Annotated in this window: 45 protein-coding genes, 4 tRNA genes, 3 rRNA genes and 1 pseudogene (2 of these 53 only partly in view); 37 read left to right on the top strand and 16 right to left on the bottom strand. The window is 52.4% G+C overall.

All coding sequences use genetic code 11. The annotated features are described in order from the left end of the window. From lpxB to tilS, 7 genes are all read left to right on the top strand, one after another. On the top strand, nucleotides 1–548 hold the 3' portion of the coding sequence (gene lpxB, locus MRY16398_RS23570; protein WP_125125293.1) for a lipid-A-disaccharide synthase. Its footprint begins 601 nt before the window's first position; the window shows 548 of its 1,149 coding nt (coding positions 602–1,149); its start codon lies beyond the left edge, outside the window; the stop codon is at nucleotides 546–548. Next, the gene (gene rnhB / locus MRY16398_RS23565) at nucleotides 545–1,141 is read left to right on the top strand and encodes a ribonuclease HII (RefSeq protein WP_125125292.1); all 597 of its coding nucleotides are present in this window, start codon (nucleotides 545–547) and stop codon (nucleotides 1,139–1,141) included. The genes lpxB and rnhB overlap by 4 nt, the downstream gene beginning before the upstream one ends. A 25-nt stretch (nucleotides 1,142–1,166) precedes the next feature. Next, a complete protein-coding gene (gene dnaE / locus MRY16398_RS23560) occupies nucleotides 1,167–4,649 on the top strand; it encodes a DNA polymerase III subunit alpha (RefSeq protein ID WP_079497216.1) in 3,483 nt (1,160 codons plus the stop codon). A 12-nt stretch (nucleotides 4,650–4,661) separates the two neighbouring features. Continuing rightward, nucleotides 4,662–5,621 (top strand): acetyl-CoA carboxylase carboxyl transferase subunit alpha, encoded by a 960-nt coding sequence (accA, locus tag MRY16398_RS23555; RefSeq protein WP_039078446.1) that lies wholly within the window; start codon nucleotides 4,662–4,664, stop codon nucleotides 5,619–5,621. 106 nt (nucleotides 5,622–5,727) lie between these two features. Beyond that, a complete protein-coding gene (locus MRY16398_RS23550; RefSeq protein ID WP_039078447.1) occupies nucleotides 5,728–7,866 on the top strand; it encodes a lysine decarboxylase LdcC in 2,139 nt (712 codons plus the stop codon). A gap of 56 nt (nucleotides 7,867–7,922) precedes the next feature. Then, nucleotides 7,923–8,312, top strand: coding sequence for a VOC family protein (locus MRY16398_RS23545; protein ID WP_039078448.1), 390 nt, complete (start codon nucleotides 7,923–7,925; stop codon nucleotides 8,310–8,312). Between the two features lie 69 nt (nucleotides 8,313–8,381). Next, nucleotides 8,382–9,671: a tRNA lysidine(34) synthetase TilS gene (gene tilS / locus MRY16398_RS23540; protein WP_172600718.1), complete on the top strand. Its 1,290-nt coding sequence runs from the start codon at nucleotides 8,382–8,384 to the stop codon at nucleotides 9,669–9,671. A 29-nt stretch (nucleotides 9,672–9,700) separates the two neighbouring features. On the opposite strand, the gene rof is transcribed toward tilS, so the two are convergent. Both rof and MRY16398_RS23530 read right to left on the bottom strand, forming a co-directional pair. Beyond that, complete coding sequence (rof, locus tag MRY16398_RS23535) at nucleotides 9,701–9,961, bottom strand: Rho-binding antiterminator (protein WP_039078449.1); 261 nt, start codon at nucleotides 9,959–9,961, stop codon at nucleotides 9,701–9,703. Continuing rightward, nucleotides 9,948–10,148 carry a YaeP family protein gene (locus MRY16398_RS23530; protein WP_039078450.1) on the bottom strand — a complete coding sequence of 67 codons (201 nt, stop codon included), beginning with the start codon at nucleotides 10,146–10,148 and terminating at the stop codon, nucleotides 9,948–9,950. Before MRY16398_RS23530 ends, rof begins: the two co-directional genes overlap by 14 nt. A gap of 193 nt (nucleotides 10,149–10,341) precedes the next feature. Between MRY16398_RS23530 and MRY16398_RS23525 the strand changes: the two genes are divergently transcribed. Genes MRY16398_RS23525 through nlpE form a run of 3 tightly spaced genes read left to right on the top strand, consistent with a single transcriptional unit; the run spans nucleotide 10,342 to nucleotide 12,040 of the window. After that, nucleotides 10,342–10,887: a YaeQ family protein gene (locus MRY16398_RS23525; RefSeq protein ID WP_079497214.1), complete on the top strand. Its 546-nt coding sequence runs from the start codon at nucleotides 10,342–10,344 to the stop codon at nucleotides 10,885–10,887. After that, nucleotides 10,884–11,306: an alternative ribosome rescue aminoacyl-tRNA hydrolase ArfB gene (gene arfB, locus MRY16398_RS23520; protein WP_039078452.1), complete on the top strand. Its 423-nt coding sequence runs from the start codon at nucleotides 10,884–10,886 to the stop codon at nucleotides 11,304–11,306. The genes MRY16398_RS23525 and arfB overlap by 4 nt, the downstream gene beginning before the upstream one ends. Nucleotides 11,307–11,341: 35 nt before the next feature. Further along, nucleotides 11,342–12,040, top strand: coding sequence for an envelope stress response activation lipoprotein NlpE (gene nlpE, locus MRY16398_RS23515; RefSeq protein WP_071193683.1), 699 nt, complete (start codon nucleotides 11,342–11,344; stop codon nucleotides 12,038–12,040). 32 nt (nucleotides 12,041–12,072) lie between these two features. On the opposite strand, the gene proS is transcribed toward nlpE, so the two are convergent. From proS to metN, 6 genes are all read right to left on the bottom strand, one after another. Then, nucleotides 12,073–13,791, bottom strand: a complete 1,719-nt coding sequence (gene proS, locus MRY16398_RS23510; RefSeq protein WP_125125291.1) for a proline--tRNA ligase — start codon at nucleotides 13,789–13,791, stop codon at nucleotides 12,073–12,075. Between the two features lie 112 nt (nucleotides 13,792–13,903). Next, nucleotides 13,904–14,611, bottom strand: a complete 708-nt coding sequence (gene tsaA, locus MRY16398_RS23505; RefSeq protein WP_108702003.1) for a tRNA (N6-threonylcarbamoyladenosine(37)-N6)-methyltransferase TrmO — start codon at nucleotides 14,609–14,611, stop codon at nucleotides 13,904–13,906. After that, complete coding sequence (gene rcsF / locus MRY16398_RS23500) at nucleotides 14,608–15,012, bottom strand: Rcs stress response system protein RcsF (RefSeq protein WP_039078456.1); 405 nt, start codon at nucleotides 15,010–15,012, stop codon at nucleotides 14,608–14,610. Before rcsF ends, tsaA begins: the two co-directional genes overlap by 4 nt. A 107-nt stretch (nucleotides 15,013–15,119) precedes the next feature. Further along, nucleotides 15,120–15,935, bottom strand: a complete 816-nt coding sequence (gene metQ, locus MRY16398_RS23495) for a methionine ABC transporter substrate-binding lipoprotein MetQ (protein ID WP_108702002.1) — start codon at nucleotides 15,933–15,935, stop codon at nucleotides 15,120–15,122. A gap of 43 nt (nucleotides 15,936–15,978) precedes the next feature. Further along, the gene (locus MRY16398_RS23490) at nucleotides 15,979–16,632 is read right to left on the bottom strand and encodes a methionine ABC transporter permease MetI (RefSeq protein ID WP_039078458.1); all 654 of its coding nucleotides are present in this window, start codon (nucleotides 16,630–16,632) and stop codon (nucleotides 15,979–15,981) included. Beyond that, entirely contained in the window at nucleotides 16,625–17,656 is a 1,032-nt protein-coding gene (gene metN, locus MRY16398_RS23485) for a methionine ABC transporter ATP-binding protein MetN (RefSeq protein WP_125125290.1), read from the bottom strand. The genes MRY16398_RS23490 and metN overlap by 8 nt, the downstream gene beginning before the upstream one ends. 188 nt (nucleotides 17,657–17,844) lie before the next feature. Between metN and gmhB the strand changes: the two genes are divergently transcribed. From gmhB to MRY16398_RS23450, 7 genes are all read left to right on the top strand, one after another. After that, on the top strand, nucleotides 17,845–18,411 hold the full coding sequence (gmhB, locus tag MRY16398_RS23480; RefSeq protein ID WP_039078460.1) for a D-glycero-beta-D-manno-heptose 1,7-bisphosphate 7-phosphatase: 567 nt from the start codon (nucleotides 17,845–17,847) through the stop codon (nucleotides 18,409–18,411). Between the two features lie 372 nt (nucleotides 18,412–18,783). Continuing rightward, nucleotides 18,784–20,323, top strand: a 16S ribosomal RNA gene (locus MRY16398_RS23475). Nucleotides 20,324–20,393: 70 nt separating this feature from the next. Beyond that, a tRNA-Ile gene (locus MRY16398_RS23470) sits at nucleotides 20,394–20,470 on the top strand. A gap of 108 nt (nucleotides 20,471–20,578) precedes the next feature. Further along, nucleotides 20,579–20,654 (top strand) — tRNA-Ala (locus tag MRY16398_RS23465). 333 nt (nucleotides 20,655–20,987) lie between these two features. Further along, nucleotides 20,988–23,889 (top strand): 23S ribosomal RNA (locus MRY16398_RS23460). Nucleotides 23,890–24,083: 194 nt separating this feature from the next. Beyond that, nucleotides 24,084–24,199, top strand: a 5S ribosomal RNA gene (gene rrf / locus MRY16398_RS23455). The 16S, 23S and 5S rRNA genes sit together here with 3 tRNA genes alongside, the layout of an rRNA operon. A 192-nt stretch (nucleotides 24,200–24,391) precedes the next feature. Further along, nucleotides 24,392–24,468 (top strand) — tRNA-Asp (locus MRY16398_RS23450). A 101-nt stretch (nucleotides 24,469–24,569) separates the two neighbouring features. On the opposite strand, the gene fabF is transcribed toward MRY16398_RS23450, so the two are convergent. From fabF to yafC, 5 genes are all read right to left on the bottom strand, one after another. Next, complete coding sequence (gene fabF / locus MRY16398_RS23445; protein ID WP_125125289.1) at nucleotides 24,570–25,853, bottom strand: beta-ketoacyl-ACP synthase II; 1,284 nt, start codon at nucleotides 25,851–25,853, stop codon at nucleotides 24,570–24,572. Between the two features lie 23 nt (nucleotides 25,854–25,876). Further along, on the bottom strand, nucleotides 25,877–27,436 hold the full coding sequence (locus MRY16398_RS23440; protein WP_125125288.1) for a DHA2 family efflux MFS transporter permease subunit: 1,560 nt from the start codon (nucleotides 27,434–27,436) through the stop codon (nucleotides 25,877–25,879). After that, the gene (locus MRY16398_RS23435; protein ID WP_125125287.1) at nucleotides 27,433–28,476 is read right to left on the bottom strand and encodes an HlyD family secretion protein; all 1,044 of its coding nucleotides are present in this window, start codon (nucleotides 28,474–28,476) and stop codon (nucleotides 27,433–27,435) included. The genes MRY16398_RS23440 and MRY16398_RS23435 overlap by 4 nt, the downstream gene beginning before the upstream one ends. Continuing rightward, complete coding sequence (locus tag MRY16398_RS23430) at nucleotides 28,460–29,017, bottom strand: winged helix-turn-helix transcriptional regulator (protein WP_039076785.1); 558 nt, start codon at nucleotides 29,015–29,017, stop codon at nucleotides 28,460–28,462. The genes MRY16398_RS23435 and MRY16398_RS23430 overlap by 17 nt, the downstream gene beginning before the upstream one ends. Nucleotides 29,018–29,160: 143 nt before the next feature. Beyond that, complete coding sequence (gene yafC, locus MRY16398_RS23425) at nucleotides 29,161–30,045, bottom strand: DNA-binding transcriptional regulator YafC (protein ID WP_125125286.1); 885 nt, start codon at nucleotides 30,043–30,045, stop codon at nucleotides 29,161–29,163. A gap of 229 nt (nucleotides 30,046–30,274) precedes the next feature. Here yafC and MRY16398_RS23420 point away from each other — a divergent pair, with 229 nt between their 5' ends. After that, a complete protein-coding gene (locus MRY16398_RS23420) occupies nucleotides 30,275–31,075 on the top strand; it encodes an endonuclease/exonuclease/phosphatase family protein (RefSeq protein ID WP_072039681.1) in 801 nt (266 codons plus the stop codon). Nucleotides 31,076–31,153: 78 nt separating this feature from the next. After that, entirely contained in the window at nucleotides 31,154–31,924 is a 771-nt protein-coding gene (locus MRY16398_RS23415) for a class I SAM-dependent methyltransferase (RefSeq protein ID WP_039076788.1), read from the top strand. A gap of 46 nt (nucleotides 31,925–31,970) precedes the next feature. On the opposite strand, the gene mltD is transcribed toward MRY16398_RS23415, so the two are convergent. Both mltD and gloB read right to left on the bottom strand, forming a co-directional pair. Next, nucleotides 31,971–33,338 (bottom strand): murein transglycosylase D, encoded by a 1,368-nt coding sequence (gene mltD / locus MRY16398_RS23410; protein WP_125125285.1) that lies wholly within the window; start codon nucleotides 33,336–33,338, stop codon nucleotides 31,971–31,973. 71 nt (nucleotides 33,339–33,409) lie between these two features. Then, complete coding sequence (gene gloB / locus MRY16398_RS23405; RefSeq protein WP_125125284.1) at nucleotides 33,410–34,165, bottom strand: hydroxyacylglutathione hydrolase; 756 nt, start codon at nucleotides 34,163–34,165, stop codon at nucleotides 33,410–33,412. A gap of 32 nt (nucleotides 34,166–34,197) precedes the next feature. Here gloB and MRY16398_RS23400 point away from each other — a divergent pair, with 32 nt between their 5' ends. Next, complete coding sequence (locus MRY16398_RS23400; RefSeq protein ID WP_125125283.1) at nucleotides 34,198–34,914, top strand: class I SAM-dependent methyltransferase; 717 nt, start codon at nucleotides 34,198–34,200, stop codon at nucleotides 34,912–34,914. Here the strand turns inward: MRY16398_RS23400 and rnhA are convergent. Beyond that, a complete protein-coding gene (rnhA, locus tag MRY16398_RS23395; RefSeq protein WP_039076792.1) occupies nucleotides 34,905–35,375 on the bottom strand; it encodes a ribonuclease HI in 471 nt (156 codons plus the stop codon). The two genes, MRY16398_RS23400 and rnhA, sit on opposite strands and share 10 nt — an antisense overlap. 65 nt (nucleotides 35,376–35,440) lie before the next feature. Between rnhA and dnaQ the strand changes: the two genes are divergently transcribed. The 17 genes and pseudogenes from dnaQ to MRY16398_RS23310 all read left to right on the top strand — a co-directional run. Next, entirely contained in the window at nucleotides 35,441–36,172 is a 732-nt protein-coding gene (gene dnaQ, locus MRY16398_RS23390) for a DNA polymerase III subunit epsilon (protein ID WP_039076793.1), read from the top strand. 132 nt (nucleotides 36,173–36,304) lie between these two features. Beyond that, nucleotides 36,305–36,381 (top strand) — tRNA-Asp (locus MRY16398_RS23385). Between the two features lie 603 nt (nucleotides 36,382–36,984). Next, nucleotides 36,985–37,476, top strand: a complete 492-nt coding sequence (gene tssB, locus MRY16398_RS23380) for a type VI secretion system contractile sheath small subunit (protein ID WP_039076794.1) — start codon at nucleotides 36,985–36,987, stop codon at nucleotides 37,474–37,476. A 61-nt stretch (nucleotides 37,477–37,537) separates the two neighbouring features. Continuing rightward, complete coding sequence (gene tssC, locus MRY16398_RS23375) at nucleotides 37,538–39,070, top strand: type VI secretion system contractile sheath large subunit (protein ID WP_172600681.1); 1,533 nt, start codon at nucleotides 37,538–37,540, stop codon at nucleotides 39,068–39,070. Nucleotides 39,071–39,089: 19 nt separating this feature from the next. Continuing rightward, entirely contained in the window at nucleotides 39,090–40,430 is a 1,341-nt protein-coding gene (gene tssK / locus MRY16398_RS23370; RefSeq protein ID WP_125125282.1) for a type VI secretion system baseplate subunit TssK, read from the top strand. Then, nucleotides 40,427–41,092, top strand: coding sequence for a type VI secretion system protein TssL, short form (gene tssL / locus MRY16398_RS23365; protein ID WP_125125281.1), 666 nt, complete (start codon nucleotides 40,427–40,429; stop codon nucleotides 41,090–41,092). The genes tssK and tssL overlap by 4 nt, the downstream gene beginning before the upstream one ends. A gap of 11 nt (nucleotides 41,093–41,103) precedes the next feature. Continuing rightward, entirely contained in the window at nucleotides 41,104–42,804 is a 1,701-nt protein-coding gene (locus tag MRY16398_RS23360; protein ID WP_125125280.1) for an OmpA family protein, read from the top strand. A gap of 5 nt (nucleotides 42,805–42,809) precedes the next feature. Further along, a complete protein-coding gene (locus MRY16398_RS23355; protein WP_125125279.1) occupies nucleotides 42,810–43,301 on the top strand; it encodes an Hcp family type VI secretion system effector in 492 nt (163 codons plus the stop codon). A 189-nt stretch (nucleotides 43,302–43,490) separates the two neighbouring features. Further along, complete coding sequence (tssH, locus tag MRY16398_RS23350) at nucleotides 43,491–46,157, top strand: type VI secretion system ATPase TssH (RefSeq protein WP_125125278.1); 2,667 nt, start codon at nucleotides 43,491–43,493, stop codon at nucleotides 46,155–46,157. Then, complete coding sequence (locus tag MRY16398_RS23345) at nucleotides 46,154–48,637, top strand: DUF2345 domain-containing protein (protein ID WP_125125277.1); 2,484 nt, start codon at nucleotides 46,154–46,156, stop codon at nucleotides 48,635–48,637. Before tssH ends, MRY16398_RS23345 begins: the two co-directional genes overlap by 4 nt. A gap of 9 nt (nucleotides 48,638–48,646) precedes the next feature. Further along, nucleotides 48,647–49,633 (top strand): hypothetical protein, encoded by a 987-nt coding sequence (locus tag MRY16398_RS23340; RefSeq protein WP_107224456.1) that lies wholly within the window; start codon nucleotides 48,647–48,649, stop codon nucleotides 49,631–49,633. Between the two features lie 29 nt (nucleotides 49,634–49,662). Then, on the top strand, nucleotides 49,663–50,169 hold the full coding sequence (locus MRY16398_RS23335) for a hypothetical protein (protein WP_125125276.1): 507 nt from the start codon (nucleotides 49,663–49,665) through the stop codon (nucleotides 50,167–50,169). A gap of 342 nt (nucleotides 50,170–50,511) precedes the next feature. After that, the gene (locus MRY16398_RS23330) at nucleotides 50,512–51,726 is read left to right on the top strand and encodes a hypothetical protein (protein ID WP_107224459.1); all 1,215 of its coding nucleotides are present in this window, start codon (nucleotides 50,512–50,514) and stop codon (nucleotides 51,724–51,726) included. Beyond that, a complete protein-coding gene (locus MRY16398_RS23325; protein ID WP_232034359.1) occupies nucleotides 51,726–55,097 on the top strand; it encodes an ImcF-related family protein in 3,372 nt (1,123 codons plus the stop codon). The genes MRY16398_RS23330 and MRY16398_RS23325 overlap by 1 nt, the downstream gene beginning before the upstream one ends. Next, nucleotides 55,090–56,706, top strand: coding sequence for a type VI secretion system protein TssA (gene tssA, locus MRY16398_RS23320; protein ID WP_125125274.1), 1,617 nt, complete (start codon nucleotides 55,090–55,092; stop codon nucleotides 56,704–56,706). The genes MRY16398_RS23325 and tssA overlap by 8 nt, the downstream gene beginning before the upstream one ends. A gap of 5 nt (nucleotides 56,707–56,711) precedes the next feature. Then, nucleotides 56,712–57,041 (top strand): annotated as a pseudogene (locus MRY16398_RS23315) (PAAR domain-containing protein); the annotation flags it as partial. A 169-nt stretch (nucleotides 57,042–57,210) separates the two neighbouring features. Next, on the top strand, nucleotides 57,211–57,671 hold the 5' end (the start) of the coding sequence (locus tag MRY16398_RS23310; RefSeq protein ID WP_041852652.1) for a hypothetical protein. Its footprint extends 490 nt past the window's final position; 461 of the gene's 951 nt are visible here — the first part of the coding sequence; the start codon lies at nucleotides 57,211–57,213; the stop codon falls past the right edge of the window.

Here is a 57,671-nt window from a genome sequence, read left to right as displayed (position 1 = left end):
GTGGCGCAGAGGTTGAGATGCTGAGCGCTGACTTTTTGCGTACGGCGCAACTGTTGCGTAAGCATTATCCGGACCTGGAAGTTGTGGTGCCGTTAGTGAATGCAAAGCGTCGCGAGCAGTTTGAACGCATCAAAGCGGATGTGGCCCCTGAGCTGCGCGTGCATATGCTGGATGGCCAGGCGCGGGAAGCGATGATCGCCAGTGATGCTGCATTGCTGGCATCCGGCACAGCCGCGCTGGAGTGCATGCTGGCGAAATGCCCAATGGTAGTGGGTTATCGAATGAAGCCGTTTACCTTCTGGCTGGCGAAGCGTCTGGTTAAAACCGATTACGTTTCGCTGCCCAATTTACTGGCGGGCCGTGAGCTTGTTAAAGAGCTGCTGCAGGATGACTGTCAGCCTCAGGCGCTGGCTGATGCGTTACTTCCCCTGTTGGCAAAGGGCAAAACCAGCCACGCGATGCACGATATTTTCCGGGAACTGCATCTGCAGATCCGCTGTAATGCCGATGAGCAGGCCGCAGATGCCGTACTGGAGTTGGCACAATGATGGAATTTATTTACCCCCATACACACCTGGTTGCCGGTGTGGATGAAGTTGGACGCGGCCCGTTGGTTGGCGCAGTGGTGACTGCTGCTGTTATCCTCGATCCGGCGCGTCCTATTATCGGTCTTAATGACTCGAAAAAATTATCTGAGAAACGCCGTCTGGCATTGTTTGACGAGATCAAAGAGAAGGCGCTGGCCTGGGGTCTGGGCCGTGCAGAGCCGCACGAAATCGACGAGTTAAATATTCTGCATGCCACGATGCTGGCGATGCAGCGTGCGGTCGCTGGTTTGGGTATTATTCCGGAATATGTTCTCATTGATGGCAACCGTTGCCCCAAACTGCCGATGCCTTCGCTGGCGGTTGTAAAAGGTGACAGTCGGGTGCCTGAAATCAGCGCCGCCTCCATTCTGGCGAAGGTCACCCGCGATGCAGAAATGGCCACGCTCGATCTGACTTTTCCTCAATACGGTTTCGCGCAGCATAAAGGCTATCCAACCGCTTTCCATCTGGAAAAACTGGCTGAGCATGGCGCAACGGAACATCATCGGCGCAGCTTTGCGCCCGTCAAACGTGTGCTGGGCCTTGTGTCCTGATTCTGTGACGTGAAGAGATCTGAAAATGGCTGAACCACGTTTCGTACACCTGCGGGTGCATAGCGACTACTCCATGATAGACGGGCTGGCGAAAACCGGGCCGCTGGTGAAAAAGGCGGCCGCGCTCGGCATGCCAGCGCTGGCGATCACCGATTTTACCAACCTGTGTGGCCTGGTGAAGTTCTACGGAACGGCCCATGGCGCGGGGTTAAAACCGATTGTGGGGGCCGATTTTCATGTTCAGAGCGAACTACTCGCGGACGAACTGACGCAGCTCACTGTACTGGCAGCAAACAACGTCGGCTATCAAAACCTGACGCTGCTAATTTCTCGTGCCTATCAGCGTGGGTACGGGGCGGCGGGGCCATGGATTGACCGCGACTGGCTGGTTGAGCTGAAAGACGGGCTGATCCTGTTGTCTGGTGCCCGGATGGGGGATGTTGGTAAAAGCCTGATGCGCGGTAATAGCGCGCTGGTCGAGCAGTGCGTGGCGTTTTACGAAGAGCATTTCCCCAACAACTATTATCTCGAACTGATTCGTACCGGTCGCGCGGACGAAGAGAACTATTTGCATGCGGCGGTACGGCTCGCCGAAGAACGCGGTCTGCCTGTTGTGGCGACCAATGACGTGCGTTTTATCGATGCGGGCGACTTCGATGCCCATGAAATCCGTGTCGCGATTCACGACGGCTTTACCCTTGATGACCCCAAGCGTCCGCGTAATTACTCTGCGCAGCAATATATGCGCAGCGAAGACGAGATGTGTGAGCTTTTCTCTGACATCCCGGAAGCGCTCGAAAACACGGTAGAAATCGCCAAACGTTGTAACGTCACGGTGCGTCTGGGCGAATACTTCCTGCCCCAGTTCCCGACCGGGGATATGACCACCGAAGATTTTCTTGTCGCGAAGTCGAAAGAGGGGCTGGAAGAGCGCCTGGCATTCCTTTTCCCGGATGAGGCGGTCCGTAAAGAGAAACGCCCTGAGTATGATGAACGTCTGGATATTGAACTCCAGGTTATTAACCAGATGGGGTTCCCGGGCTACTTCCTTATCGTTATGGAATTTATCCAGTGGTCGAAAGATAACGGTGTGCCGGTAGGCCCGGGGCGAGGTTCTGGTGCGGGTTCGCTGGTAGCCTATGCGCTGAAAATTACCGACCTCGATCCGCTGGAATTCGACCTGCTGTTCGAACGTTTCCTTAACCCTGAACGTGTTTCTATGCCCGACTTTGACGTCGACTTCTGTATGGAAAAACGCGATCAGGTTATCGAGCACGTAGCAGATATGTACGGGCGTGACGCGGTATCGCAGATTATTACCTTCGGTACGATGGCGGCGAAAGCGGTTATCCGCGACGTGGGCCGCGTGCTGGGGCATCCGTACGGTTTTGTTGATCGTATCTCTAAGCTGGTGCCGCCCGATCCTGGTATGACGTTGGCGAAAGCCTTTGAAGCGGAACCGCAACTGCCAGAAATCTACGAGGCTGACGAGGAAGTCAGAGCGCTAATTGATATGGCGCGTAAGCTGGAAGGCGTCACGCGTAACGCCGGTAAACACGCCGGTGGTGTGGTTATCGCCCCGACCAAAATCACCGATTTTGCACCGCTCTATTGTGATGAAGCGGGGCAACATCCGGTCACCCAGTTTGATAAGAACGACGTGGAATACGCGGGTCTCGTGAAGTTTGACTTCCTGGGGCTGCGTACGCTCACCATCATCAACTGGGCGCTGGAGATGATCAACGCCCGTCGTGAGAAGAACGGCGAGCCACCGCTTGATATCGCCGCTATCCCGCTTGATGACAAGAAAAGCTTCGACATGCTGCAGCGCTCGGAAACCACAGCGGTATTCCAGCTTGAATCCCGCGGCATGAAAGACTTGATCAAGCGTCTGCAGCCTGACTGCTTCGAAGATATGATAGCCCTGGTGGCCCTGTTCCGTCCGGGCCCACTGCAATCGGGAATGGTGGATAACTTTATCGACCGTAAGCACGGGCGCGAAGAGATTTCCTACCCGGACGTACAGTGGCAGCATGAGAGTCTGAAACCGGTACTGGAGCCGACCTACGGCATCATCTTGTATCAGGAACAGGTGATGCAGATAGCTCAGGTGCTTTCTGGCTATACCCTCGGCGGCGCGGACATGCTGCGTCGTGCGATGGGTAAGAAAAAGCCGGAGGAGATGGCCAAGCAGCGCGGGACCTTCGAAGAAGGGGCGAAGAAAAACGGCGTTGACGGCGAGCTGGCGATGAAAATCTTCGACCTGGTGGAGAAGTTCGCCGGGTACGGATTTAACAAATCGCACTCTGCTGCCTATGCTTTAGTCTCATACCAGACGCTGTGGCTGAAAGCGCACTATCCGGCAGAGTTTATGGCGGCGGTAATGACCGCCGATATGGACAACACCGAGAAGGTGGTAGGCCTGGTGGACGAATGCTGGCGCATGGGTCTCAAGATCCTGCCGCCGGATATCAACTCTGGTCTGTACCATTTCCACGTGAATGACGACGGTGAAATTGTTTACGGCATTGGGGCTATCAAAGGCGTGGGTGAAGGCCCGATTGAAGCGATCCTCGAGGCTCGTAATAACGGCGGCTATTTCCGGGAACTGTTTGATCTCTGTGCCCGTACCGACACCAAAAAACTCAATCGCCGGGTGCTGGAAAAACTGATAATGTCCGGGGCGTTTGACCGCCTTGGGCCGCATCGGGCCGCGCTGATGAATTCCCTCGGCGACGCCCTGAAAGCGGCAGATCAGCATGCGAAAGCGGAAGCCATTGGTCAGGCGGATATGTTCGGTGTCCTGGCAGAAGAACCCGAACAGGTGGAACAGTCTTACGCCAGTTGCCAGCCGTGGCCAGAGCAGGTGGTGCTGGACGGTGAACGTGAAACCCTGGGGCTGTACCTGACCGGGCATCCGATCACCCAGTATTTAAAAGAGATCGATCGTTACGTCGGTGGCTACCGACTAAAAGACATGCACCCGACCGAACGTGGCAAGGTCACCACGGCGGCGGGGCTGGTGATTGCTGCGCGGGTTATGGTCACCAAGCGCGGCAATCGTATTGGCATCTGTACTTTGGATGACCGTTCCGGGCGCCTGGAAGTGATGTTGTTCACGGACGCCCTGGACAAATATCAGCAACTGCTGGAAAAAGACCGCATACTGATCGTCAGCGGACAGGTCAGCTTTGATGACTTCAGCGGGGGGCTTAAAATGACCGCCCGCGAAGTGATGGACATTGACGAAGCTCGTGAAAAATATGCGCGCGGGCTTGCTATCTCGCTGACGGACAGGCAAATTGATGACCAGCTTTTGAACCGACTCCGTCAGTCTCTGGAACCCCATCGCTCGGGGACCATTCCAGTACATCTCTACTATCAGAGGGCGGATGCACGTGCACGATTACGTTTCGGCGCAACGTGGCGTGTCTCTCCGAGCGATCGTTTATTAAACGATCTCCGTGGCCTCATTGGTTCGGAGCAGGTGGAACTGGAGTTTGACTAATACAGGAATACTATGAGTCTGAATTTCCTTGATTTCGAACAGCCGATTGCCGAGCTGGAAGCGAAAATCGATTCTCTGACGTCAGTAAGTCGTCAGGATGAAAAACTGGATATTAACATCGATGAAGAAGTGCATCGTCTGCGTGAAAAAAGCGTAGAGCTGACGCGCAAAATCTTTGCCGATCTTGGTGCATGGCAAGTCGCTCAGTTGGCACGCCATCCGCTGCGTCCATACACCCTGGATTATGTCCGCCTCGCATTTGATGAATTCGACGAGCTGGCTGGCGACCGTGCTTATGCGGACGACAAAGCCATCGTCGGTGGTATCGCTCGCCTTGACGGTCGCCCGGTGATGATCATCGGCCACCAGAAAGGACGTGAAACCAAAGAAAAAATTCGCCGCAATTTTGGTATGCCGGCACCGGAAGGGTATCGCAAAGCGCTGCGCCTGATGGAAATGGCTGAACGTTTCAATATGCCGATCATTACCTTTATCGACACCCCAGGCGCATACCCTGGCGTGGGCGCGGAAGAGCGTGGTCAGTCTGAGGCGATCGCGCGTAACCTGCGTGAAATGTCCCGTCTGAGCGTACCGGTCATTTGTACCGTTATCGGTGAAGGCGGTTCTGGCGGTGCGCTGGCCATTGGCGTGGGTGACAAAGTGAATATGCTGCAATACAGCACCTATTCGGTTATCTCGCCGGAAGGCTGTGCGTCCATTCTGTGGAAAAGCGCAGACAAGGCACCATTGGCTGCCGACGCAATGGGTATCATTGCACCGCGTCTGAAAGAGTTGAAACTGATCGACTCGATCATTCCGGAACCGTTAGGCGGCGCACACCGTAACCCGGAAGCCATCGCGGCCTCTCTGAAAGCGCAGTTGATTGCGGATCTGGCGGATTTGGACGTGCTGAGCAAAGACGATCTGCGTAATCGCCGTTACCAGCGTCTGATGAGCTACGGTTATGCCTGATAAGCATTGAAAGATCATTCTGAAAAGCCACACAGTGTTGTGGCTTTTTTTATACCCCCTGTTTACCGCAGCTATGATTAACTTAGGTTTTTTTCAGGAGGTAACCGTGAATATTATTGCCATCATGGGGCCGCACGGCGTCTTTTACAAAGATGAGCCGATCAAGGAGCTTGAGAAGGCGCTCCAGGCGCAAGGGTTTCAGATAATCTGGCCACAAAACAGCAGCGACCTGCTGAAATTCATCGAACACAATCCGCGTATCTGCGGCGTCATTTTCGACTGGGACGAGTACACGCTCGATTTATGCAGCGATATCAACCAGCTTAACGAATATCTTCCCCTCTATGCCTTTATTAACACCCATTCGACGCTGGATGTCAGCGCACAAGATATGCGGATGGCGCTGTGGTTTTTTGAATATGCCCTGGGGATGGCCGATGACATTGCAACACGTATCGGGCAGTACACAAAAGAGTATCTCGATAACATCACGCCGCCCTTTACCAAAGCGCTCTTTACCTATGTGAAAGAAGGAAAATACACCTTCTGCACGCCAGGCCACATGGCGGGTACGGCCTACCTGAAAAGCCCGGTTGGCTGCCTGTTTTATGATTTCTTCGGCGGCAACACACTAAAAGCGGATGTGTCTATCTCGGTCACTGAACTGGGCTCGCTTCTGGACCATAGCGGGCCGCATCTGGAAGCCGAGGAGTATATCGCCCGCACCTTTGGCGCTGAGCAAAGTTATATGGTCACCAACGGCACCTCCACCTCCAATAAAATTGTGGGTATGTACGCCGCACCGGTGGGTAGTACGCTGCTGATTGATCGCAATTGCCACAAGTCACTGGCCCATCTGTTAATGATGAGCGACGTTACGCCGCTGTGGTTAAAACCGGGACGTAACGCGCTGGGGATTCTGGGCGGTATTCCGCGCCGGGAATTCACCCATGCCAGCATTGAACAAAAGATTGCTGCAACCGCAGGTGCAACCTGGCCGGTGCATGCGGTAATCACCAATTCCACTTACGATGGGCTGCTATACAACACTGACTGGATTAAAAAAACGCTGGATGTGCCTTCTATTCATTTCGATTCCGCCTGGGTGCCGTACACCAACTTTCATCCCATTTATGCCGGGAAGAGCGGCATGAGCGGTGAGCGGGTACCAGGGAAAGTGATTTTCGAAACGCAATCGACGCACAAAATGCTGGCGGCGTTTTCGCAGGCCTCGCTTATCCATGTGAAAGGTGAGTATGACGAAGATACCTTTAACGAAGCTTTTATGATGCACACCTCCACCTCGCCAAGCTATCCGCTGGTGGCCTCCATTGAGACCGCGGCGGCAATGTTGCGCGGTAACCCCGGTAAACGGCTGATTAACCGTTCGGTTGAGCGCGCTTTGCATTTCCGCAAAGAGGTGCAGCGGTTAAAAGATGAAGCCGATGGCTGGTTCTTTGATATCTGGCAGCCCGAGGAGATCAATGAGGCCGATTGCTGGCCGGTAGCGCCGGGAGAAAGCTGGCACGGCTTCCGCGATGCTGACGAAGACCACATGTTCCTCGACCCGGTCAAGGTGACTATTCTGACGCCGGGTATGGATGAACAAGGCAATATGAGTGAAGAGGGGATCCCGGCGGCGCTGGTGGCGAAGTTTCTTGATGAGCGCGGCGTGGTAGTTGAAAAAACGGGTCCTTACAATCTGTTGTTCCTGTTCAGTATCGGGATCGACAAAACCCGTGCCATGGGCCTGCTGCGTGGGTTAATGGAGTTCAAGCGTGCCTACGATCTCAATTTACGCGTGAAGAACATGCTGCCGGATCTGTATGCCGAAGATCCCGACTTCTACCGCAATATGCGGATCCAGGATCTTGCGCAGGGCATCCATAAATTGATCCGCCAGCACGATCTGCCGCAACTGATGCTGCGGGCGTTTGATGTGTTGCCGGAAATGAAGCTGACGCCGCATCAGGCGTGGCAGCAGCAAATCCGTGGAGATGTTGAAACTATTGAACTGGAAAGGCTTACGGGACGTATCTCCGCCAATATGATCTTACCTTACCCACCGGGCGTGCCGTTACTGATGCCAGGGGAGATGATCACCGAAGCGAGCCGCTCGGTTTTGGATTTCCTGTTAATGCTCTGTGCGATAGGGCGGCACTATCCGGGTTTTGAAACGGATATCCATGGCGCGAAGCGGGGAGAAGATGGCGTCTATTGGGTACGTGTCTTAAAAAGACCGTAGCCTCTTGCGGGTTACCCGTCACAACGGTAACGTGCGCAAAGACAAAAGGAGACATTATGCTGGGTTTAAAACAGGTACATCACATCGCCATCATCGCAACGGATTATGTAAAGAGTAAAGCGTTCTATTGCGATATCCTGGGTTTTACGCTGCAAAGCGAAGTTTATCGTGAAGAGCGTGACTCCTGGAAAGGAGACCTGGCGCTGAATGGCCAGTATGTCATTGAGTTGTTTTCGTTTCCCTTTCCGCCAGCACGTCCGAGTGGGCCGGAAGCCTGCGGATTGCGTCATCTGGCCTTTAGCGTTGTGGATATCGATCAGGCGGTTGCTCACCTGCAAGCGCACAATGTCTCGTGCGAAGCGATTCGTGTTGACCCTTACACCGGTAAGCGCTTTACCTTTTTTAAAGATCCTGACAACCTTCCGCTGGAACTCTATCAGCAGTAAGCCTTGCCAGTCACAGGAATGCCCGGTAACGTGCCGGGCATTATTTCCGTTTCGGTTAATGCCATGATCATGCCCTTACTTTCTCGCTTGCCTGCCCATCAACGCCAGTTTTTGGTGGCGTTTAGCGGCGGGCTCGATTCGACAGTACTGTTGCACCGTCTGGTGCAGTGGCGTCAGCAGCAGCCGGACATTTCCCTGCGCGCTATTCATATTCACCACGGATTAAGCCCCAATGCGGATGCCTGGGCTGCTCATTGTCAGCAGGTCTGCGATGGCTGGCTGGTACCGCTTGTTGTTCATCGGGTACAACTGGTGGATGAAGGCAATGGAATTGAAGCGCAGGCGAGAAAAGCCCGTTATGCCGCCTTTACTCAGGCGTTAGTCCCCGGAGAATTGCTGCTCACCGCCCAGCATCTTGATGACCAGTGCGAAACGTTTTTACTGGCGCTTAAACGGGGGAGTGGTCCGGCCGGTCTTGCGGGTATGCCGGAAACGCTGCCGTTTGCCGACACTATGCTCCTCAGACCGTTGTTGAACGAAACACGTGAAGCCCTTCTTCGCTGGGCTCAGCAGCATGGCTTGTCATGGATTGAAGACGAGAGTAATGCTGATGATGCCTATGACCGCAACTTCCTGCGTTTACGCGTTCTGCCTGCATTGAATGCCCGCTGGCCGCATTTTGCCGATGCGGTCGCCCGGAGTGCGGCCTTGTGCGGCGAGCAGGAGCAATTGCTGGATGAACTGCTGGCAGACGAGCTTGCGGCGGCGACACACCGTGACGGTGGGTTGTCGATTGCGGCGCTGGAAACGTTAAGTGCGGCACGGCGTGCCGCTATCTTACGACGTTGGCTTTCCGCGCAGCAGGCGCCGATGCCTTCCCGGGAAATGTTGCTACGGGTCTGGCAAGAGGTGGCGTTAGCCAGAGAGGATGCAGTGCCATGCTTGCGCCTTGGCGATCATGATATCCGCCGTTATCAGGGTTATTTGTGGTGGGTTAAGGCGCTTGCGGGTCAGCGCGAAAAAGTTCTGCAATGGACGGATCCTTTTTTGCCGCTGACGTTGCCGGATGGGCTTGGCGTTCTGCGGCTTGTGCCGGGCGAGGAGCTGCGTCCACCGGGCGCTGACGAAGTGGTATCGGTACGCTTTCAGGCGACGGGAACTTTGCACATCCAGGGGCGTAACGGTGGCCGTAAACTTAAAAAGATCTGGCAGGAGTTGGGCGTGGCACCCTGGCGTCGGGATACAACACCACTACTGTTTTACGGTGAGTCGCTGATTGCTGCGGCAGGCGTGTTTGTCACGCAGGAGGGCAAAGCAGAAAATGGGCAGCCTGGCGTACGGCTAATGTGGCAGAAGTAACGGGCAGTCAGCGCTGCCCGAAAGTGCTGTCAGGATTCGCTCACCACGACGGTGCCGATTTCCGGATGACTAAAGCTGGCAATTTTGTCGAGACGCAGTTCGCGCGTTGTTCCTGCAATTTCAACAACCAAATATTCCACATTTTTGCGAGATACTAAATCGCTGGCCTTTGCCTGCAAAGTTTCGCCATCTTTGAGCTCGAGCGTCAGTAGGAGATGATGCTGACAGGCGAGTTCCAGGTTGTCATAGTCGTCGCAATTGATGGGTTGATAGGTATCATTCATTGACATAATCGCTCACCAGTAAGTTCGCGGCAGCATACGCCGCCTTTTCCCTGACCGACTCTGAAACGGCATCGTCCGAAGCCACTTCATTCAAAACTTTCAATACGCACCCCAACGCATCCGGGATATACCCTAAGTCTCCGCTGGCAATTTCCGCATACCGCTGGCGTATTAACTCACAATAATTTCCCACACGTCCTCCTGTCAGCACCCTGGCTTTACTGTGAGATACCATTAAGCCTACGAAGATTAACTCTGTTTAGCAAGGTGACTATACCATACCCGACGGGTCATTATCAGAGTGATGAATTAACCGCAGATTAAGAGATAACAGCACGTTATATCTTTATTCGCTACAATAGCCGCTGTTATGCAAAGGAGGCGGTATGGCGCTCAAAGCAACCATTTATAAAGCTACTGTGAATGTGGCGGATTTAGACCGGAATCAATTTCTCGATGCCACATTGACGCTTGCCCGTCATCCTTCCGAGACGCAGGAGCGCATGATGCTGCGCCTGTTGGCATGGATTAAATTTGCCGATGAACGGCTACAGTTCACCCGTGGGCTGTGTGCGGATGACGAGCCCGAAGTGTGGCTGCGCAACGATCATCTGGGTATCGATCTGTGGATCGAGCTCGGATTGCCGGACGAACGGCGCATCAAGAAGGCCTGTTCGCAGTCGAAAGAGGTGGCGCTATTCACCTATAACTCGCGTGCGGCACAAATCTGGTGGCAGCAGAACCAGAGCAAACTCGCTGGATTTAAAAATCTGAGTATCTGGTACCTGGATGATGAGCAACTGGCGATGCTGAGTGGGCTGGCGGAGCGGACAATGTCACTGCAGGCTACTCTCCAGGAAGGAACTATCTGGCTGAGCGACACTCAAACCAATCTGGAAATCCACCTGGCAACCTGGCAACAGCACGCATGATTGAGATATCCCGCCAGGTCAGCATTCCTGATGAAGAATTGGAGATTACGGCGATTCGCGCGCAAGGGGCGGGCGGGCAGCATGTAAATAAAGCCTCTACGGCGATCCATCTGCGTTTTGATATTCGTGCATCCAGTTTGCCCGAGTTTTATAAAGAGAAGCTGCTGGCAGCGACACATCATCTCTTAACGGCCGACGGGGTCGTTATCATCAAGGCGCAGGAGTACCGCAGCCAGGATATGAATCGCGAAGCGGCGATTGCCCGGCTGGTGGCGTTAATCAGGGAACTGACGGTGGTGCAAAAAAGCCGTCGGGCCACCCGTCCAACACGGGCATCGAAAGAGCGGCGTCTGGCAGGAAAAGCGCAAAAATCTTCTGTAAAAGCGCTACGAGGGAAGGTTCGTCGCCCACAGGAGTGACGGACGAGATAAGAACTGTTCATAAGGAAGAAAGAGTGAATAAAGCGATTGTATCTTTGGCTGTGGCAATGACACTCTTTGCGCTGATGGGGTGCAACAATCGGGGAGAGGTGGAAACCGTCTCCCCCGTGCGAGCTGAAAAGCTCAAACCAATGCAACAGAGCTGGCGCGGTATTCTGCCGTGCGCAGATTGTGAAGGCATCGAAACCTCACTGTTCCTTGAAAAAGATGGCACCTGGGTGATGAATCAGGGCTATCAGGGTGGCAAAGCGCCATCAAATTTTGCCTCTTACGGGCAATGGGCACGCACTGCGGATAAGCTGGTGCTGACAGATGCAAGTGGCGAGAAACTTTACTTCCGCGCGAAAGGCAGTGCGCTGGAAATGCTGGATCGTGAAGGGAACCCGATTCGCTCACAGCTAAATTATGTCTTGCAGCCTGTCACGGCGGCCTTACCGACAACGCCGATGGCGATGCGTGGCATGTATTCGCGTACTGGTGGTGTGGCAGAGTTCGCTGATTGTATGACGGGCAAACGGATTGCGGTCAGCAATGATGTGCGGCTCGAACAGCAATATAAAGCAGCGGCAGGTCAGGCTTCGCAGCCGGTATTGCTGGAGGTGGAAGGACATTTCGCGCTACAGCCGAAAACGGATAACGGTGCGATGGAAAAGACGCTGGTGGCGGATAAAAACGCGAAATTTATAGCCGGAAAAGATTGTAATCACCAATAAAAAAAGCCTCGCATTTGCGAGGCTTTTTACTGTTAGCCCTTGATGGCGCTGACAAGGTAATTAAGGATATCACCCGTCTTGATCATCTGTTTTTCGCCAGTGCGACGGTATTTGTATTCGATATCGTCGTTGTCGAGGTTACGGTCGCCCAGCACGATGGTGTGCGGAATACCGATCAGCTCCATATCAGCGAACATCACACCCGGACGCTCTTTACGGTCGTCCATCAGCACGTCGATACCCTGTGCGCGCAGTTCGTTATAGAGCTTCTCTGCCAGTTCCTGAACACGGTAAGATTTGTGCATGTTCATGGGCAGAATGGCCACCTGGAACGGTGCAATCGCTTCTGGCCATACAATACCGCGGTCATCGAAGTTCTGTTCAATCGCCGCAGCCACAACACGCGTTACCCCGATACCGTAGCAGCCCATGGTCAGGATCTGGTTACGACCATCTTCACCCTGAACGGACGCCTTCAGCGCTTCAGAGTATTTGGTACCTAACTGGAAGATGTGACCCACTTCGATACCGCGTTTGATCAGAAGCGTCCCCTGACCGTCCGGGCTTGGGTCGCCAGCCACCACGTTACGGATATCGGCGATTTCCGGGGTTGCTACATCACGGTCCCAGTTGATACCGAAGTAGTGCTTACCATCAATGTTAGCGCCAGCGGCAAAATCGCTCATTGCCACAACGGTACGGTCGATAACGACCGGAATCGGCATGTTTACCGGCCCCAGCGAACCCGGACCCGCATTTACCACGGCGCGAATTTCAGCTTCGGTCGCGAACGTCAGCGGGCTGGCAACCTGCGCCAGTTTTTCGGCTTTTACTTCGTTCAGTTCGTGATCGCCACGTACCAGCAGGGCGACCAGCGGGTAGCTGCTGCCTTCAACGGCTTTGACCAGCAGGGTCTTAACGGTTTTTTCAATCGGCAGGTTGAACTGTTCAACCAGCTCGGCGATGGTTTTCGCGTTCGGCGTATCAACCAGCGTCATCTCCTGAGTTGCCGCTGCACGCGGTGCTTTCGGCGCCACAGCTTCTGCCAGTTCGATGTTGGCGGCATAGTCAGAGGTATCAGAGAAAACGATGTCATCTTCACCGCTTTGCGCCAGTACCTGGAACTCATGAGACGCGCTACCACCGATAGAGCCGGTATCAGCCTGAACCGGGCGGAACTCCAGCCCGATGCGGGTAAAGATTTTGCTGTAGGCGGCATACATCGCGTCGTAGGTTTCCTGCAGCGATTCCTGAGAAGTATGGAAAGAGTAGGCATCTTTCATCAGGAATTCACGGGAACGCATCACGCCGAAACGCGGACGTACTTCGTCACGGAACTTGGTCTGGATCTGGAAGAAATTCAGCGGTAGCTGTTTGTAAGAGCTGAGCTCGTTACGAATCAGATCGGTGATCACTTCTTCGTGAGTCGGGCCGAGTACGAACGGACGCTCGCCACGGTCAGAAATACGCAGCAGTTCCGGGCCGTACTGCTCCCAACGACCACTCTCTTGCCACAGTTCAGAAGGCTGAACGACCGGCATTAACACCTCAATCGCACCGGCGTTGTTCATCTCTTCACGCACGATGTTTTCGACTTTTTTCAGGACGCGCACGCCGGTCGGCAGCCAGGTATACAACCCGGAGGCCAGCTTGCGAATCATCCCGGCGCGCAACATCAACTGATGGCTGATGACTTCGGCGTCGGCAGGTGTCTCCTTCAGAGTGGAGAGCAGGTATTGGCTAGTACGCATGTTGTTACGGTTCCATTTGGACGATTGGAACAGACTCAAAAGGAGCCTGATTCAAAAAAAGTGATTCAGTTTACCAGCGAGAAAGAGATGCCAAAAGTAGAGGGAGGATAAATTAACGGCCTTCCAGCGCAAACACTTCAAAACCTGCAGTGGTCACGCGCCAGCGCACGTTGAAATCCAGCAACAAGACCGCGTACGTTTTCCCCATTTCCTCATCTTTACGGTATGCCGGGCGCGGGTCCTGCGCCAGGACGTCAATAATAAACGATCTTAGCTGCGGGTAACGCTTTTCTAACTGTGGAAATGCCGCTTCGAGCTCCGGCGTGAAGCACACCGCCATCTCCGCGACGGGGGCCTGCTGCGCATAACTGGCGCTGGCATGCGGCAGAGCCTCAGCAAAGGGTAAATAGGGTTTGATATCCACGACGGGCGTGCCGTCGACGAGATCAAGACTGCCCAGTTGCAAAATGACACGCTCTTTCTCGCAGTGAATGCCTTTAAGCTCCACCAAAGACATGCCAATCGGATTAGGACGGAAGGTTGAACGCGTGGCAAAAACCCCCATCCGCGCATTCCCCCCGAGCCGGGGAGGGCGTACCGTAGGACGCCAGCCGCCAGCCATCGTCTGGTGGAAAATGAACACAATCCAGAGATGGCTGAACGCCTCAAGCCCGCGTACGGCTTCGGCCTGATTATAGGGAGGCAGCAGATGCAGTTCGCCGCCTCCATGTTTAACCAGACCAGGCTGGCGGGGAACGGCAAACTTTTCTTTATAGGGGGAGCGGATGACGCCTATCTGCTCGATGGCAAATGTGGTCATTTCGCCGTGACGTTCAGCGCTGAACCTACGCATACAGCCTGACGGTAGCAACCCGGCGTGCCGCTGGTGATTTCACAGCTGTGGAGCAGAACCGCATTCGCTTTCATTTTTGATGCGTTGATTTGCATGCGCTTACGGGCGGTCGGGATGTTCGGTGGGGAATCCTGATTGGTTGCCTGGCAAGAGTCACCGGTCACTTCACCTAAATCACGGAACGGTTTACCCACCAAATCTTCAGCATTGGTAATGATTCGAACCGGCGTCGGACGCGGCGGTTTCGGTTTTGCTGGTTCTGTTTTAGGCGGGGTTGCTGTGCTTTGAACAGGTTCGACAGGAGATCTGCTTAGCATTGAACAGCCGCTCAGCATGAGTGCTAAAAAACAGATCGGTAAAGCACGCATAATATATCCTCAAAAAATGATCTTAACGCCGCTTATTGAATCAGGAGCTTGCACAAATGACAAGACGGGCATGAGCCCGTCCTGAAGGATATTGCTGACGGGCCGGATTACCAGCCTTTCACCGCACCGCCATTGAAGACTTTGTTCGCTGCTTCGTAGACTTCGTCAGACTGATAGGCCTGAACGAATTTCTTCACGTTTTCTGCGTCTTTGTTGTCTTCGCGGGTAACGATCAGGTTAACGTACGGAGAGTCTTTATCTTCGACAAAGATACCATCTTTTGCTGGCGTCAGATTGATCTGGCTGGCGTAGGTGGTGTTAATAACGGCCAGCGCGATTTGTGCATCGTCCAGCGAGCGCGGCAGTTGTGGGGCTTCCAGCTCAACAATTTTCAGGTTTTTCGGGTTCTCTGTAATATCCAGAGCGGTTGGCAGCAGGCCAACACCATCTTTCAGTTTGATCAGGCCCTGTTTCTGCAACAGCAGCAGGGAACGGCCGAGGTTAGTCGGATCGTTCGGTACAGCGACCTGAGCGCCTTCCTGCAATTCATTGATAGATTTAATTTTTTTGGAGTAGCCTGCGATCGGGTAAACAAAGGTATTGCCAACAGCAACCAGTTTATAGCCACGATCTTTGATCTGCTGATCCAGGTACGGTTTGTGCTGGAAGGCGTTCGCATCGATGTCGCCTTTGCTCAGCGCTTCGTTCGGCAGAACGTAGTCATTAAAGGTTACCAGCTCAACGTCCAGACCGTATTTCTCTTTCGCGACTTTCTGTGCAACTTCGGCAACCTGCTGTTCAGCACCGACGATGACGCCGACTTTAATGTGGTTCGGATTCTTTTCGTCCTGACCACAACCTACCAGAGCCAGAGAACCAATCAGGGCACCCACTGCCGCAAAGGTCTTGAATTTAAAAGCCATGTGTTTTTTCCTTTCTTTCAGAGTCGTTGTGTTGTGAGCAACGTTATTTATGCGTAACAGAGCGAACGATACGATCGCCTGCAAACTGAATTAAGTAAACCAGAATCACCAGCAGTGCCAGGACGGTATTCATCACAATGGCGTTATAGCCAATATAACCGTACTGGTAGCCAATCTGCCCCAGACCGCCTGCGCCCACGGCTCCACCCATTGCGGAATAACCCACCAGGGTAATCAGGGTAATTGTTGCTGCATTGACCAGACCCGGCAGTGCTTCCGGCAGTAGTACCTTACGGATGATCTGCATCGGGGTTGCGCCCATTGCACGGGAGGCTTCAATCAGGCCGGTTGGGATTTCCAACAGGGCGTTTTCCACCATACGGGCAATAAAAGGTGCTGCACCGACGGTCAGAGGCACAATCGCTGCCTGCAGGCCGATGGAAGTCCCCACGATAATACGGGTGAACGGGATCATCCAGACCAGTAAGATAATGAACGGGATCGAACGGAAAATATTCACCAGCGCCGAAATGGTACGGTAGAGTTTTGCATTCTCCGAAATTTGTCCAGGACGCGAGACATACAGCAGCACGCCAACCGGAAGACCCAGCACAAAGCCGAAGAAACCGGATACGAAGGTCATTGCCAGCGTTTCCCAGACGCCACGCGCCAGTAACCACATCATTGCCTCAGACATAACCCAGCACCTCTACTTTCACATGGTGTTCCTTAAGCCAGGCAATAGCGGCTTGCGTATCCTGCGGCTCGCCGTGCATTTCTGTCAGCATAATGCCGAATTTCACGCCACCGGCGTAATCCATCTGCGCACTGATAATATTGTTGTTCACGTTATAGCGGCGTGCGGTCTCAGAAAGCAGGGGGGCATCGACCGATTGACCGGTGAATTCCATGCGTAACATCGGCACGCTACCTGTCAGTGGCTGATCTTTCAGGCGCTGCTGGTAATCCTCAGGGATATCCAGGTGCAACGTTGACTGAATAAACTGCTGTGCCAGCGGCGTTTTGGGATGAGAGAACACTTCACTTACGGTGTCCTGTTCGATCAGTTCACCATTACTGATAACGGCAACGCAGTCGCAAATGCGTTTTACGACATCCATTTCGTGGGTAATGAGCAGAATCGTCAGGCCCAGACGACGGTTGATGTCTTTCAATAACTCCAGAATGGAACGCGTAGTTGCCGGATCCAGTGCGCTTGTGGCTTCATCACACAGCAGTACTTTCGGGTTGCTCGCCAGTGCGCGGGCAATGGCCACACGCTGCTTTTGACCACCGGACAGATTCGCCGGATAGCTGTCGTGTTTGTCGCCCAGTCCAACCAGGTCCAGCAATTCTTTGACGCGACGGTTAATCTCTTCGCGCGGCGTGTTATCCAGCTCAAGTGGCAACGCGACGTTACCAAACACGGTGCGGGAAGAGAGTAAATTAAAGTGCTGGAAGATCATGCCAATCTGGCGGCGAGCTTTAGTGAGTTGTGCTTCTGAAAGGGCTGTCAGCTCCTGGCCGTCAACCTGGACGCTACCCTGGGATGGGCGCTCAAGCAGGTTAACGCAGCGAATAAGCGTACTTTTACCGGCGCCAGAGGCACCAATGACGCCATAAATTTGCCCGGCAGGAACATGCAGGCTGACATTGTTCAACGCCTGAATGGTGCGAGTTCCCTGCTGGAATACTTTGGTTATATTGGAAAGTTTAATCATCAGATTATTTTTATCGTATGAGAGTTAGCCGTGGCATTTTGTTCTGCCTGTTACGGGTGATGACCGTAAACAAGGCGGATGTTAAGGCATCCAGACGTCTAAATCAATCGAACCCTGCGCGATGAGCACTTTCCTGTGCGGTGAAACATGAGATACTACGCCCACATGCCTTTTTCAGGAGCAACCCGGTGGCAAAATCAGTACCCGCAATTTTCCTCGACCGTGATGGCACTATTAATGTCGACCACGGTTATGTGCACGAAATTGATAACTTCGAATTTATAGACGGTGTCATTGACGCCATGCGCGAACTGAAAGCCATGGGCTTCGCGCTGGTGGTGGTGACCAATCAGTCCGGTATCGCGCGCGGTAAATTCACCGAAGCGCAATTTGAAACGCTCACCGAATGGATGGACTGGTCGCTGGCCGATCGCGATGTCGAGCTGGATGGTATCTACTATTGCCCGCACCACCCTCAGGGGACGGTAGAAGAGTTCCGCCAGGTGTGTGACTGCCGTAAACCACATCCGGGCATGCTCATTTCTGCTCGAGACTATCTGCACATTGATATGTCTGCTTCTTATATGGTGGGTGACAAACTCGAAGATATGCAGGCGGCTACCGCTGCTGATGTGGGAACGAAAGTATTGGTGCGTACCGGCAAGCCCGTCACGCCAGAGGCGGAAAATGCGGCAGATTGGGTGATTAATAGCCTTGCGGACCTGCCTGCGGCTATCAAAAAGCAACAAAAGTAACCGTTATGATGAAAAGATGAGCGGTTGAAATAAAAATGCATTTTTTCGCTTGTCATTCATCGTGGGCTGCCTATAATGCGCCTCCATCGACACGGCGGATGTGAATCACTTCACACAAACAGCCGGGTCGGTTGAAGAGAAAAATCCTGAAATAACGGGTTGACTCTGAAAGAGGAAAGCGTAATATACGCCACCTCGCAACGGTGAGCGAAAGCCGCGTTGCACTGCTCTTTAACAATTTATCAGACAATCTGTGTGGGCACTCAAAGTGACATGGATTCTTAACGTCCCCGGACGATAAATGAATACCAAGTCTCATAGAGTGAACACGTAATTCATTACGAAGTTTAATTCTACGAGCATCAAACTTTTAAATTGAAGAGTTTGATCATGGCTCAGATTGAACGCTGGCGGCAGGCCTAACACATGCAAGTCGAACGGTAGCACAGAGAGCTTGCTCTTGGGTGACGAGTGGCGGACGGGTGAGTAATGTCTGGGAAACTGCCCGATGGAGGGGGATAACTACTGGAAACGGTAGCTAATACCGCATAATGTCGCAAGACCAAAGAGGGGGACCTTCGGGCCTCTTGCCATCGGATGTGCCCAGATGGGATTAGCTTGTTGGTGAGGTAATGGCTCACCAAGGCGACGATCCCTAGCTGGTCTGAGAGGATGACCAGCCACACTGGAACTGAGACACGGTCCAGACTCCTACGGGAGGCAGCAGTGGGGAATATTGCACAATGGGCGCAAGCCTGATGCAGCCATGCCGCGTGTGTGAAGAAGGCCTTCGGGTTGTAAAGCACTTTCAGCGGGGAGGAAGGCAATGCGGTTAATAACCGTGTTGATTGACGTTACCCGCAGAAGAAGCACCGGCTAACTCCGTGCCAGCAGCCGCGGTAATACGGAGGGTGCAAGCGTTAATCGGAATTACTGGGCGTAAAGCGCACGCAGGCGGTCTGTCAAGTCGGATGTGAAATCCCCGGGCTCAACCTGGGAACTGCATTCGAAACTGGCAGGCTTGAGTCTTGTAGAGGGGGGTAGAATTCCAGGTGTAGCGGTGAAATGCGTAGAGATCTGGAGGAATACCGGTGGCGAAGGCGGCCCCCTGGACAAAGACTGACGCTCAGGTGCGAAAGCGTGGGGAGCAAACAGGATTAGATACCCTGGTAGTCCACGCCGTAAACGATGTCGACTTGGAGGTTGTGCCCTTGAGGCGTGGCTTCCGGAGCTAACGCGTTAAGTCGACCGCCTGGGGAGTACGGCCGCAAGGTTAAAACTCAAATGAATTGACGGGGGCCCGCACAAGCGGTGGAGCATGTGGTTTAATTCGATGCAACGCGAAGAACCTTACCTGGTCTTGACATCCACGGAATTTGGCAGAGATGCCTTAGTGCCTTCGGGAGCCGTGAGACAGGTGCTGCATGGCTGTCGTCAGCTCGTGTTGTGAAATGTTGGGTTAAGTCCCGCAACGAGCGCAACCCTTATCCTTTGTTGCCAGCGGTCCGGCCGGGAACTCAAAGGAGACTGCCAGTGATAAACTGGAGGAAGGTGGGGATGACGTCAAGTCATCATGGCCCTTACGACCAGGGCTACACACGTGCTACAATGGCATATACAAAGAGAAGCGACCTCGCGAGAGCAAGCGGACCTCATAAAGTATGTCGTAGTCCGGATTGGAGTCTGCAACTCGACTCCATGAAGTCGGAATCGCTAGTAATCGTGGATCAGAATGCCACGGTGAATACGTTCCCGGGCCTTGTACACACCGCCCGTCACACCATGGGAGTGGGTTGCAAAAGAAGTAGGTAGCTTAACCTTCGGGAGGGCGCTTACCACTTTGTGATTCATGACTGGGGTGAAGTCGTAACAAGGTAACCGTAGGGGAACCTGCGGTTGGATCACCTCCTTACCTTAAAGAACCTGCCTTTGTAGTGTCCACACAGATTGTCTGATGAAATAGAGCAGTAAAAAATCTCTGCAGGCTTGTAGCTCAGGTGGTTAGAGCGCACCCCTGATAAGGGTGAGGTCGGTGGTTCAAGTCCACTCAGGCCTACCAAATTCCTGCTGATGCTGCGTTGCGGCGACACTCACATACTTTACGTATGCTTCGTGTCACCACGCCTTGCCTCAACAGTAATTAAGGTTGGTGAGATTTAACTACGATGGGGCTATAGCTCAGCTGGGAGAGCGCCTGCTTTGCACGCAGGAGGTCTGCGGTTCGATCCCGCATAGCTCCACCATCTTTTACTGCGAACACAAGAAAACTTCAGAGTGAACCTGAAAAGGTGCACTGCGAAGTTTTGCTCTTTAAAAATCTGGATCAAGCTGAAAATTGAAACGACACACAGTGTCTGTTCTCCGTAATAAGAACAGATGACAGTGTGTTCGAGTCTCTCAAATTATCGCAATCAGAAGATGACACTGTAAAAGGTGACGTGAGCGATGTGAAGACAAGGCGTACCGCACGCAGCGAGCGGAGTGGACTTGATGTCCATGAGCATCGCGAGTACGGAACAACACAGTATTCACAACGCGCAACAAACCGGACAGAACAAGACATCTTCGGGTTGTGAGGTTAAGCGACTAAGCGTACACGGTGGATGCCCTGGCAGTCAGAGGCGATGAAGGACGTGCTAATCTGCGAAAAGCGCCGGCGAGGTGATATGAACCTTTGACCCGGCGATGTCCGAATGGGGAAACCCAGTGCAATCCGTTGCACTATCATTAACTGAATCCATAGGTTAATGAGGCGAACCGGGGGAACTGAAACATCTAAGTACCCCGAGGAAAAGAAATCAACCGAGATTCCCCCAGTAGCGGCGAGCGAACGGGGAGCAGCCCAGAGCCTGAATCAGCTTGTGTGTTAGTGGAACGGTCTGGAAAGTCCGGCGATACAGGGTGACAGCCCCGTACACGAAAGCACACAGGCTGTGAGCTCGATGAGTAGGGCGGGACACGTGGTATCCTGTCTGAATATGGGGGGACCATCCTCCAAGGCTAAATACTCCTGACTGACCGATAGTGAACCAGTACCGTGAGGGAAAGGCGAAAAGAACCCCGGCGAGGGGAGTGAAAAAGAACCTGAAACCGTGTACGTACAAGCAGTGGGAGCCTCTTAATGGGGTGACTGCGTACCTTTTGTATAATGGGTCAGCGACTTATATTCTGTAGCAAGGTTAACCGAATAGGGGAGCCGAAGGGAAACCGAGTCTTAACTGGGCGTTAAGTTGCAGGGTATAGACCCGAAACCCGGTGATCTAGCCATGGGCAGGTTGAAGGTTGGGTAACACTAACTGGAGGACCGAACCGACTAATGTTGAAAAATTAGCGGATGACTTGTGGCTGGGGGTGAAAGGCCAATCAAACCGGGAGATAGCTGGTTCTCCCCGAAAGCTATTTAGGTAGCGCCTCGTGAATTCATCTCCGGGGGTAGAGCACTGTTTCGGCTAGGGGGCCATCCCGGCTTACCAACCCGATGCAAACTACGAATACCGGAGAATGTTATCACGGGAGACACACGGCGGGTGCTAACGTCCGTCGTGAAGAGGGAAACAACCCAGACCGCCAGCTAAGGTCCCAAAGTCATGGTTAAGTGGGAAACGATGTGGGAAGGCACAGACAGCCAGGATGTTGGCTTAGAAGCAGCCATCATTTAAAGAAAGCGTAATAGCTCACTGGTCGAGTCGGCCTGCGCGGAAGATGTAACGGGGCTAAACCATGCACCGAAGCTGCGGCAGCGACACTAAGTGTTGTTGGGTAGGGGAGCGTTCTGTAAGCCTGCGAAGGTGTGCTGTGAGGCATGCTGGAGGTATCAGAAGTGCGAATGCTGACATAAGTAACGATAAAGCGGGTGAAAAGCCCGCTCGCCGGAAGACCAAGGGTTCCTGTCCAACGTTAATCGGGGCAGGGTGAGTCGACCCCTAAGGCGAGGCCGAAAGGCGTAGTCGATGGGAAACAGGTTAATATTCCTGTACTTGGTGTTACTGCGAAGGGGGGACGGAGAAGGCTATGTTAGCCGGGCGACGGTTGTCCCGGTTTAAGCATGTAGGCTGGTTATCCAGGCAAATCCGGATAATCAAGGCTGAGGTGTGATGACGAGTCACTACGGTGATGAAGTAACAAATGCCCTGCTTCCAGGAAAAGCCTCTAAGCATCAGGTAACACGAAATCGTACCCCAAACCGACACAGGTGGTCAGGTAGAGAATACCAAGGCGCTTGAGAGAACTCGGGTGAAGGAACTAGGCAAAATGGTGCCGTAACTTCGGGAGAAGGCACGCTGATATGTAGGTGAAGCCCCTGCGGGTGGAGCTGAAATCAGTCGAAGATACCAGCTGGCTGCAACTGTTTATTAAAAACACAGCACTGTGCAAACACGAAAGTGGACGTATACGGTGTGACGCCTGCCCGGTGCCGGAAGGTTAATTGATGGGGTTATCCGTAAGGAGAAGCTCTTGATCGAAGCCCCGGTAAACGGCGGCCGTAACTATAACGGTCCTAAGGTAGCGAAATTCCTTGTCGGGTAAGTTCCGACCTGCACGAATGGCGTAATGATGGCCAGGCTGTCTCCACCCGAGACTCAGTGAAATTGAACTCGCTGTGAAGATGCAGTGTACCCGCGGCAAGACGGAAAGACCCCGTGAACCTTTACTATAGCTTGACACTGAACATTGAGCCTTGATGTGTAGGATAGGTGGGAGGCTTTGAAGTGTGGACGCCAGTCTGCATGGAGCCAACCTTGAAATACCACCCTTTAATGTTTGATGTTCTAACGTGGACCCGTAATCCGGGTTGCGGACAGTGTCTGGTGGGTAGTTTGACTGGGGCGGTCTCCTCCCAAAGAGTAACGGAGGAGCACGAAGGTTGGCTAATCCTGGTCGGACATCAGGAGGTTAGTGCAATGGCATAAGCCAGCTTGACTGCGAGCGTGACGGCGCGAGCAGGTGCGAAAGCAGGTCATAGTGATCCGGTGGTTCTGAATGGAAGGGCCATCGCTCAACGGATAAAAGGTACTCCGGGGATAACAGGCTGATACCGCCCAAGAGTTCATATCGACGGCGGTGTTTGGCACCTCGATGTCGGCTCATCACATCCTGGGGCTGAAGTAGGTCCCAAGGGTATGGCTGTTCGCCATTTAAAGTGGTACGCGAGCTGGGTTTAGAACGTCGTGAGACAGTTCGGTCCCTATCTGCCGTGGGCGCTGGAGAATTGAGGGGGGCTGCTCCTAGTACGAGAGGACCGGAGTGGACGCATCACTGGTGTTCGGGTTGTCATGCCAATGGCACTGCCCGGTAGCTACATGCGGAAGAGATAAGTGCTGAAAGCATCTAAGCACGAAACTTGCCCCGAGATGAGTTCTCCCTTGTCCTTTAAGGACACTAAAGGAACGTTGAAGACGACGACGTTGATAGGCCGGGTGTGTAAGCGCAGCGATGCGTTGAGCTAACCGGTACTAATGAACCGTGAGGCTTAACCTTACAACGCCGAAGATGTTTTGGCGGATTGAGAGAATTTTCAGCTTAGATACAGATTTTCGGGAACGAAAGATTTTACGCTGAGGCAAGGCGGCAAATGAAGGAAAGGAAGGAGCATACATGAGTATGTGACTGACTTTGCGAATGCAGCCAACGCAGCCACAGTGAAAAAGATTCGTTTCCGGCAACAGAATTTGCCTGGCGGCTTTAGCGCGGTGGTCCCACCTGACCCCATGCCGAACTCAGAAGTGAAACGCCGTAGCGCCGATGGTAGTGTGGGGTCTCCCCATGTGAGAGTAGGGAACTGCCAGGCATCAAATTAAAAGACCTGCACCCGTCTTCGGGGCAGTTCGCTACTCGACAGAGAGTAGGACAAAAGCGAGCGCTTTTGAACGTTGCGCAGCAACGGCCCGAAGGGTGAATCACAACGTGATTCATAAACTGCCAGGCATCAAATTAAGAAGTAAGCCGGTGCATTAATCCGGTGGTTACAGAAGTATTCGGTGGAGCGGTAGTTCAGTCGGTTAGAATACCTGCCTGTCACGCAGGGGGTCGCGGGTTCGAGTCCCGTCCGTTCCGCCACTCATTAAGAGCCGCATCTCAAACGAGATGCGGTTTTTTTTCGTCTGCTATTTATCACTAAAGCAGGCAAAACAAAGGGCACATAGCCCTTTATTTCATTATTACTGCAAGTCTTCCCATCGTTTTAGCAGCAGGCTGGCATTCACGCCGCCAAAACCAAACCCGTTTGAAAGCGCGTATTCCATCGTTAGCGGCTGTGCAGTGAGCGCTACAAGGTGCATACCCGCTGCAGCAATATCCGGATTATGCAGGTTCAGGGTAGGTGGGGCTATTTGATCACGTAATGCCTGAATGGTGAAGATCGCTTCAATACCGCCTGCCGCACCCAGCAAATGTCCGGTGGCAGATTTTGTTGATGTGATGGCAACCGGATGTTCAGCAAACAGTGCGCGTATTGCCGCCAGTTCGCCTTTATCTCCAACCTGAGTTGAAGTGGCGTGTGCATTGATATGCTGCACTTGCTCTGATGAAATCCCGGCCTGTTGTAATGCGGCTTCCATTGCGCGTCGTGCGCCATTGCCATCTTCCGGTCCTGCCGTAAGGTGGTAAGCATCTGCACTGGTGCCATAGCCCACCAGTTCTGCCAGCGGCGTCACTCCACGGGCCTGCGCATGTTCGAGCGATTCAATCACCAGAAGACCAGCCCCTTCTCCCATTACGAAACCATCTCTGTCCTGATCAAATGGTCTTGATGCCTCCGTTGGATTATCGTTAAATCCACTCGAAAGTGCCCTGGCCGCAGCAAAACCAGCCAGACTGACGCGATGGATTGCGGCTTCACTGCCTCCACACAGTGCAATGTCTGCTTCACCGGCCCGGATTAACCTTGCCGCATCCCCGATAGCCTGCGCTCCGGCTGCACAGGCGGTCACCGGCGCGCCAATGGGGCCGCGAAAACCATGCGCGATAGAAACATGGCCTGCCGCCAGGTTTGCCAGAAAAGAAGGGATCGTGAAGGGGGATAACTTGCGTGGACCGCGGTGCTCGGTTGTCTGGACTGCCTCGGCGATTTGATTAAAGCCACCAATGCCTGTCGCAATGATGGTCGCAGTACGATCTTTTAACGCCTGCTCTTGCGGAAACCATTTTGCCTGAAGAAGCGCTTCCTGTGCCGCTACCAGCGCAAATTCAATGAAACGATCCATCTTCTTGCGCTCTTTTGCCGGAATGACGGATAGTGGATCAAAACCGTGTTGGGGATCCTCTTCAATTCCTGGAACCTGCCCCGCCACTTTGCAGGCGATATCTTCGACAATCGATTCAGGCAGCGACCGGATACCCGACTTTCCTGCCAGTAACGATTGCCAGACATGTTGGACGCCGCAACCCAGCGGGCTGACAATACCCATCCCTGTCACGACAATGCGTCTTTGTAGACTGCTCATAAAACTCTCCTGATGTTGTCATGCTATGCCTGCGGTTTCTTCATGAAAGGAACCAGCGCAGCGGCAATTAAGAATCCGATCATGATCAAATAGAACGCGTCGGCGAATGCCTGCGTCCTTGCTTCTCTTAGTGCTAATGCGGCCAGATTTTTCAGGCCGGCTGTCTGTGCCGAACTGGCGTCCATCCCCTGAGCCATTAATGCCGCGGCGCGGGTCTGAACAAAATCGCTTAAATTGAGGTTTGTACCATTAAGATGATCGGCAAGGCGGCTGTAATGAAGATTTGTACGATCATTGATAACGGTGCCGCAAAGCGCGATACCGATGGCACCCCCCAAATTACGCATCAAATTAAACAGTCCTGATGCTAGTTTTAGACGTGCGGGCGGCAAACTGCCAAGCGTAAGCGTGACAGTCGGGGCAACGGCGAATTGCTGTGCGAGACCGCGAAACGCCTGCGGTAAAAGGAGTTCTTTCGCTCCCCAGTCGTGGGTGAGCGGAATAAAACTATACATCGAGAAGGCGAATCCCAGCAGCCCGACCATGAGCAACCAACGCAAGTCCACTTTGTTGGCAAGCCAGGAGTAAAAAGGGATCGAAAGCACCTGAAACAAGCCAGTTGAGAAGATAGCAAGGCCGATATCCAGCGCGCTAAAACCGCGGACCGTACCCAGAAAAAGGGGTGTCAGATAGATAGTTGAGAAGATCCCGACCCCGGCCATAAATGAAAAGTAACAGCCCAGAGTAAATGTACGATCGGAAAGTGCGCGTAGATCCATGACCGGCTGAGAATGGCGCAATGTCCGTATGACAAACGCTATCCCACACAGTAAAGCCAGCCACCCCGTGATGGTCAGCGTGCCGTCATCAAACCAGCCCCAACGCGGTCCTTCCTCAAGTGTATATTCCAGGCAACCGAGCGATATAGCCAAAAGCACGATGCTAAGGTAGTCCGCGCCGCGCAATAACCCTGGGCTGGGCGCATCAATATTGACCAGCAAAGGTACCGTTACCGCAATATAAATGCCTGGCAAGATATTGATAAAAAACAGCCAGTGCCAGCTAAAATTTTCCGTGATCCAGCCCCCTACCGTAGGGCCCAGCGTAGGTGCCAGCGAAGCAAGACCACCAATCGTAGCTGCGGCGATAACGCGCTGTTTACCCTGAAAAAAGGCAAATGCAGTCGTGAACACCAGCGGGATCATTGAGCCCCCGGCCAGCCCTTGCAATGCGCGAAAAGCAATCATGCTCTGAATATTCCACGCCCATCCACACAGCAGACTCATCAGCGTAAAACCGGCAGCCGACGCGGCGAAAAGCCAGCGGGTCGACATCACCCTGGCAAGCCATCCCGACAGGGGAATGATAATGATCTCCGCGATCAGATAGCTGGTTTGCACCCAGACCGTTTCATCATCGCCAGCAGAAAGGCCCCCGCCGATATCACGTAGCGATGCCGATACGATCTGAATATCCAGCAGTGCAATGAACATTCCCAGGCACATTGTGGCGAAAGCAAAGAGCTTTTGGTTCATCGGCAGCGCCGTACCCTGTAGCTGCGCTGGGGCTGTTGCGCTACTCATTGGCGACTCTTTTCATCCACTGTGACAGCGACAGACAAACCGGGGCGCAAAAGTCCTAATGTTGACGCTTCGCCATCCAGAGCGATGCGAACCGGGATGCGTTGAACAATTTTGGTGAAGTTACCGGTCGCGTTTTCAGCAGGGAGAAGACTGAAGCGTGAACCGGTTGCCGGTGAGAGGCTCATGACATGGCCGGTAAAAGTGCGTCCTGGTATAACATCCGCAACCACTGTTGCTGCTTGACCGGGGCGCATATTCGCCAGCTGGTTTTCTTTGAAGTTGGCGTCTACCCACAAATCGTGACTGGGGACCAGAGAAAGCAATTGCGTACCGCTACTAACGAATGAGCCAGACCATGCGCGCCGGTTGCCAACAACGCCATCAAAAGGGGCGCGGATCTCTGTATAACTAAGATTGAGACGGGCCATATCCAGCCCTGCCTGCGCCTGAGCGAGGGCCGCGCGGATTTGTTTTTCCCGCGCATCAAGCACCAGTAACTGGCGTTCGGCAACCGCTTTATCTGCCCGGGCTTTGCCTTCTTCTGCCCTGGCTCGATGGTAGTCTGCCTCAGCGTTTTCTCGCACCTGTGCCGAAATAGCGACCGTCTGCGCCAGCGCATTATAGCGGCGACTGTCGCCCGCTGTTTTTAGCGTAGTAGCCTGCGCGGCCCCGAGGCTGGCCGCCGAGCCTTCGATGGTCGCCAGTTGTAATTGTCGGGTAGCAATAAGGTCAGCCATCGCTGCTTGTTGAGCGGCAACTTCACCTTCCGCTTTTGCCAGCGCCGCCTGATAGTCCCTTGCATCAAGGCGAACAAGTAGCTCGCCTTTTTTCACGGGCATATTGTCTTTTATGGCGATCTCCTGAATATAACCAGAGACTTTCGCCGAAATGGCGCTGATATCCCCGCCGACGTAGGCATCGTCCGTCGATTGCAAAAAACGCGCATTTGTATACCACCAGGCACCATAACCTACGGCACCTAATACAGCGATACCGGATAACAATAAGGTAAGGGTGCGTTTTTTACTCTTGAGATTCATGATGCTGATCCAGATGTAATTGCGGCGCAAATTTTTGCGTGTTGTCACCCGCACGCTTGCGTTGCAGATAGTCGTGGCGATAACGAATCATGGGGGAGGCGGCAGGTCCGGGAACCAAAGCGTATTTCTCGGGCGTCAGGGGATGGCCGGTTTCGGCATCAACCATCATGGCGTGCACCAGGCGCTGGGTCTCTTTCTCGACCAACTGAATCTGACGGCCTTCAGTTGCAAAATGACGATTACCCCATTCGGCAAGCGCGATGATCACCGGGCGGAAATCACGTCCACGCTCAGTTAAATGGTACTCATAGCGGGGGGGCGTACTGCTGTAACAGACTTTTTCCAGTAAACCGTCATCCACCAACTCTTTCAGGCGTCGTGAAAGAATATTGGGTGCCACGTTTGCGCTTTTTTGAAATTCATCGAAACGGGTAAAGCCTGCGAAAGCATCACGCAGAATTATTATGCTCCAGCTATCACCAATGCGGCCAAGGCTTCTGGCGATGGGGCAAGGAGCTTCGCACAGCGGTTCGTTTTTCATTTTTTTCTCTCCAGAACTTATCTGGAAAGCACATTCGCATAGTAACTATCAAAATGCAAGTCACTATGATTGAGCCGATTTATTCTGACAAAGAGGAACGAGGTAGAGCGTTTGAAAGCACGCACAAGGCGTACCGGAGGAGATCAGGAGAGATATTCGCTAATGAAATCAATAAACGCACGTATGCGCGTACTAACGGCTCTGTCACTGTAATAAACCGCGCTGAATGGCGTTTCAACCGGTAGACGCTTGCTTGCCAGGACTTCCACCAGTTCACCACTTTCCAGCTCTTTTGCGATCATAAAATCAGACAGGCTGGCGATACCGTTGCCGTTCAGGCAGAGATGTTTAAGCGTCTCACCGCTGTTAGAAGAAATATCGCAGTCGATTTCATAGAGCTGGCCATCCTGGGCGGCGACGGGCCAGGTATTGAGCGAGACCGGCTCGGTAAAACCGAGACAGGTATGATTTTTGAGATCTTCTGCGGTTTCGGGTACACCGTAGCGGGTGAGATAATCTGGTGATGCAATCAGTTTGCGGTAGCTGGTAAAAATTGGCCTGGCCCGTAGGCTGGAGTCGGTCAGCTTACCCACGCGGATCGCGACATCTACTTTACGCTCAATTAAATTGATAAAGGTTTCACTGGAAACCAGCGACAATGTAATTTCCGGGTAGCGTTCGCGAAAAGGCTTAATCATCGGCATCACAAAATGTAGCATCACAGGCGTTGCGGCATCGATACGTAGAACGCCGCGAGGTGTCAGTTTGGCCTCCATTACCTCGGTCTCTGCAGCGGCCATCTCCTGTAGGACACCCTGAATGCGACGAAAATAGCGCTCACCTTCTTCCGTAAGACTCAACTGACGAGTTGTGCGATTAAGCAGGTTAACCCCCAGTTTACTCTCCAGTTTTTTTATCGCCCGGCTGATGGCTGAATTAGCCTGACCCAGGCGCTCTGCAGCACGGCTAAAGCTGCCGCTTTCCACGACGGCGACAAATATCATCATTTCTTCTGAGGTGGCTTTCATTCTTGCGCCTGTAGCAATAGTTGATATCGATTATGATCGTTTGGCTATTTAATCATCCCGCCAGCTTCCCTGCCATACTCTCTTCACTCATTATGGTTATTGAGTGCTTACTAACTTTTACTTGAGGCTTTTCTGCCCATTGCCGTTGAAACTCTGCGCTAAAATCCCTATAACTGAATGACCCCTTTTGTTGTTCCGGGGCTTAAAACGAAGAGGTTTAAAACCGAAAGTGCCCAAAAATACCTATGCCATGCGATATGTTGCCGGACAGCCTGCGGAGCGCATTATGCCGCCGGGGTCCTTCGCGAGTATTGGTAAGGCATTGCCAGCCGGTGTCCCCCTGAGTAGTGATGACAAAATTCGGGTTCTGGTATGGAATATCTTCAAACAGCAGCGCGCTGAGTGGCTCTCCGTTTTGCAGAGTTTTGGCAAAGACGCGCATTTGGTCTTATTGCAGGAAGCGCAAACTACGCCAGAGCTGGTCAGGTTTGCGACCACTAACTATCTCGCCGCCGATCAGGTTCCCGCGTTTGTTTTGCCTCAGCATCCATCTGGTGTGATGACGCTCTCTTCTGCTCATCCGGTCTATTGCTGCCCGTTGCGAGAACGGGAACCAATCCTGCGCCTTGCCAAATCAGCGCTGGTGACGGTCTATCCGCTGCCGGATATGCGAAACCTGATGGTGGTGAATGTGCATGCGGTGAATTTCAGCCTTGGTGTCGATGTTTACAGTAAACAGCTTCTGCCAATTGGTGATCAGATCATGCGCCACAATGGCCCTGTTATCATGGCCGGCGATTTCAACGCCTGGAGTCGTCCACGTATGAATGCGCTTTATCGCTTCTCGCGTGAGATGTCGCTGCGCCAGGTACGCTTTACCGATGACAATCGCCGCCGGGCGTTTGGTCGTCCTCTTGATTTCGTCTTCTATCGTGGTCTGAACGTGCAGGAAGCCTCCGTGCTGGTCACGCGCGCGTCCGACCACAACCCGCTACTAGTAGAATTCAGTCCCGGCAAACCTGAACAATAATGGTTGTGTCAGGTCTGCCGTGGGGCAGGCCTGATCCGAGGTGCTGCCCTTTATTTCAACTCAATTAAGGACAACACAATGACCACAGGTTCCCATCATGACAACGTCGAAAAGCAGTTTGGCGCACAAGCCAGTGCCTATTTAACCAGCGCAGTACATGCTTCTGGCCGTGATTTACAACGGCTGGCGGAACGGCTTAGCGCATTTCCAGAAGCCCATGTGCTGGATTTAGGCTGTGGAGCAGGGCATGCCAGTTTCGTGGCCGCAGGGCAGGTTGCACAGGTCACGGCATATGACCTTTCCAGCCAGATGTTGGATGTAGTGGCCAAAGCAGCAAAAGAACGCGGCCTGAACAATGTGACGACACGTCAGGGGTATGCTGAGAGTCTGCCTTTTGATGACAGCGCGTTTGATGTAGTGATCAGCCGTTACTCTGCTCACCACTGGCATGATGTTGGGCAGGCGCTGCGCGAAGTAAAGCGTGTGCTTAAGCCCGGTGGAACGGTCATCATTATGGACGTGATGTCTCCGGGTCATCCGGTGCGGGATATTTGGCTGCAGACGGTTGAAGCGTTACGCGATACGTCACACGTACGCAATTATTCCAGCGGTGAGTGGCTCTCTCTGTTTAATGACGCTGGTCTGACGACGCGTAATCTCATCACCGATCGCTTGCCATTAGAATACAGTTCGTGGATTGCCCGTATGCGTACGCCGCAGACGCTGAGCGAAGCCATCAGGCTGTATCAGCAAAGTGCATCGCAGGAGGTGAAACGCTACTTCGAATTAACAGAGGATGGCTCTTTTACCAGCGACACTATCATGGCAGAAGCGCAGAAAAGCGCATAACAAAAAAGGCACCGGGGGAAACGGTGCCTTTTTATATTTCTTGCTGTCAGGAGTCTGGCGACGCGCTGTTTTTGACAAACAACGTTAGCTGATCGCCAGGCTTCAGATTGTCGGTATCACTGTTCCAGCGCATGACGTCACGGATATTAACGCCGTGGCGTTTAGCGATGCTGGAGAGTGAATCGCCTTTGCGTACGCGATAGGTAATGCTATCGCTATTATTCGCAAGGCGCGATGCACTGCTACCTGCTCCAACCGTCAAGTTCTGGCCCACTTTCAGGTTAGCTCCGCGCAGGTTATTCCACTGCTGGAGATCTTTTGTCGTCACGCCAAGACGCGACGCAATGCCTGAAATAGTATCACCTAAGCGCACTTTGTAACTGCGACTGGCAAGCGGCGTTGTGTCCGCAACCAGCGTTGGCTGAACGGCGGCGATTTCACCTGATGCCAGAGACTCACGCAGTTGGTCGGCGTGTTTCTGAGGCACCATGACATATTGCGGCCCGCTTTCACCTAAGGTTGAACCTTTAACGCCTGCGTTGAAGGTCTTAAGTTTGCTAACCGAAATACCCGCCATGTCCGCCAGTTGATCCAGTTCTACCGGATTGCTCAACCTGACACGCGCCAGCGCACGGCTCTCGTCTGACGTTGGCAGACTAACGCCGTACCGTTTGCTGTTCTTGAGTATGTCACTCAATGCCAGCATTTTTGGCACGTAAATTTTGGTTTCCTGTGGCAGTGAAAGTGACCAGAAGTCCGTGGGTTTACCCCGCGCCTTATTCACTTTCATTGCCTTCAGTACTCGCCCTTCACCGCTGTTATAGGCGGCAACGGTTAATAACCAGTCCCCGTCAAACATACGGTTCAGACGCTGCATCATGTCGAGGGCAGCCGTTGTGGATGCAACCACGTCACGACGCGCATCGTAGCTGCGAGTCTGTTTTAAACCATAGTTACGACCCGTGCTTGGAATGATCTGCCAAATGCCTGCGGCATTGCGACCAGACGTTGCATGTGGGTCAAAAGCGCTCTCCACTATGGGTAGTAGTACCAGTTCCATGGGCATGTTACGTTTTTTAACTTGCCCTGCTATCCAGTACATATACGGCTCTGCCCGTAAAGTTACATCGTGGAGATAGCTCTTATTGCTTAAATACTTTAGTTTCTGTTCGCGAATCCGGGTATTTTCCGGAATTCCCATCTTTAGCTCGTCGCTTATGGAAGCCCACAAGTCTTGTTCCTGCCCGGAGAATGTTCCATCGTCCATCCACCGCGCCTGACTTGTAAACTTCCCTGCTTCCCCTTGACCAGCTGCAGAAAGGCTCTGTGCGTGCTGTTGTACGGTGCCGTCGTGCTTAGACGCCTGGCACCCCACAAGCAGGACAGAGGCGAATAATATCGCTTTTGCCTTCATGTGTGTGTCAATAGTTGCTTAAAAGACGAGCGATCATAACGGCGAAGTTTTAAAAAGGCAACCCGCAATTGTCAGAAGTTATCTTTCTTTGACCTTAACCAGGCAAAACGCGCACTAGCTTGTTGCAACGTTGTTTCTTTATTTATTATTTCAATTAAATCAGTATCTTGCGTGCGTAAAAAAACATTAATGCGACGCTCATTTTTCAGAGTTGTGGGGAGTGTTTTTTGGTTTTTTGCACGTAACTCATTAACTTTACGATAATATTCGTTAAGGTCAGGATCCTGAGGTAAAAGGCTAAGAGCAAACTTAATATTTCCTAAAGTATACTCATGTGCGCAACAAATCAGCGTATCTTCGGGAAGCGCATCAATCTTACAAAAAGAGTCAAACATCTGATCTGCCGTGCCTTCGAAGAGTCTTCCGCAGCCGCCAGAAAACATCGTATCGCCACAAAAAAGATAAGGCGCGCTAAAGTAACAGATATGTCCTAAAGTGTGACCTGGCGTATGAAATACGCTGAATTCATGACCCAGAATCTGCAACCGATCCCCTTCACCGACGATTTTTGTCGCTCCCTTATGTTGTGTCTCTGCCGGTCCGTAAACCACAACATCCGGATATTTCTGGCTCAGTTCCTGCACGCCGCCAACGTGATCATTATGGTGATGAGTAAGCAGGATCGCAGTCGGCTGCCAGTTATTCTCTTCAATAGCGTTTAAAACGGGGGCAGCCTCGCCGGGATCGACGATCAGGCAGCGGCCGTCATCTTCACTTAACACCCAGATGTAATTGTCCTGAAATGCGGGAATACTGGTAAGATTCATAGTTACCTCTCAAAGCGTAATGGAAGGTTGTGATGGAACCGGCAAGGACTCCCCGTAAGTACATAGCACCGACGCATTGGGCTGAGTTGCCTAAGGGCGAGTATTACCGCGAAGCACTGGAGCAGGAGCTCAAGCCGTGGTTTGCAAAAATGTATGGATTTCATCTGCTTAAGATTGGCAATCTCAGCGCAGAAATCAATGCCGAAAGTTGCGCTATTTCACATCAGGTTAATGTTTCACTCACCGGTGACCCTGTTCACGTTCGCGCAGATCCGTTGCATCTTCCCTTTGCGGCAAAATCTGTCGATGCCTGTCTGCTGGGCCACACGCTACCCTGGTGCCCGGATCCGCATCGTCTGTTGCAGGAAGTCGATCGCGTGCTGATCGATGATGGCTGGCTGGTCATCAGCGGTTTTAATCCAGTCAGCCTGCTGGGAATAGGCAAAGCTATTCCGTTTTTACGCCGTTCGCCTGCAATCAGCAGCCGTATGTTTACCCTGATGCGCCAGCTTGACTGGCTATCGCTGCTGAATTTTGAGGTGCTTCATTATAGTCGTTTTCGGGTCATTCCCTGGACGAAGCAGGGGGGGAAACTGTTAAACACCCACCTGCCCGCATTGGGTTGCATGCAATTGATTGTGGCGCGTAAACGTACGATCCCGTTAACGCTCAATCCGATGAAGATGCGCCGGGCAAAACCCAGCGTACGGCAAACCGTCAGCGCAACCCGCCAGACACGTCAGCCCTGATCGGCCAGATAGCCGATATCCTCCTGTGTTGGCTTCGATGCCGCAGCGCGTGCGAGTTCATCGCAGCGTTCGTTTTCCGGATGCCCGGCGTGGCCTTTTACCCATTCCCAGCGGATTTTATGCTCGCCGAGGGCAGCATCCAGGCGTTGCCAGAGATCGACATTTTTCACCGGTTTTTTTTCTGCAGTTTTCCAGCCGCGTTTTTTCCAGTTGTGGATCCACTGGGTGATCCCCTGGCGAACATACTGGCTGTCGGTGCTAAGAATCACTTCGCAATGTTCTTTGAGGGCTTCCAGTGCGACAATCGCGGCCATCAGCTCCATCCGGTTGTTGGTGGTCAGACGATAGCCTTCGCTGAATGTTTTTTCGTGGCCGCGAAAGCGTAAAATCGCGCCATAGCCCCCTGGCCCTGGGTTACCCAGGCAAGAGCCATCGGTGAAAATTTCTACCTGCTTGAGCATCTCTGGTAGACTTCCTGTAATTGAAATCGAACTGTAAAACGACAAGTCTGACATAAATGACCGCTATGAGCACTGCAATTACTCGACAGATCGTCCTCGATACCGAAACCACCGGTATGAACCAGATCGGCGCACACTATGAAGGGCACAAAATCATTGAGATCGGTGCCGTGGAAGTGATTAATCGTCGTCTGACGGGGAATAACTTCCACATCTATCTTAAGCCCGATCGTCTGGTGGACCCGGAAGCCTTTGGCGTCCACGGTATTGCTGATGAATTTTTGCTCGATAAGCCCACGTTTGGCGATATCGCCGATGAGTTTATTGAATATGTGCGCGGCGCTGAGCTTGTCATCCATAACGCATCGTTCGACATCGGCTTTCTTGATTACGAATTCAGCAAACTAAATCGCGGCATTCCGAAGACCGAGACGTTCTGCAAGATCACAGATAGTCTGGCGCTGGCACGACGGATGTTCCCCGGTAAGCGTAATAGTCTTGATGCGCTTTGTTCACGTTACGAGATAGATAACAGCAAACGTACGCTGCACGGAGCATTACTCGATTCCCAGATTCTGGCCGATGTGTATCTGCTGATGACCGGTGGCCAGACGTCCATGGCTTTTTCGATGGAAGGCGAGGGGCAACAGCAACAAGGCGAGGCCGGTATTCAGCGGGTTGTCCGTCAGGCAAGTAAGTTACGGGTTGTTTTAGCCAGTGATGCAGAGCTGGCGGAGCATGAGTCACGTCTGGATCTGGTGCAAAAGAAGGGCGGAAGCTGCCTCTGGCGCGCGTAACCCCTTAACTTTTGATGATAAAATGGCTCTTTGGGTGATTTTTGCAGCAAACGATACAAATCATCAGAAAAAGCGTTGACGGCTCTAAGCACAATCCGTAATATGCGCCTCGTTCCCCAACGGGAACATCGCGGAGCGGTAGTTCAGTCGGTTAGAATACCTGCCTGTCACGCAGGGGGTCGCGGGTTCGAGTCCCGTCCGTTCCGCCAACATTCAGTTCAGGTGTTTATGACATCTGATAAGTAAGAAAACCGCAACGTTGCAAAACGGATGCGGTTTTTTTTCGTCCTTTGATATCCTCCCTCCTGAACCAGACTGAGAATTTTATATAATCTTTTTGAATAATATTCATATTGCTTTGTGTCATAAAAACCCGCGACGATTAGCTCAATCTATTCTGTTTTATCGATCTATGAAATATGCCTGATACGTTAAATACTGACGTTTATCAGCAGTCAATAAGAATATTTCGTGTAGATATAAAATTATTATCGTTGTTTTTTAACCATAACTTAAATATAACTTATTTATATGAGTGACTTTGAAAGTTGTGACGTCTTTATCCTAAAGTCTTTATTCTGTGAGTCTCGTTAAATTTCTGGATTTTTTAATGACAGCGTTAACGACAACCCGTAATAGCGATTAAGCCTTACAGGGGCGTGTCTTTATGATTGTTATTGTTGTTATCCGGCTGTTTTTTGTATTTTTCCGTACCTTGCGTTTTAACGGTTGAGAGTGATAGCTTTAAAAATGATTACTACGCTACATCATGTAATTAATTTAAGGGAAGTATTAACCCAGGGAGAGAGAAAATGGCAGACAGTTTTCAAAATGAAGTTCCACCCGCTCGCGTCAATATTAAGCTTGATCTTCATACCGGAAATACAAAAAAGAAAGTTGAACTACCGCTCAAGTTGCTCGCCGTTGGTGATTACAGTAATGGCAAAGAGCAACGACCGCTCTCAGAAAGAAGCCGAATCAACATTGATAAAAACAACTTCAATGGCGTCATGGCTGAACTGGCACCAGAAGTAAATTTTACCGTTGAAAATACGATAGCCGCAGAGGGAAGCGAGGAACGAATCAGGCTTAGTTTCTCTGATATCAAAGATTTCGAGCCTGAGCAGGTCGCCCGCAATATCCCTCAACTTCGCGCGTTGATTGCCATGCGCAATTTATTACGCGATCTCAAATCCAACCTTCTGGATAACACGGAATTCCGCCGCGAGCTGGAGAAAATCCTCAAAGATACTGAGCTGAGTAATGAGCTTCGGGCAGAGCTGACGGCACTGGTGCCTGAGTAATACGTCTATTCAGTCGTATTCAGAAAGGACAATAAATAAGGACTTTAAGAAGGGAATGTTAATGTCTGTACAGGAAACCGCTTCACCGGGCGCATCAACGCAAACCGTCACAAAAGAGAATATCTACCAGTCGTTGTTTGAAAAAATTCACTTAACGCCCGTCACATCGTTAAAAGAAATTGGGGAATGGCAAAGTAATGAAGCGATGGCTGAAGCCAGCACCGATGAACGTGTCTCAGCTGCTATTCAGGTTCTACTTTCTTGCGTTGCCTCATCCGGTAAAAATATAGAGAAGTTGGATAAATCACTGCTGGATTTTCATATCAGTGAGCTTGACCGAAAAATTAGCGCGCAGCTCGATGCTGTCATGCATCATCCTGAATTTAAAAAGGTTGAATCCCTGTGGCGCGGGACGTGGTCGATGGTTAGCGGTATCGATTTTCGTAAAAACGTCAAAGTTGAATTGCTGGATGTCAGTAAACAGCATCTGCGCGAAGATTTTGACGATGCGCCAGAAATCATTCAGAGCGGGTTTTATCGGCACACCTACATTGAAGAATATGACACGCCAGGCGGCGAACCCATCGCGTCTGTCATTTCGAGCTACGAGTTTGACAATAGCCCACAAGATATTGCCTTACTGCGCAATATTTCCCGTGTAGCCGCGGCATCTCACATGCCGTTTATCGGGGCCGTCGGGCCGGCATTTTTCCTCAAAAACTCAATGGAAGAGGTTGCCGCGATTAAGGACATCGGCAACTATTTTGATCGTGCCGAATATATCAAATGGAAGGCATTCCGCGACACTGATGACGCGCGTTATATCGGCCTGACCATGCCGAATGTGCTGGGTCGTCTGCCTTATGGGCCAGATACCGTACCTGTTCGTAGCTTTAACTATGTTGAGGCAGTCAAAGGGCCGGATCACGATAAATATCTGTGGACCAGCGCTGCATTTGCGTTTGCCACTAACATGGCAAAAAGCTTCATTAACAACGGCTGGTGTGTGCAAATTCGCGGGCCACAGGCTGGTGGTGCCGTCACCGATTTACCAATCCATCTGTATGATTTAGGCACGGGTAATCAGGTCAAAATCCCGACCGAAGTGATGATTCCAGAAACACGCGAGTTTGAATTTGCGAACCTGGGCTTTATCCCGCTTTCTTACTATAAGAATCGCGATTATGCCTGTTTCTTCTCCGCAAACTCCACCCAAAAACCTGCGCTTTACGATACTGCGGATGCCACAGCCAATAGCCGTATCAACGCCCGTCTGCCTTATGTTTTCTTGCTGTCGCGCATTGCCCACTACCTCAAAATTATTCAGAGAGAAAACATCGGTACAACGAAAGATCGTCGTTTACTGGAACTGGAATTAAACACCTGGATCCGCAATCTGGTAACGGAAATGACCGATCCTGGCGACGAGTTGCAGGCTTCCCATCCGCTGCGTGATGGAAAAGTGGTGGTAGAGGATATCGAAGATAACCCTGGTTTCTTCCGTATCAGACTTTATGCGGTGCCGCACTTTCAGATTGAAGGGATGGACATCAACCTGTCGCTGGTTTCCCAGATGCCGAAAGCAAAAGCCTGATCTACCGGTGGTATGATTTATGAAGATTTATCGTCCACTATGGGCTGAGGGGACATTTCTGTCCTCTCAGCAGTTTCAACAGCAGGCCCGCTGGGAAACATTCAGTAATTACAGCATTGCGCATATTGGTGCTCGCCATCCATGGGGCGTTGCTTGCGTTGAATTTGACGAAAGTGCCTTAGCCCTGGGAAAACTCAAAGCGCAATCATTGCGTGTCCGTTTTCCTGATGGCGTGCTGGTGGATACCGCCGTATCGGATGTGCTGCCACCTGCCTGCGATTTGACCAACGTTGCCGGAATAAATGCGCTTACGGTATTGCTGGCATTACCGCTGGAGCATAGCAATGGCGGCAATCTGGGGCAGGATGCGTTAACGGACAGGCCGCTTCGCTATCGTCAGGAATGGCAAACTGTACAGGATATCTATGGCAGCGACAGCGAAGACATCGCGGTTGAACGCTATGCGCTGTCATTGCGTTTTGCACATGACAACAATGCCGATTATGTCACCTGTCCGCTGGCGCGCCTGATTCGGGATAGTCAGGGCAACTGGGCGCTTGATGACAGCTATGTCCCGCCGTTACTGGCGTTTAACGCGCACCAGGCCGGGATGCAATGTCTGGAAATGCTGCAACTGCAATTACAGGCCAAAAGCCGTCGCCTGATGGCGATGCGCCGGGAGAGCAACCAGCGCATGGCGGATTTTGCCGTAGCGGATGTGTCCCTGTTCTGGTTATTAAATGCGCTGAACTCCGTCGAACCTATCCTGGCTGATTTCCTGCGCTGCCCCGCCGTTCATCCTGAGCTTGTATGGCGTGAACTGGCACGCCTTGCCGGATCGTTATTAACCTTTTCACTGGATCACTCAGTCAGCGCGATACCTGCTTACATCCATGATTCACCATCGCAGACGTTTCCACCTTTGTTTACCTTGCTTAACACCTTACTTGAAGCCAGTCTTCCGTCGCGCGTGATCGCACTGGAACTGGACGCGCTACCCGGCAACCGTTGGAAGGCCGATCTACATGATCCGCGCTTGCGTGAAGAGGCTGATTTCTACCTGTCGGTACGTTCTTCGCTCGCCGCGCATCTGGTGATAAATCAGCTACCACGGGTGTGCAAAATTGGCGCGCCGGATGATGTCACCCATCTTATCAATGTGGCGCTGAACGGCATCCCGATCGTGCCTCTGACCCAGGTGCCTGCTGCACTCCCGTTGCGGCTGGAAAATCACTATTTCGCTCTGGATATGCACTGTGCACCTGCCAAAGCCATGCTGGAGTCCGGGTGCTGCATGATTTACGTGCCTGGCACCATGGGTGATTTAAAACCCGAACTTTTTGCGGTATTGCGCGCATGAAAAACGATACGGAAATCAACATAGACGTACTGCTCCGTGATACCTGGCTAACGGTTGTTGAGCTACGACAGGGGACACATGCCCGACGGGGCGTGGCGTTATATCACCACTGTCAGCAACAGGTTGAGTGGGTTCGTCAGATGTTGCTCAATGCAGGGTTTAGCCAGCAGGACGCAGAACATATTACCTATGCCCAGTGTGCGCTGTTGGATGAAACAGTACTAAGCCGGGAGACGCCGGACGACGGGCAAAAGGTCTGGCTGGAAACCCCTCTCCAGGCGCATTTCTTCAATACCCTTCAGGCGGGCGAGTTGCTGTATGAGCGCATACGGCAGGTTCTGCATGAGCCTGCTCCTGTTCCTGCCGTGTTGACCTGTTTTCATCGGGTATTGCTGCTGGGGTTTCGTGGACGTTATCAGGATCCGGTATCGACGGATCGTGAAAAACTGATTGCGATGCTGAGTGAGCGCGTCACCCCGTTTCGAGTTTCGCCGGAGACCGCGTTACTCAATGCGGCACGACCCACGCGAAAATCACGCGTGTGGTACTCGCCTCTGTTCTGGTTAAGCTCGGCTGTGATTGTTCTTGTTGGTGTGTGGTGGGGGCTTGATAGCTGGCTCGACATGCTGGTGGATGAACTTTTGCCGCCCAGGCAGCGTTGAGGGAGTGCCGAGTGAAAAACACGCACAAACGGGCTGCTCTGCTATGGGGATTGTTGTTGCTTCTCGCGCTGTGGACCGTTTTTTCTCCCGTTTCAACGGCAGTGAAATACAGCCTGGTGGCCGTGGTTGTCATCGGTGCTGCTATCGTCTGGTTCTTCTGGCGGCAGAAAACGCCACAAAAAGGGGCCGATGATAAGTGGTTGGCCTGTCTGCCAGCGGAGGGTTACCAACAGCCCGTCGTGCTGGTCTGTGGTGACGGGGCGAGGCAACTTTTCGCTGACAGCCCGCTGCGGCAGGTTCCTGTCGGGCTCTATCTGCATATCGCTGATGAAGAACAGCTTGTTTCATTAACGGAATCCCTGTTGTCCCGTCGCCCGGCATGGAGTTCACAGATCTGCGTGGCCCGCACGGTGATACCAGTTCAGCATCAGGACATCGCCGTCCTTGCCGGGCAACTGCAGCGTTTTTCCCGAACTCTGGTGCAATTACGGCGCAGGGTGGGCGCGAAGGTGCCACTGATCCTCTGGAGTTATCAGATCGAACCTGCAATAGAGGAATCTTCGCCATGGTTGATCTGTACCGGACGTGATGCCCTGGTCATGACATCGGACCATGAGAACGCGCCGTCTGAGTGGATTGCTCAGGGCAGTATAGCGACAGGCAGTCAACGGCTGGGCCAGGTACTTCGGGCTGAGAATCTGCTGCTTTGGATGAAGCAAATTGTGATGCCAGCGCTAAACAGGCAGGAGAGCGCAAGTTTACCGCTGGCGGTGGGGGCTGGCTTTGCACCTTCTCTAGCGGAAAAGGACGGCAATCTATGGCAGCAATGGATAACTGACAAAACGTGCCTGACGCCAGACATATCGCAACAAACCGGTGCCAAAGACGCGTTGCGCTTTCCGGACGCGATGTTGCCGTTACTGCCGCGTCAGTCGGGGCCAGGATCCGTGCGGCGAGTATGGACGGCCTGGCTGGCAATGACTACCGTCGCCGGGCTTATCGCGCTTTGCCTGTCGGCAATGTCAAACCGCAATTTACTGCGTCAGGTCAGCGATGATCTGCACAAATACACCATTACCCCGATGTCCGACTCGGTGGCCAAAAGCCGTTATTTGTTGGTGCTAAAAGAAGACGCACAGCGGCTGGATGACTATTACCGCGAAGGAGAACCGCTGCGTCTTGGCTTTGGGCTTTACCCTGGCGAACGTCTACGCCAGCCAGTGCTGCAGGCGATACGTGGCTACCGCCCGCCGGAACCAAAGGGAGAAATTGTATCTGGCGGAGCGGTTCAGACTGTGCGCCTGGACAGTATGGCGCTGTTTGATGTGGGGCAGTCGAGGTTAAAAATCGGCTCGACAAAAGTACTGGTTGAGGCGCTGGTCAATATCAAAGCGAAGCCTGGATGGTTGATCCTGGTTGCTGGTTATACCGATTCCACCGGCGATGAAAAATCCAACCAACAGTTGTCGTTGCGGCGTGCCGAAGCGGTGCGTGACTGGATGTTGCAAACCAGCGATATCCCGTTCACCTGTTTTGCCGTGCAGGGGCTGGGCGAAAGCCAGCCTGCGGCGACGAACGATACGCCAGAAGGCAGGGCAACCAACCGGCGTGTCGAAATCAGTCTGGTTCCGCGTTCAGACGCCTGTCAGGACGCGAAACAGCAAATACCGCCGGAGTTGGCGGTGTCTCAATTCAATCAACAAGGAGAGTAATTCTCATGGCTATTCCAGTTTATCTCTGGCTGAAAGATGACGGTGGCGCGGATATCAAAGGGTCCGTCGATGTTCAGGGGCGTGAAGGCAGCATCGAAGTCGTTGCGCAGGAACATACGCTCTACATCCCAACCGATAACAACACAGGCAAACTGATGGGCACCCGTATTCATACCCCGTTTCTTTTCACCAAAGAGATCGATTCGTCCAGCCCCTATCTGTACAAGGCCGTTACCACCGGTCAGACCTTGAAAACCGCTGAGTTCAAATGGTATCGCATCAATGATGCGGGCCAGGAAGTGGAGTATTTCAACACCACGCTTGAGAACGTCAAACTGGTGAAAGTCGCTCCGCTGATGCATGACATCAAAGATCCGGCGAAAGAGAAGCACAACCACCTGGAACGCATTGAATTGCGCTACGAAAAAATCACCTGGACCTACAAAGACGGCAACATCATTCATTCCGATTCCTGGAATGAGCGCCCCTCCGCCTGATAACTGCGGCAGACAGGAAACTGTCTGCCTTCTTACTACGTTTGCTGAATGCCGGATGGAGTCGGCACTGAGCAAACCCTGTCAATCCGCTGATGAAACCAGATGGGCCTGTGGTGATGGCTACGGGCGGTAGCATGGGGAAACGGCGGTTGCAGGAACTGAACATGAATACGTCAAGAAGGGACATCTATGACCGTAAACCACCCCGCGGCGCTGCTGCGCCGTCTTAACCCTTTTTGCGCACATGCGCTGGAAGCGGCCGCATCACTCTGCCAGACCCGTGCGCACGCAGAGATCACCATTGAGCACTTACTGCTGAAACTCCTGGAGCAAGGGGAAGGTGATCTCACCGTTATCTCCCGGCGTTATGAATGGGACCTGGACAGTGCCTGGCAGTCTCTACTGGCGCATCTGGCAACCCTTCCGCGCTCTGTTCATACTCGTCCACGATTATCTGATCAACTCATCACACTGCTGACTCAGGCATGGCTAATTGCCTCTCTTGAGGTTGATGCTCCGCAAATCCGCAGCCAGCACCTGCTGATGGCGCTGACAGAAAAACCTGCGTTACTGGCGGCCAATGATCTGTGGATCCTGCTCAGCCTCGGGCGTATGCAACTGGAACGGCTACGTCCCTTGCTTGATGCGCAATCGGAAGAAAACCCGGGGCGGCAACGCCAGGTCAATGAACCGCTTATGGCTGATTTACCCGGCATTGCTGCGAATGAGCCAGGTTTAACCGAAAACGGAAGCAGTGCTAAACACGACGATCAACACCGCGTCGTTCTGGATCGCTTCACGGAGAATCTCACGCAGAAAGCGCGTGATGGTCGCATCGACCCGGTATTTGGCCGCGACACGGAGATCCGCCAGATGGTCGATATTCTCTCCCGACGCCGCAAGAACAACCCCATCCTGGTTGGCGAACCCGGCGTGGGCAAAACGGCGCTGGTGGAGGGACTTGCGCTGCGTATTGCAGAAGGCAATGTGCCGGAGAGTCTGAGAAAGGTCCACATCCATACTTTGGATCTGGGTCTGTTGCAGGCAGGAGCTGGCGTCAAAGGTGAATTTGAACAGCGGCTAAAAAACGTTATTGATGCGGTACAAAAATCACCGGAACCTGTGCTGCTGTTTATCGACGAAGCGCATACCCTCATTGGCGCGGGGAATCAGGCGGGCGGCGCAGATGCGGCGAACCTGTTGAAACCTGCATTGGCCCGGGGCGAGCTGCGTACCATTGCGGCTACCACCTGGAGTGAATACAAGCAGTACTTTGAACGCGACGCCGCACTGGAGCGTCGTTTCCAGATGGTGAAAGTGGACGAACCGGACGACGCTACCGCCAGTCTCATGCTCCGTGGCCTGAAAGCGCGCTACGCGCAACATCATGGTGTGCACATCACGGACGACGCGGTTCGTGCGGCGGTAACACTTTCCCGACGTTATCTCACCGGACGCCAGTTGCCGGACAAAGCTGTCGATCTGCTGGATACGGCTTCCGCCCGCGTGCGTATGAGCCTTGATACATTACCGGAACCCTTAACGCATATTCGTGCTTCACTCACCGCACTGGCCTTGGAAAAACAGGCGTTACAGGACGATAGCACGGTGGGAGACTATTCTTGTGGTGAACGGCTTGCGGCTATCGAGCGGGAAGAGAACGCATTGATCGTGCAACTCGATACCCTTGAAACCCAGTATCAACAAGAGCAAGAACTTACCCGACAACTGCTGGCCTGTCGCAGCGACCTCTCGCGTCAGGCGGATATTGTCGCTTTACAGTCACAGCTTCACCTTGTGCAACATGCCAGCCCGCTGCTGGGGCTGGACGTTGATGCCCGAACCGTTGCCACAGTGATTGCTGACTGGACAGGGGTTCCGCTCTCGTCATTGCTGAAAGATGAGCAGACGGCGCTGTTAAGCCTGGAAGAGAATCTCGCAACACGGGTCGTGGGCCAGGATGCCGCGCTGGGTGCTATTGCCCGGCGATTACGTGCCGCGCAAACCGGTCTTACGCCAGAAAACGGTCCGCAGGGGGTATTCCTGCTGACGGGGCCAAGTGGTACAGGTAAAACGGAAACCGCGCTTGCCCTTGCGGACACCCTCTTCGGCGGCGAGAAATCGCTCATAACTATCAACCTTTCCGAATATCAGGAACCCCATACTGTCTCTCAACTTAAAGGTTCTCCCCCCGGTTATGTGGGGTATGGGCAGGGTGGTGTACTGACCGAGGCTGTCAGAAAGCGTCCCTACAGTGTGGTGTTGTTGGACGAAGTAGAAAAAGCGCACCGCGACGTAATGAACCTGTTCTATCAGGTTTTTGACCGGGGATTTATGCGCGACGGTGAAGGGCGTGAAATTGATTTTCGCAATACGGTCATTCTGATGACCGCCAATCTCGGCAGCGAGCATGTGATGCAGTTGCTGGAAGAGCAGCCTGATGCCACGGAAAGCGAGATGCAGGCATTGCTCCATCCTCTCCTGCGCGACCATTTCCAGCCCGCATTGCAGGCGCGTTTCCAGACGATCATTTATCGCCCGCTCGGCCCTGCCGCGATGCGTGTCATTGTGATGATGAAGCTGGAACAGGTTATTCGTCGCCTGCGTGAACACTACGGCATGGAAACCGAGGTGAGTGAAGACCTCTATGACCAGCTCACCAGTGTATGTTTGCTGCCTGAGAGCGGCGCGCGCAATATCGATAGCCTGCTCAATCAACAAATTTTACCAGTACTGAGCCAGCAGTTGCTGACACATCAGGCCGCGCAGCAGAGACCTTTACATTTGAGACTGGGCTGGAATGACGATGAGGGTATTTCCCTTGAGTTTGACCAGGACACAGGAGACACCGCATGAACGCGCTCAGTTTTGACCACTCCCACCACAAATTAAAAATTCGAGGCCTGAGCAGCCCGCCTGATGTGCTCTCCTTTGAAGGCCGCGAGCATCTGAGCCAGCCGTTCTGTTACGACATTCAGTTCACCAGCCGTGATAAAACCCTGGAGCCGGAAGCGGTGCTGATGCAGGACGGCGCGCTCAGCCTCTGCGCCCCGCCGGTTCAGGGAATGCCGGTACAGGTGCCGCTGCGCACCCTGTATGGCGTCATCACTGGCTTTAAACAGCTTTCCACCTCGCGCGATGAAACACGCTATGAAGTGCGCCTTGAGCCCCGGCTGGCGCTGCTCGCCCGCAGCCATCAGAACGCCATCTACCAGAACCAGAGCGTGCCGCAGATTGTCGAGAAAATCCTGCGTGAGCGCCACGGGATGCTCGGCCAGGACTTCGTTTTCACCCTGACGGGGGAATATCCGTCGCGCGAACAGGTGATGCAGTTCGGCGAGGACGACCTGACGTTTATCTCCCGGCTGCTGTCGGAGGTGGGGATCTGGTTCCGGTTCAGTACCGACGTGCGGCTGAAAATCGAAGTCATTGAGTTTTATGACGACCAGAGCGGCTATGAACGGGGCCTGATGCTGCCACTGCGCCACCCTTCTGGGCTGAGCGACAGCGGCACGGAATCTGTCTGGGGGCTGAACACGGCATATCATGTGGTGGAAAAAAGCGTCACCACGCGGGACTACAACTACCGTGACGCGACCGCCGATATGACGTCGGCGTTTGATGCGACGGGCGGGGACAGCACCACCTGTGGCGAAGCCTGTCATTACGCGGACAACTTCCTGACGGCAGGCGACCCGGACACACCGGAAAGCGGGTCGTTTTACGCGCGTATCCGCCACGAACGTTACCTTAATGGCCGGGCCATTCTGCAGGGGCTGAGCACCAGCGCCCTGCTGATGCCGGGGCTGGAGATAAAGGTACCGGATGAAGACGCCCCGGCGGTGTTCCGCAGGGGCGCATTGATAACCGGGCTGACCGCCAGCGCGGCGCGAGACCGCAGTTATGAACTGACGTTTACCGCCATCCCGTATTCGGAACGTTACAGCTTTCGCCCGGCGCGCATCGCGAAGCCGGTGATGGCCGGAACGCTGCCCGCTCGGGTGACCAGCACAACGGCAAACGACATCTACGCCCATATCGATAAAGACGGGCGCTACCGGGTGAACCTCGATTTTGACCGCGAGACCTGGAAGCCGGGTTACGAGAGCCTGTGGGTGCGGCAGTCCCGCCCTTATGCAGGTGATACGTACGGACTGCACCTGCCGCTGCTGGCGGGCACGGAGGTCAGCATTGCGTTTGAGGGAGGCAACCCGGACCGGCCCTATATCGCCGGGGTGAAGCATGATTCCGCCCACCCCGACCATGTGACGATTCAGAACTACAGACGCAACGTGCTGCGTACCCCGGCAAACAACAAGCTGCGCCTCGATGACGAGCGCGGCAAAGAGCATATCAAAATCAGTACGGAGTACGGCGGCAAGAGCCAGCTCAATCTCGGCCATCTGGTGGATGCGGGAAAACAGCAGCGCGGGGAAGGTTTTGAGCTGCGCACGGACATGTGGGGTGCCATCCGGGCGAAAAAGGGGATATTCATCAGCGCCGACGGTCAGGAGCGGGCGCAGGGGCAGGTGCGGGAGATGGCGGCGGCGCTGGGGATACTGAGCGGTGCACAGTCGCAAATGGCGTCTCTGTCGGCGGATGCGGAAACGGCGAATGCTGACCCGGCAGACCTTGCGTCGCAGGTGACGTTGCTGGAGGAGCGTGTAAAAGAACTGACGCAGGCGGTGGTGCTGTTAAGCGGTCCGAAAGGTGTGACCCTGGCCAGCGGTGAACATATGCAACTGGCGGCGGCCAGGAGTCTCGAAATGAACGCTGGCAATAATGCCGATATTGGGGTGATGAAAAACCTGTTTATCGGTGTGGGGCAGGCCCTGAGTGTATTTGTACGCAAAGCGGGGATTAAGCTGTTTGCCAATAAAGGTGCGATCTCACTACAGGCGCAGAACGACCTGATGGAATTACTGGCGAAAAAATCGATAGAGATCACCAGTACGGAAGATGAGATCATTATTACCGCGAAGAAGAAAATCACGATCAACGGTGGCGGAAGTTATATCCGTCTGGATCCCTGCGGAATAGAAGCCGGTACGCAAGGTGAATATAACGTCAAGGCAGGATATTACGGGCGTAAGCCGGGGGAAGTTAAGACGCCCGATATTAAGATTATGCCTAAAATCGTGGACAGGGCATTAGATTTTGATGAGCAATTCCAGTTGTTTGATAGTACTGGAGAGCGAGTGCTTGGAAATGTTAATTATAAAATAGTTAGTTCATCGGGTGAGACATGGGAGGGGAGCACAGATGAGCATGGATTTACTGAGAGGGTGTTTACCGAGAATGAGTCAGGTTTGTCAATTACGTATAATTCAAAATGAGATTGATTTATGACTTCAAGAACGCAACGAGCTGTTAATGCTGGACGGACTAATGATATTCAAGGGACTATTGTTCGGGTAATTTCAGCACCACCCTCAATCAGTTGGATAAGTCCGGAGGATAATTCTACTTTCAATATTGGATGTGATGCAACTTTTCCTGAAATAATTTTTGAATTCTATTCTGATATGCCACCACCATACTTGTGGAACTGGGAAATTAAGTGGGAAGCTAAAAGTAGTGGCCTACGAGAGAGGGCTAGACGTGGAAGAGTTATTAGGACTTTTTCTAAGGCTGGGGATTTTTCTTCAACAGAGAAAAGGTGGCAACTGAATGTTGGAGAGGAAATTATAGGAGGGGATTTAACTGTTAGTGTAAATGTTGGCGGGGAGGTAATTCGTAGAACTGTTAAAATTAGAGGGGAAAATCCATCAGCGGAAGATGTCTCATCTTATATTAATAGCATTGAAAACCTTGAAGGATTTGATAAATTGCTTGAGCAGGAAACAAGGAATAAGCATTTTATCAATTTTGATAATGAACCTGTAGTTGCATTTGATGGTGGGTATGGGATAACTCAGATGACTAATCCTATCCCTACATATGAGCAGGTGTGGAATTGGAAGAAAAACATAGATGGAGGCTCTGACCTATATATACAAAAAAGGAAAAATGCTCAAAATTATCTCGGTAAGGATGGAAGAACTTATACAGAAGAGCAATTGCAACATGAAACAATTAGCCGTTGGAATGGTGGCGCCTACCATGAATGGAATGAAAGTGAGCAACAATGGCAAAGGAAGAGTAACATTTTGTGTGATTCTCAAACAGGAAATATAGGATGGGATACTACAAATCCATCAAATCAAGATAGAACAGAAGAAGAATTACATGATCGGGATCATGAGCAGTACAGTATGGGAGGTGCGGGACAGGATGATGAGCATCCGTGGCGATATTCTGGGGTTTGCTATGCGGATCATGTCCTTGATTAACATTGTGTTTTTTTTTACTAAATACTCAAATGGCATATTCAAGAAATGCCCATTCTCTGCAGGTATTATCTGATGTTGATCCTGTACTGAATTTTTTTTCATTAGAAAATAATTTATTTTTGGTTAATACAAGAGATATTTTTTTCTATAAAAAGATCGGCACTGTGAATGGAATACGCTATTTTGTTTTTTTTGAAAAAAAACCGAGTAACGTTGACACACCTGAGGGGTTCTGTGGATCTGGTAATGAAATTTGGCTGAATCTTTATAAAGTAGGTGAAAAAGCTAGTACTTTTATTGACCAGGTTTTGATCAGCAGTTGTAAGGAAAGCTTTTCAATGGATAGTTTGGAATCTGGAGCGGGAAATAGTGAAAGTGATTATAGCTCTTTTTCATGGAATTCATTGGGGTTCAATATTAAATGGTTTTCTAAATATGACCAGAAAGGGATGGTTGTTGATAGTACAAATTATATAATAGAGAGTGAAGGTCTGTCTAAAAAAGATATTCTTCGTCCTATGATTTATGAAAGATAATTATGACTGTTTTAATTATTATAGGGCTGTATTTGGCAAGGGTAATTTTTTATAGTTTTCATTGTCTTTTTTCTTATTGTTTTTTTCTAATGACGAAATTATATAGCTCAGGGTCATGAAAAGGAAAGGGTATTATTTATGATGATGCAAGGAGGTTTGGTGGGAGAGTATGTTTATCAGATTTTTTTTGATTGAAGATAATCATAGTGGTTTTTATATAAGAAGTAGGTGAAATTTACATGGTAATAAGTAGATGTGATTTTTGTTTTAATGGGTGCTGTATGTAGTTGATATATTTTTTGTTTTTTTTAATGATTATTTGAAATAAAAATGGATATTATTATGTCGGTTCGTCTTAATACTATTCCTGATGCAAAGGATTACCCCAAAAAAACTGGTTGTGTTAAATGGATAATGGTTTCTCTGTTGCTGCCACCTACAGTTTTAGTGTCAGTGTTTCTTCCATTTAGAAATGAATTTGCAATAAGTGGTTGGTACTTTTGGGGGGCGGTTTCCGGTATTTTCATTTTTATATGGTCACTCGCCGTATCAGTCTATTGGTTGGTTTTTATAACACAATGTATCCGGGTGGAGGCGTGGAATAAGCGTCGTGAAGAAGTGATTTTACGGGAAACTCAACGGGGGCGACGTGCGTTGCAAATATTAAACCTTTCTTTGCACACGGCAATGAACGGTGATTCTTTAGTTGAAACCACGATGAACTTTTTGACCCGCCAGTCGCGGTTAAGTACTTATTCTGTACTGCGTGGTGAAAATATGGTTCGCCGTAGTGTAATTCCAGTGTTAACGGATCAACCCATAACCAGTCGTTTACCGGAAATTATTTCCCGTCTTTTCAGTGACATCAAACCCCAACTATGTCGATTACCCGATGATTTTCACATCAACGTGTTTTTTGAGATTAATACATCACTATCCGTGCCAATTGTTATAGATATCTGCAAGGACGAGTGGCAAAAAGCCGGATTTTCCAGAACATGTTTATTTTCAAATTCCGCGAGGGGATTAGCTGTCATAGACGACTGGCTTGATAACGACATTCACAAAAAAGCTGTTTTGCTGGTTATTTCCTTACATTTGGAACCAGAGCAACCAGAACTCACCGCTGAGTCTGCCTGCGCTTTGTTGATGGCTAACAGGTTAACCCAACAGGCAATTACACCACTGGCACTGTTGCATCGCCCTGAGCGACTTATTGACACAACCGCCATGGTCGAAGGGATTAAACAGGCGCTTGACTGGATGCCTGTAAAACCTGATGCCCTGTCGGGTACGTGGACTGCGACGTTGAATGCGGAACAGCGGGTTGCCTTGCTGTCACTTAACGAGCCATTTATTCAGGAAGCTTCGCTCTATGAACTTGACGCTTTTCTGGGGCGTTCAGACATGGCTGCACCGTGGTTATCAATTGCAGCTGCCTCACTGGCAGCCATGCATTTACACCAACCCCAGTTGGCGCTTAGTGGCGAACAGGGCGGGGATTCTTTGTGGGCGGCGGTGGTATCACCGCATGCTTTAGCTCAGGAGGCATCATAGTGGTTACGGAATTAAACCGTCTTCGGCCTCGTTCGTTCTCTCGGCCGATAATGTTTTTCACCGTTACGGTAGTCATTGCGTTATGTACGTTAATTTACCGTAAACCTATGCTCGTGGGAGTCGAGTCGGGCAGCCTACAGCAGACATACTGGATGGCGGGTGTGATTGCGGGCGGCCTGATTTTTCTCATCATTATGGGCGCTTACAATTTGTTAAACCGCCACTCGGCTATACAAGATTTTGAAATTCGCAGACAGCTTGCTGCCGGGGATGACTATCGGCCTGTGACGGAGAAAAAAGTAGATAATTGTAATCCGGTATGGGGGGAAATGGCTTCTTTCGTACGCACCCGCTACGGCTTCTTCTGGCGCTATAAAATCCGTCTGCTCCTGATTATCGGTGAGCCCGCCGAAGTGGAATCCATCGCACCGGGTTTAACAGAACAGCACTGGCTTGAAGGCGACGGTATCGTACTGATCCATGGCGGCAGAGCGTTAGCCGAACCGGATGCCGAACTGTTGGCGTCATTGCGAAAGCTGCGCCGCCACCGCCCACTGGATGGGGTTGTCTGGCCGCTGACGGCGAAACAGAGCCAGCAGAGTGCGCAGATGGATAAGGCCTGGCGCGGGCTGACCGACAGCGGAAAACGACTCGGGTTTCAGGCCCCGCTCTATTTATGGCAGATCTGCGACGATGGCGGTTATCAGACCGAACGCACCACACAGGCGGTGGGATGCCTGCTGCCTGAACATTGCACGGCAGAACATCTGGCTTCCATGCTGGAAGCGCAAACCCCACAACTAACAGAGCAGGGGATGCAGCAGTTACTGCGCGATAATCGCCACGATTTCCTGTTGCGCCTGGCTCATTCCCTGCAAAAAGAGGGCGTTGCTCACTGGCAAAACACATTGAAACCTCTGTTGTCGGGCGGAGCGTATTCCCTCTCATTACGTGGCCTGATGTTCAGTCCGAAGCATGTGGCCAGAGCAGATACCGCGCCTCATGCCTGGCTCCCCTCTCCGGTATGGGCGGGTATTACGGATGATAAGGTCCGGGGTCGTAAGGTGGGATTCCCGTGGGCACATGCAATGATGGCAATGCTGGGCATAATGGTGATGGTGTGGGGAACCGGGCTTCTGACGTCTTTTCTGACCAACCGCATGCTGATTCAGGATACCGCCGCGCAGACAGCGCACGCACTGAACACTCGCCTGCCGCTTTCAGAACAACTGATAGCACTGCATACATTACAGAGCGAACTGGAGCGCCTGCAATACCGCGTTCGTCACGGTGCGCCGTGGTATCAGCGTTTCGGACTGGAGCGTAACACGCAATTGCTTGATGTGGCATTTCCCGGTTATGAGCAGGCTGCCAGCCGCCTGGTACGCGACGTCGCTGCTACGTATTTGCAAAACCAGTTGAAAGCGTTTGTTGCCCTGCCTCCTGACAGCCCTCAGCGGACGGCAACAAGTGAGCAGCGATATAAACAGCTTAAAGCGCTGCTGATGATGTCCCGTCCGGAAAAAGCGGATGCGGCCTTTTTCAGCGCCACGCTGATGGCCGATGGTCTGCGCTATCCAGGGGGGGCGGAAGGTCTCTCGCAGAGTATCGTCCCTTCGCTACTTGCCTTCTGGGCCACGAATCTGGCTGAACATCCGCAATGGAAGGCGGCGTTGCAACCGGAACTGACCGCCACCGTGCGAAAAATCCTGCTGCGCCAGATTGGCCTACGCAATGCGGAAAACACGCTCTACCAGAATGTGCTGAAACAGGTTTCCCGAAACTATGCAGATATGACTCTGACGGATATGACCAGCGACACCCAGGCCGATGCGCTTTTTAGTACTGAGCAGATCGTACCGGGGATGTTCACCCGCCAGGCGTGGGAAGGGCAGGTAAAAGAGGCGATAGAGCAAGTTGTGGCGGCCCGACGCGAAGAAATTGACTGGGTGCTCAGTGATCGCGAGAAGGGCGCGTCATCCGATGTATCGCCGGAGACGCTACGCGCCCGACTCACAGAGCGTTACTTCACCGACTTTGCCGGAAGCTGGCTCTCTTTTCTTAACAGCCTTCGCTGGAAAAAGGAAGCCACGCTGTCCGGTGTACTCGATCAACTGACACTCATGGCTGATGCTCACCAGTCGCCGCTCATTGCCCTGATGGATACGCTGGCGTGGCAGGCGGCAACGGGGCGACCGAACCGTGGATTGTCGGATTCATTGACGATATCGGCAAAGGCACTCTTTAACGGCGAAGATCAAGGCCGTCAGGACGAAACGCCTCCCGGCCCGCTGGATAAAACCTTTGCCCCGCTGCTGCGGCTGACGGGGGAACGCGCTGCCGGTAGCGGATACGCGACGCTCAGTCTGCAGACTTATCTGACGCGCGTTAGCCGTGTGCGGCTCAAGCTGCAACAGGTCATCAACGCCCCGGATCCGCAGGAAATGACGCAACAACTGGCGCAGACGGTGTTTCAGGGTAAAACCGTCGATCTTATTGATACCCGCGACTATGGTCGTCTGGTTGCCGCCAGCCTCGGAGAGACATGGAGCGGCTTTGGTCAGGCGCTGTTTGTTCGCCCGGTTGAGCAGGCATGGCGACAGGTGCTGACACCCGCGGCGGAGAGTCTCAATCGGCAGTGGCAGCGTGCCATTGTCAGCCAGTGGGAACAGGATTTCGCGGGGCGCTACCCCTTTAGTGCCACGCAGAATGATGCCTCGTTGCCTTTGCTGGCGCAGTACCTGCGCGACGGTGGCCGCATCCATCAATATCTCGCCACGCACCTTGGTGGCGTGCTGAGACGCGAAGGGCGAGACTGGGTGACCGATGCCACGAACACACAGGGTTTGGTAGTAAATCCGGCGTTTTTGCGTTCCCTGAATCAGCTTGGCGATATCACGGATGCCGCCTTTGCCAGCGGAGATGCCGGAATACATTTTGATCTGCGAGCCAAACCCGCGCGCGATGTGATGAAAACGCAACTGACGGTTGACGGGCAAATACTGGAATATTTCAACCAGAAGGAGCGCTGGCAGCGCTTTACCTGGCCTGGTGAGCAGTGGCACCCCGGTGCGTCGCTGAGTTGGACCAGCACGCAGAACAGCGAGCGTATTTTGGCAGATTACCGGGGAAGCTGGAGCCTCATCCGCTTACTGGAACAAGCGGAAGTTACACAACTGGACAGCAGCAGCTACAAAGTGCTGTGGCGCGCCCCGGACGGCCTCCCGTTGCATTACCTGATGCGCGTTGAGCAGGGAAAAGGGCCGATGGCACTGCTGGCACTGAGAAATTTTCGCCTGCCACAGCAGATCTTCCTGACCGGGAACGTCATGGCAGAGTCGCAAGAACAGGGAGAGCACGAGGATGAGTGAGTTGCTACAGCAGTTAACCCGTAGCTGTTTTAGCGATGGCGATGTCCTGCAGGCTGCGCGCGAGCAGACCGCGTTATGGCAGAAATGGTTATTGCCAGTAAAAGAAGACGCACCCGTTGGCGAAGACCCGGGCTATCACGACGATTTTCTGCTTATGCGCGATGAGATGAACAAGCTGTCGGGCGCAGACACCGCATTGATTTGTACGCTGGCGGAATCCCTCATTCTGACTCAGGCAAAAGATCTGCGTATCGTGACCTATTACATCTGGGCACGGCTACATCGCGACGGCGAGCGTGGCTTAGCTGAGGGGCTGGCGTTGCTGGCCGGGCTGGTTGAACGCTTTGGTACCGCGCTACTACCCTCCCGCCCGTCGAGCCGAAAACTGGTGCTTGAGTGGCTGGCCGGAGACAAAATTCTTGATAGCCTGGCGCGATTTCCGGAAGTGGCAAAGGCGGATTTTTCCAGGATCGTCGCCGCGCTGAATTTGCTATCAGTATCATTTGCAGCATGGACAGAAGACCAACAGCCGCCTTCGCTGATGCCGCTTATTCACGCGTTGGAGTCACGTCTGGCGCAATCGGGCGGGATGAATGCCGTTGTACCTCAAAATAGCGCGGCCCTCTCGCCGCCTGTCGCTTCTTCCCTTATCGACTCGCCGTCGTTGCAGGTTATTCATTCCGGACGCGATTTGCTGGATCAGGCCAAAACGCTGTCCCGTTACCTCAATGAACAGCCCCGCGGCTGGCTGGCGGCACATCGCCTGATGAAAACCCTGCGTTGGGACACCGTTCATGAGCTTCCACCCGATGTCGACGGCAAAACGCGGCTGTCTCCACCGCGCACGGAAGCGCGTAATCAACTTAAACGATTGTATACACAGCAGAACTGGACAGAACTCCTGGAACAAGCCGACCGGATGTTCGGCGAAGGTGTATGTCACTTCTGGCTGGATATTCAGTGGTATCTGCACCAGGCGTTAGGCAAGGCAGGGCCGCCGTGGGACAGGTGGACATCTGTTGTCCGTCAGGATCTGGCGTTGTTGCTCGAACGGTTGGCTGGGCTGGAGCAGCTTGCATGGAGTGACGGTAGCCCGTTTGCGGATGACGTAACGCGAAACTGGATTGCACAGCAGGTTATACCGCGGGATGAAGGGGCATGGCTGGCAGGCGGGGCGGCTCTCTCTGGCGAATCCTCCCATGATGATCTTTTGGCGCTGGAACCCGAAGCGCAGGAGCGTGCCGACAGTGAAGGGGTCGATGCCGCGCTGGGCTGGCTCCAGTCACGTCCGGGGATTGTTACCGCGCGACAGCATCTGCAATTGCGTTTACTCATGGCCCGGATCGCGGAGCAATACGGCAAAACAGAGATGGCGCTGTTGCTGTTAGATGAACTGGACGGGAGTTCGCAGGGGCTGACGCTGGCCCAATGGGAACCCGAGCTGATCTTCGAGATCAAAGCCCGGCAGTTGAAGCTGCTGCGTTTAAGGGCACATCGCTATGCGGATAAAGCGCTGCTGGCGCGAAAAATGGAAACCCTGCTCGGCACGCTGGTGGCGATAGATCCCGCACGTGCTGCCGTATTGTGCGATTCGCAACATAAGGATTGAAGACGATGGGACGAGGCTATTTTCTGGTCAGAGGTGATATAACCACCTGTGGCGGCAGGATCATTGAAGGCGCGGATGACCATACCATTATGGGTATACCTCAGGCACGCGATATGGATAGAGTGACCTGTGGCAGATATCCAGGAATGTTTATTATTGTAGGAGGTGTTCCGCAGACAGATATTCACGGCCGGCTGATGGCAGGAACTCTGGACAGTAAAAGCTCCTGCCCATGTCAGTCGCGATTTATCGCGTCGATGATGAATGATGTTTATGAGGTAGACGGAGGTAATACTGATGCTGGAAACGAACAAGAAAATGAAAGTGAAAATAAATATAAATTTAAAGTTTTATTGATCGATTACGAAAATGAATATCCTATATCTGGTATTGATATTGAAGTAAATGGATATGGCACCAGTCAGACGGATATAAATGGATTTACTTCTTTATTTGACCCTGTTAACTCCCGTGATTTAAAAATTTCGGCAAAAGGATAAAAATATGAAATCAAAAAATCCAAATGAAGTTGATCTAACTCTTGGTGGTAATAATTGTCATTCTTATACAATTGAATTGGATAATGTAAAAAATGAACAGGTTGTAATTCTTTCTGCTGGATGTTTTTGTGATTTTGTTGATGAAAAAAACTACCCGTTTTCTAACGAGGTTTTTGACTGGATAACATCTATTAAAAATTTAATAAATAAATACGCCAGTAAATATGATGTCCCGCCAATTGCTATAGCAGGCTGTTTGGCAAATGAGTACAATACCAGATTTAGTAAAGAATATACGTTATTAAAATCTCTTTTTGATGGCATGCAGGATTCTATTATTCCTATCGATGGATGTGATCCTGTTGAGTGCTTATTACCGAAAGACCCTAATACGGAGCAAAATATAGCAGTTTTTGAATTGTTATCAGGTAGAAAAATAGAAAAGAAAGAAAATACTGTAAACAG

This window comes from Phytobacter sp. MRY16-398, from assembly GCF_003925915.1.
Lineage (GTDB): Bacteria > Pseudomonadota > Gammaproteobacteria > Enterobacterales > Enterobacteriaceae > Phytobacter > Phytobacter diazotrophicus.
This window is presented reverse-complemented; position numbering and strand designations above follow the sequence as displayed.

Bases quoted from the DNA above. Each gene is read 5' to 3' on its own strand.
- rnhB (WP_125125292.1), top strand. From the start codon at position 545: ATGATGGAATTTATTTACCCCCATACACACCTGGTTGCCGGTGTGGAT.
- dnaE (WP_079497216.1), top strand. From the start codon at position 1,167: ATGGCTGAACCACGTTTCGTACACCTGCGGGTGCATAGCGACTACTCC.
- accA (WP_039078446.1), top strand. From the start codon at position 4,662: ATGAGTCTGAATTTCCTTGATTTCGAACAGCCGATTGCCGAGCTGGAA.
- MRY16398_RS23545 (WP_039078448.1), top strand. From the start codon at position 7,923: ATGCTGGGTTTAAAACAGGTACATCACATCGCCATCATCGCAACGGAT.
- tilS (WP_172600718.1), top strand. From the start codon at position 8,382: ATGCCCTTACTTTCTCGCTTGCCTGCCCATCAACGCCAGTTTTTGGTG.
- rof (WP_039078449.1), bottom strand. From the start codon at position 9,961: ATGTCAATGAATGATACCTATCAACCCATCAATTGCGACGACTATGAC.
- MRY16398_RS23525 (WP_079497214.1), top strand. From the start codon at position 10,342: ATGGCGCTCAAAGCAACCATTTATAAAGCTACTGTGAATGTGGCGGAT.
- arfB (WP_039078452.1), top strand. From the start codon at position 10,884: ATGATTGAGATATCCCGCCAGGTCAGCATTCCTGATGAAGAATTGGAG.
- proS (WP_125125291.1), bottom strand. From the start codon at position 13,791: ATGCGTACTAGCCAATACCTGCTCTCCACTCTGAAGGAGACACCTGCC.
- tsaA (WP_108702003.1), bottom strand. From the start codon at position 14,611: ATGACCACATTTGCCATCGAGCAGATAGGCGTCATCCGCTCCCCCTAT.
- rcsF (WP_039078456.1), bottom strand. From the start codon at position 15,012: ATGCGTGCTTTACCGATCTGTTTTTTAGCACTCATGCTGAGCGGCTGT.
- metQ (WP_108702002.1), bottom strand. From the start codon at position 15,935: ATGGCTTTTAAATTCAAGACCTTTGCGGCAGTGGGTGCCCTGATTGGT.
- MRY16398_RS23490 (WP_039078458.1), bottom strand. From the start codon at position 16,632: ATGTCTGAGGCAATGATGTGGTTACTGGCGCGTGGCGTCTGGGAAACG.
- metN (WP_125125290.1), bottom strand. From the start codon at position 17,656: ATGATTAAACTTTCCAATATAACCAAAGTATTCCAGCAGGGAACTCGC.
- fabF (WP_125125289.1), bottom strand. From the start codon at position 25,853: ATGAGCAGTCTACAAAGACGCATTGTCGTGACAGGGATGGGTATTGTC.
- MRY16398_RS23440 (WP_125125288.1), bottom strand. From the start codon at position 27,436: ATGAGTAGCGCAACAGCCCCAGCGCAGCTACAGGGTACGGCGCTGCCG.
- MRY16398_RS23435 (WP_125125287.1), bottom strand. From the start codon at position 28,476: ATGAATCTCAAGAGTAAAAAACGCACCCTTACCTTATTGTTATCCGGT.
- MRY16398_RS23430 (WP_039076785.1), bottom strand. From the start codon at position 29,017: ATGAAAAACGAACCGCTGTGCGAAGCTCCTTGCCCCATCGCCAGAAGC.
- yafC (WP_125125286.1), bottom strand. From the start codon at position 30,045: ATGAAAGCCACCTCAGAAGAAATGATGATATTTGTCGCCGTCGTGGAA.
- MRY16398_RS23415 (WP_039076788.1), top strand. From the start codon at position 31,154: ATGACCACAGGTTCCCATCATGACAACGTCGAAAAGCAGTTTGGCGCA.
- mltD (WP_125125285.1), bottom strand. From the start codon at position 33,338: ATGAAGGCAAAAGCGATATTATTCGCCTCTGTCCTGCTTGTGGGGTGC.
- gloB (WP_125125284.1), bottom strand. From the start codon at position 34,165: ATGAATCTTACCAGTATTCCCGCATTTCAGGACAATTACATCTGGGTG.
- MRY16398_RS23400 (WP_125125283.1), top strand. From the start codon at position 34,198: ATGGAACCGGCAAGGACTCCCCGTAAGTACATAGCACCGACGCATTGG.
- rnhA (WP_039076792.1), bottom strand. From the start codon at position 35,375: ATGCTCAAGCAGGTAGAAATTTTCACCGATGGCTCTTGCCTGGGTAAC.
- dnaQ (WP_039076793.1), top strand. From the start codon at position 35,441: ATGAGCACTGCAATTACTCGACAGATCGTCCTCGATACCGAAACCACC.
- tssB (WP_039076794.1), top strand. From the start codon at position 36,985: ATGGCAGACAGTTTTCAAAATGAAGTTCCACCCGCTCGCGTCAATATT.
- tssC (WP_172600681.1), top strand. From the start codon at position 37,538: ATGTCTGTACAGGAAACCGCTTCACCGGGCGCATCAACGCAAACCGTC.
- tssK (WP_125125282.1), top strand. From the start codon at position 39,090: ATGAAGATTTATCGTCCACTATGGGCTGAGGGGACATTTCTGTCCTCT.
- tssL (WP_125125281.1), top strand. From the start codon at position 40,427: ATGAAAAACGATACGGAAATCAACATAGACGTACTGCTCCGTGATACC.
- MRY16398_RS23355 (WP_125125279.1), top strand. From the start codon at position 42,810: ATGGCTATTCCAGTTTATCTCTGGCTGAAAGATGACGGTGGCGCGGAT.
- tssH (WP_125125278.1), top strand. From the start codon at position 43,491: ATGACCGTAAACCACCCCGCGGCGCTGCTGCGCCGTCTTAACCCTTTT.
- MRY16398_RS23345 (WP_125125277.1), top strand. From the start codon at position 46,154: ATGAACGCGCTCAGTTTTGACCACTCCCACCACAAATTAAAAATTCGA.
- MRY16398_RS23340 (WP_107224456.1), top strand. From the start codon at position 48,647: ATGACTTCAAGAACGCAACGAGCTGTTAATGCTGGACGGACTAATGAT.
- MRY16398_RS23335 (WP_125125276.1), top strand. From the start codon at position 49,663: ATGGCATATTCAAGAAATGCCCATTCTCTGCAGGTATTATCTGATGTT.
- MRY16398_RS23330 (WP_107224459.1), top strand. From the start codon at position 50,512: ATGTCGGTTCGTCTTAATACTATTCCTGATGCAAAGGATTACCCCAAA.
- tssA (WP_125125274.1), top strand. From the start codon at position 55,090: ATGAGTGAGTTGCTACAGCAGTTAACCCGTAGCTGTTTTAGCGATGGC.